The sequence below is a fragment of the Embleya scabrispora genome (assembly GCF_002024165.1).
Taxonomy (GTDB): Bacteria; Actinomycetota; Actinomycetes; order Streptomycetales; family Streptomycetaceae; genus Embleya; species Embleya scabrispora_A.
Window position 1 is genome coordinate 57,672 of the sequence record NZ_MWQN01000005.1, and the last position, 57,671, is coordinate 115,342.

Here is a 57,671-nt window from a genome sequence, read left to right on the forward strand (position 1 = left end):
GCTCCGGCGGCGTCCTGTGATTGTCGAGTCTGCCCGTTCAACATGGACAATCCGAGTGCTGCCGAACCGATTTGCGCGGGGTGCTCATCAACGTGCGAGTTCTGTACCTGCGCGGCGTCCGAGGGATCTGCAGTGGACCACGCGGACACGTGTGCGGGTTGCTCGATTCGTTGTGGGTCGAGGACCGACATCCACGCCTGGATGGCTGACGTCGGCGGAACGCTCCTGTTCGACGATATCGGTGCCTCGGGTGAATGTCCGGATCTGCCGTCGTATGTTCCGCAAGTGGACGGGAAGGTGACGTCGCTCGATGGACGGCTGTTCTGGCCGGCCTACGCCGTCGGCCTGCGGCGCGTCGTCAGTCCTCGGTCGTTTCGCGTCTCGCCGATGTTTCGTGGGCGCTCCGCGCACACCGCTCTGGGGCTGGGGGCGCAGCAGCGTGCCGTCCTGGTTGGATACGGGGAGGACGCACTCGTGGAGGCCTATTGGACCCACCGTCACAGACGCGGTCTTGCCGAGGAGATCGCCGCCATGGGGTGGGACCTGATCCTGGCCCCGAACCTATCGGTGTACAGAAACCAGCCGCGGGCGGAAAACCTGATCAACATGAGACGGAATCTGATGGTTGCCAGCGAACTGGCCGCGTTGGGAGCGACTGCGGCGCCCTGTTTGTACTGGCTGCGGTTGGAGGATCTTCACCGCTACGCCGTTTGGAGCCAGGGCAATGCGGACCGGCTTCCGGCGGTTGCGGTAAATCTCCAGACGTTCCGATCCTCGGCGGACTGGGAGGAGATCGCTGTGCCGGGGCTGGCGTTCCTGGCTGCGACGCTGCCGGAGGATCTACCGGTAGTGATCACGGGCACGAGTACCGCTGACCGTCTCGCTCAACTCGTGCACTTCTTCGGGGCCAGGCTCCGCCTGGTCAGCCAGCATGCCTTGCAATTGGCGCGTCACGGCCGGCTGTTGACCGCCGAGGGTGAGGTGTTTAGTCGATCGTTGCCGGTGGACCTCTTCACCGAGAACGTGCGGCACTACGCGAGCCTCGTGGAGGGGTGCGAGAGGGCGGACGGTGGGCGCGGGTAGCCGCATCCAGCAGCAGTTTCACGTCATTGTACCGAGCGCTTCCGGGCACACCGCCCTTCCGTTCGACGGCGAGCACAGGCCGAACGCCGCGGTTCACGGGGCGGCCGCCCAGGATGTTCTCGACGAACTCGAGGAGGAACACGAGCGTGCCCTGATGCAGGGGGCGTTGCCTCTTGACCCGGAGGAGACGAGTAGCTTTGCGAGCGATGTTGCGGCCTTCGACAGGGCGTACCTCGACGGCACGACGGGGCCGATCGACTATCTGGCGGTTGATGCCACCGGGGGTCTGGCAGCGAGGGACACCGGTCGTCCGTTCGGGGTGAGAATTGAGTTCTGTGCAGACGACAATCGGGTCTTGATGAACATCGCGCGTGAACTGTACGACGCCGGCGTCGCGCGGGACCCGCACTTGCACGGCTTCGACGGAGCACGGGAGTTCGGGTTCTCCGACCGCCCCGATGATTGGCGGCTTGAGGGATATGGGGTTGCCACGGGCACGCTCGTGTCGCCCATGATGTACGACGAACCGGTCACCTGGCGAAACCTCGCGCGCGTCTGTGAGATCGTCGTTGCGCTCGGGGGGTGGCGGGGCCCACCATGGGCGCGCAGGTGGATATTGGATTGCCCGAATATGACCATATCGTTGGGTATCACAATAGTTTACTTCGTGCGTACCTTTCTTGCGAGGACGTGCTTTTTCGCCTGGCTCAGAATCCCGATGCAGATCGTCACAGGGGCCTTCGGTACTGCCTGCCGAACACTGAGCCCGGCGAGCACTATCAGGGCGTGCCCGCCGATCGGAACGGCGAATGGGAACATGCGTTGTGTCTGCGCGGCGTTCGAGGGCTCGAGCGTGCCCACGCGAAGTTTCGGATGAATGACAGTTCGCTCGATCCGGGCACGATCCAGACACGGATCAAGGTGCCCTTGGGGATGGCTGCCGCCGCGGTCCGAAGCTCGGACGCGGAGCAACGTGCTGATGCTCAGGGGCACCATCCCTTGGGATATCACCTGACTCGCTACGGCGCGGTGGGGCCGGGTGATCTCGGTTGGCATGATTCCACCCTTGTCTTCCGTCGCATGGTCGACTACGTGTTCCGGCGGCCGGTGGATAAGCGCCAGGCAACCGCGTTGTTCGCGCGGACCGTTTGGCAGGAGGCGCCCGACATGGAGGCGTGAGCATGGTCTTCGTCACGTACGCCAACTCGCACGGTGGAATGTCACCGCCCACCCCTCCACGGAAAGGCGACGGAAGCCACTATCGGTTCGAACTCGTCCATGAGCAGGGGTTGTTGCGGACCTATGGGGACGACGGTGTCGACCTGGTCGCTGGTGTGATCCATCCGTTCCTGCGCGGTTCGGGCCCTCGTGCGGAAGCCGCCGCCCGTATTCGCGTTGCCGTCCGCACGCAGGTCGTTCTTCAGGCCTCTCTCGCGATGGGCATCGAGATGGAGTCGTGCAACGCGGAGCAGCGGTCTGTCCTGCTGGGCTCGCGTGCGTATCCGCCGACGGTGCGCATGTGGGACGCGCCGGTTCCTCTGGTGCTGGTGACGTCGTTCTACCGCCCTACGGGCATGTTGACGACTCCACGGGGGAACATCCTCTGGCTGGATCCGACGACTGGGGAGTCGTTGCTGTCGTCACTTCTTGCCGCGAACGTGGTGGTACTCGCCGAGCGAAGCGGGTGAGCCGGCCGCGTGGCCGTCAGGCACTCCCGGCCGCCGGTCCATGCGGTTGCCAGCGTCTTTCACTGTGGGCGGGTTGGATGAATCACTGTCGTACTCGCGCAGGGCGTCGGCGAGTCGTGCGCGCGCGCGACTGAGTCTGCTGCGCGAAGTACTGGATGCGCACTGTGTCGAGCAGTCGTGGTCGGGGAGGACGTGGACGGTGAGGATCTCCCGATCCGGCGGTCTCAGTGACTCCCAGGCCGCGAGGAGAGTGGCGCGTTCGTAGACGAGGTCCGCCACGTCCTCCGGCACTTCCGCCTCGGGAAGTGACTCGAGGAAGTTCTGCAGGCGTGCCTCGCGTCGGCGACGCCTGACCTGATTCGCCGCGACTCCGGCGCAGGCACGTTGCAGCCAGGGCAGGAGGGTATGTCTGTCACCGAGTTCAGCCCAGCGACGCCATAGCACCAGGAAAACCTCGCTGGCGACGTCAGGTGCCCCGTCGGTTCCTACACGCTCTTCCGCAGCGGCCAGAACTTTGCGGTAGTACCGCTCGTAGACCCTTTCGTAGGCTCTGACTTCGTTCACTGCCGCTCCCCCGCCGAGCACCCGTCGTCATGCGCCCGCCCCCGAATGTCGAACCGACCAGCCGTCAGGTTTGCAATCCCCCGACGCTACACCGGAGATCGGCTCACGGAGGCCAGGTTCGCCGGGTTCTAGCGTTCGGCGGGGACGGCGCGCGTGCCGGGGGCCTGCGGGAGGGGCAGGCCACTCTCCTCGGCCTCCACGATCGCCTCTACGAACTCGGCGATGGCCTTGTGCGCGGCAGGCGACAGGGACTTCTCGCCCACAACCACGAACCGCACACCATTGTCGACGGGAGGTGCGGGTGAACCGATGAGGTCGTCGGGGGAGACTTCGAAGTAGTCGGCAACGAGTCTGAGGACGTCGGCGCTCGGGTTCGTCCTCTGCCCGGTACCCAGCAGGCGGAGGTATTGGCCGCTCACAGTCGGCGGTTGGGACGGAGCGTCGGGCCCACGGCCCGCCCCAGCAGCGCTCTCAGCAGCCAGGTTGATCGCTCGCGCTGCGGCCTCGTAGTTCGGCGCGTCTCCCTTGCTGCGGGGGAACCCGGCGCGGGTCGGGCTGCCGTCACGAAGCAGACGCATGAGCCTGCGGCTCCGTTCGCCTTTCGCATCGTTTCCGGTGTCCAGCATGTCCGTGCTCCTTGTCGCCGATGCCAGGGGCGTCCCCTGGCATCGTTCACGCATACGCCTTGGGGCACCCGGTCGCCGTAGCCATGTTGACACTTGACGTAGCCGACGCCCTAGGATCAGCCCCGAATCAAACTATAGTTTGATTCGGGGGAGCGCCTGCGCCTTGCCACCGATCATGCCGGACGGACACGAAATCGCAAGACGTCCGGCCGAATCGGTCCGTTCATGCACCTTGCAGCATCCGAACGATTCGTACCAGGGGGCAACGAAACCACATCTCCAGCGCACCCTCCGGCCCACGGGGACCGGAGGCACCGCGGGCAGCGGGACTCGCGCAACGAACCCGCTGCTTCAATCGACTCACAAGGACGGTTCAGCGCCCGGGTTGCCGCCCGAGCGTTGGGTGAAAAACGTCCGCATACGAGGAAACATGAGAATCGTAGCGCCTCGCTGCGGTGTCGATTCACGCTTGCCCGATACGGAAGCCGGAAATCCGGTAGCGGACGAGGCCGAGTTACATCGCGACGCTCTGCAATTATTCCTGACGACATTTTCCCCACGTACGACGGTCCGCGTCGCGGATCGTTGCGGTGCCTCGGGGAGTTGGCTGAACGCCTACGGAAGCACCGTCCCCCTGTCCGCCGTCGACGCCGAACGCCCCGTCGCCATGCACCTGCGGGGCAGGACCGAACCACGTATATGGCCCTTCGACTTCGATGCGCGGTCCGGTCCCGTAGGCGCGCAGGTCGCCTGGTTGACCAGCGTCGCCGCCGAGTGTGGCGTGCGTGTCGTGCAGGTCGCCTCGGGGCCTACCGGTGGCCGCCACCTGTGGATGGGTTGTCCCGATGGCCTCCCGAACACTCTGTTGGAGCGATTGACGAACGTCGGCTGGGCGTTGTCCGGGCCGGACGGGATTCTCTCCGCACTCGACGTCGCCCCCTGGCTCAACCTTCGTCAAGGAGCCATGCGTCCACCCGGCTCACCGCATCGGCTCGGCGGATTCGCCGAGTTGCTGCACCACGCGCCGGCGGAGGCTGTCGGAATTCTGGAAGCCGGTTCGTCCCGGAGCGACATCGCCGAACTTGTTCAGGCATTGGAGGCGGTGGCGCGACGGTCCGGCGCGCGGCGTCGGCTGCCACGCGGCGCACGTGCGGCGGGGCTGCCACCCTCGGTGGCAGCGGCACCATCGCGGCGACCCGTATCGGTGGACGAACAGGGTCACCTTCACCTCGGACGTGATCGCCGTGACGTTTCCGCCGCGGGCCGTCTCCTTTTGGCGACATCACTGCGGCCGTCCACGGACCATTCCGCACACGCGTTCGCAACCCTGCTCACGCTCGCCCTCGGCGGCTTGAGGCATCGGGACGTCGCCATGCTCGTGAAGGACGGCGAGTCCTCACCGGGACTCGAATACTTCAGATCCGCTCGGCACGTGGGCAATACCCGCGTTCCCCGGGCCGACGGCGAAAAAGTGCTCGCCCGTCAGTGGCGACTCGCCGTGGAACGTGCCTCGCGACTCCCCCCTCGAACGGGGGACGCCCAGATTCCCGACGACACCGCCCTCGTCGTCCATGATCTCCTGCTGCGCTTGGAGAAGGCGGATCCGCACCGCTGGACCAGGCCTTCAGGGCCTGCAGATTTCGCGGTGCTCAATGCCGTGGCGCTGGTGTGCCTGACCGTGGGAAAGCGCGAAGTCGCTCTGGACGTACGACGTCTCGCGCTTCTCACCGGACGCAGTCACGACACCGCGGCCCGTGCCGTGCGACGGCTCGTGGCGGACGGGTGGCTCGGCGTCGTCGCACGCGCGGATGCCGAGCGGTACCGCGCACGGGTGCTGACGATCGCCCAGACCCATGTCTGTCCGACCAATCGGCAGCACGTTTGCGCCGTGCCCCCGGTCGCCGGGTCTGACACACCAGAGAACACCCCCCACATACGGCGGACGCTCCGTACCACCGTCGATCTGCTGGGCGCGCCGATCTGGGAAGTCCTGGGTCACCACGCGGCTCGCACCTACCAGGCCCTACGCGCAGGAACGTCCTGTATGGCGGCGCTCGTACACGTCACGGGATACACACGGCGCACGCTCGTCAAGCACCTCAGACGCCTGAAGGCGGAGGGCCTCGTACGTGTTCGTGGAATGTCCTGGAAGGCACGTTCACTTGCGAATGCGACCCGACCGCGTTGGCCTCGAGCCTGCGGCCGGGAGCTACGTTTCCTGCTGGATCGCGCCCGCCTTCGATGGTGGAACGAGGAGCTGAGCGCCATACGTAACTCGTTGCCGGAGGCCAAGGTTGGCAGGCACGCGAATCGAGCGGTTCGTCCCTTTCCACGGCATGAAGACCGGCGTCCCGATCACGGTGCGGCCATCGCCGTCGTCGCCTCGCATCTGGACATCGTCGGGCTCCGGCGCCAAATTGTGGCCGCGGCCCGGGCCGCGGGGCATTCCGTTTTGCGTCACCTGCCGGGTGTGCCAGGGCCCCGTGACGCAACGGTGTTAGCGCCTGTTGCAGCTATTCGGCGGGGTGAAGGCTGCGGATCCAGATGATCGTGCCCCGAAGGTGCAGTCCCGCAGGAAGCTTTCGGGAGTCCTGTCATAGCGGGTTGCCAATCCGCGCCAGGCCTTGTGCTTGTTGATCAGCCGTTCGACGGTGTTTCGATCGCGGTAGAGGCCGACGTCGTGGGAGAGGGGCCGTCCGCACCGGCCACCCTTTTCGTTTCCGGCTGGCGGCTTGGTCCGCCTTTTCGGGGATGACCGCTGTGATGTCGCGTCCGCGCGGGTGGGCGCGGTTGGCGCGGGAGGAGTAAGCCCTGTTAGCGGCCACGGCGTCGGGTCGGGTTCACGGTCGGCCCTACGGGTCGCGCACCCGGACCCTGCGCAGGACGGGGACGATCTGCGGACTGTCGGCGGCCTGTCCCTCGGTGACGGTGATGGCCGACAGGCGGCAGCGCCGGTCGCAGGCGAGGTGGATCTTGGAGGCAACCCGCCTTGCGAGCAGCCGAGTTCCGCCGCCTTCAGCCGAGCCCGGCGTCGGCGTCGGCAGCCGGATCGGCTTGCCCTGATCACGCTTCTCGCCATCCCCCTTTGTCCAGCCGGCGGCCTCCTCCAGGCCGGGCCGAGAGCCTCCTCGCCACGCGCAGGCCCACCGCGTCCTGGTGGGCCCGCACCACCGGGGATTCACGCCGACCAGGGACGGGTCCACCTGCCCGCAGCGGGACCGCCTCGGTGATCATCGCGTCCATGAGAGCAACGAACACACCGGCGTCGCGCCCTTGACGGAAACGACCGTCGACGAGACCCCCAACTCCGACAGCGCCTCCCGCCGCTGGCCGCCGGTGCGAAACCGTCGGATCACGCCCTCGAACCGGTCGCGCAGCCCTCCGGATACGGCCCGATTCCACCCACTGGCAGAAACGGTTCGATCATGGTCGTCGTCGAGTCCACGTCGCGCCACGAAAGGCTTCTACCAGTTCGCGCGCGGAATTGATCACCACTCCGCACAAGCCCTAGCGCGCGGCGCTGTAGTCCTCGGAAGTCGGCCTCGAGCCGCTGCGGGCCACGCCCCCAACCGCGGCTGGTCCGCTGGGAGGCTCGCCGGCTCCTGACGCGCCGCGCGAACTCATCTTCACATTCAGGATGTTCGCTTCATATGCCACTTATGACAGAAAGGGGATTGAAGGGTCTCCGAGAAAAGTTTTCTCCGTGCTGCGCGAAAAAACCGGGGCTGCCGGACATAGACATGTGACGGCCTCTCACCGATGACGTAGGGTAACTCGCGATCATGAAATGATGCCGTCTCTGCGCCGACTTGCGCCGAATGCCGTCTCCAGCTGCGGTCACCGTACTCCCTTCTGTCCGCAGGCGACGTTTTGTTGCACCTTCTTCGCGTGAGCTTGTTCACCTCACGGCAGAGGAATCGGTGATCGCTCGTGTGCGTACGGTGGGCCTCTCGTGTTCGCGCGGTCCCTGGGGGAAAAGATGGCAACAGTCGCGGAAGTTGACCGACCCCACCCTGCATTCGACTTCGACGCTGCTTCTTCGGGGGTCTTTACGGGGCCGGATCATCGACGCGTGCGGGCGGCCGCGGCGGAGTGGCAGCGGCGGGTCGCGTGTCCACGTGACTTCGGTGTGGGGGCCGTGGTCGACCTCCACCGTCAACTGTTCGACGCAGTGGCGCCGTTGCAGGTGATCCGGGTATCGGAGAACACGCCCACCATGTGGGTCGGCGCTCGAGATGCCGATTATCTCACCTGGCCGCCCGGGTCGGCCCTGTATCGCTTCCATCAGGCGGCCCAGGTCCTGCTCAAGGCTCGCTTGGGCCCCGGGGCGGACGAGCGGTGCGACGAGGTCGCTCGTTGCTTTGCCACGGGCCTGGTGGCCCGCATGATCCAGGAGAATGTACCCACCGGTTGGCTCACTCGCGCACGTGCACACCTCGCGCTGCGGCAGCTCTGGTGGGCATTATCCGCGGCTACGAACGACCGTCCCATCTACCGGCGTTGCGCGATTGGCGACTGCGCGCACCTGTCCGACGTGACGTTCCGTTTGGCGGACCGTATTACGGACCTCGAGTCCAAGTTCCACGAGTTGCGTCCCTACTTCGACCGTGATGTAGCGGACTCGACTTTCAAGACATGTCACATGGTGGGCGAGCGTGACGACGACGCGATCGGATACGCGGAGGCCGCTGTCGTCACGGCCGCGGTACATCGCCGACGACGCGGGTCACGCCCGGTCCCGGAACATCGCAGGATCGACTTGGCCTCCGGACCCGCGACTGCGGGGATCGAGGACGAGATGCGTCGAATTCTGGCCCTGTCCCGTGCCTTCGAGACGGTCAGCAAGTACGTACGCCGACGATGACGGGCCGGCGCCTGGGCGGCAGGAGCAGCGCGTTCCTGTCGTGCCGTCGCCAGCTCTGTCTCCGCTCTCAGCATCGTGCTGAACAAACCCCAGGAGTACGAACCATGAAGGCGAGAGCAATCAACCCGCGCCCGCGACCCTTGGTCGCGGCGGCAAGCGTCCTGACCATCCTGATCAGTCTCCTCATCGGTGGTGTCGGCAGCGCCACCGCCGACGAGATCCGTGCCAGTAACGCCCACTGCGTGCTGGACGTTTCGCTCCGTGACTCCGCGCCGCAGTGCTACCGCACCTTCGACCAGGCCCAGGACTCGGCTCAACATCACAGCGGGGCGAGGCAACCCAGCAATGCTGCCGCGAGTGTCGTGCTGGCCGTGCTCTACAACTACAGCAACTGGCAGGCGTCCGGCGGAACTCTGACGCTGACGGGAAACACCGGTTGCGGAGGCGGAGGCTACTGGACGAACAACTTCGCAGGTGGCTTCAACGACTGGGCCAACTCGGTCGAAACCTACAACGGCTGCGGAATCGTACTGTGGGAGCACGCGAACCTGGCCGGCCGCAACACCGGCTATCTGACCAGCAGCAGTGACCTGGGTTGGGCCAACAACATCACCAGTTCCTGGCAGATCTGGTAGTCGCGCCGGATCGCAGGCCGCGGGTGCCGTACACGGCGTCGCCGAGGTACTACGGCGCCCGCGCCTGTTCCTAAACGTCGTCCCTGCCTACGTCCCGTCCAGATCGAGCTCGGGCAGACCGAGTCGGCGACACGTCAACGTTTGATCGAACGCAGGGAATATGCCGGCGTGGCCGCTCTTGAGCGTGCATGCGATCAGATGAGGGACCGGATGCGGTCCGGGGGACGGCTTCCGGACGGGCTGGGGATTTCCTTCCTGGAAGTAGCCGCCGCTCCACAGCGCCTGACAAACGGGAAGCGCTTGGATCGGAGCCTGCGGTCCATCGACGGGAAACACCGTGGTACCCCTGAAGTGCTTCACGTCCGTATCGAGGTGACAACGCACCATCGACTTCTCTCGAGCGGGCTCACGCTCCTTGACCGCGAGGGCCGCCGTCGCCGCTGTTCCTCCGCACAAGAGGACGCCGGTGGCCAGGGCGACCCATCGAACCCTTCCCTTGCGCCGCAGACTCTCGAACCCGGCGTACCACGCCCGAGTCCTGGAGGCGGCCGGGCGGATCCGCTCGGCTTCGGTCCACAGCTCCGGACGACGTTCCGGACTCACGGGATCGCAGGGACGCAGCAGTGCCCTGAGCTCGTCAACGTCATGCTCGTCTTGGTCGCGCCTTCTCACGACGTTCCCACCCGTCTGCCGAACCGGGCGTGGCCGGGCTCCTTGGATCCTGTTCGGGACATCTCGACCCGGAGCAATTGGCGAGCCCGGGTAACGATGCGCCGGATCGATGCCTCGGACTGGTCCATGACAAGCGCGACTTGCGGAATCGACAGGTCTTCGAATGCCACGAGGCTCATCACCTCTCGGTGGAGTTCGGGCAGTTCATCGAAGGCACGGGCGACTTCGAGTTGCGTATCGACGATTGCGGTCCCATCAGGCTCGGCGTTGCCCCTGACCGCCTGTTCAAGTTCGATACGTTCCCGAAGGCGGACCGATCGATCCTCGGATCGGAAATCGGTGAGAAGATGATTGCGCGCAATCCCGAGAAGATAGGGAAGACGTTCGTCCTCGTCGATGTCGAATATGACGTCGCCCTTTTCGAGCGCCGTCACGAAGACACGAGAAGCCACATCTTCTGCGCGCTCGTGCGGGCGCACGCGTCGACTCGTGTAGCGCAACACGGCCAGCCAGTGGCGCCTATAGAGCTCCGTGAAACCTTCGTGATGGAGCGCGCGCAGTCGACCGGGCGGAGGCGGGGCACCGATGTCGTGCCGGTTCTCCACCGCAGCCCTCCAGAGACTCTGGCTCGTTCCGGATGCGGCGTCGGCCTGCCCGGCAAACGGAACCCAGTGTCCCGACCGTCGCCCATTCAGTCTCACCCGGTGTGACCGCGAGACAGCATCCTTGCCGTGAAAATGAGGCGTACGCCACATGTCGGTGCGCTCAAAAGCGCTCAAACCGAGAACGAAGAGGTAGTGGCGCGAAGATCACATCGAGACTTCGACGAGGAGCCGGGCTACGCTGCGATGTCGTGCGCCACAGGGGCGAGGAACAATACCGGCGACTCGGGCCAGGAGACGACGAGGCCCTGGGGACGGTGCCGGAAGTGGACGCGCCGTTGCCCTTCCACCGAACGCCGCGTCGGTGACGAGCAGTCGGCGCGGAACAGGGCCCGTATCTCGCCTTCGCCCGCCCCGGCGTCCAGGCACGATATACGCCACAGTTCGACCGCATCGGAAGTATCGATACCGAGGATCCCAGGGATCTCCGCCGGAATCCATGGGGAGCCCTGCTTCGTCAGCAGGAGATCCCATCTTTCCCGCAGTACCTCTCCCCATGCGCATCGGTAGACGCTGACCGATTGGATTTCCCAATCTCGACCAGTCCCCAGGGACATCCCGGCAACCACCGCAGTCGGGTCCCATCCGAAAGCCATCGACCGGTCTTCACGAGTACGTCCGGAATGGCCGTAATGCATCGACGAACCCCTCGCTGTAGCGAGAACCACCACGATTGCAGCTATCCTCATCGAATCAGTGTGATCATAGGAGCAAGTCTCCCACGCGTCAAGGAATACCCCGACCATTCGGCCGAAATTGAATGTGTATCGGATTCACGCGTTTCGTTCCTGACGGTCACTCAGATACGGTGCTCACCGTATGCTCGACACGTCAATCCGCTTCTCGAGGGCTCGACGCTCAGGAGGTTCCTGTGCCCAGTGGTCTGCCGTCACTCGACCAGATCACCCCCGAGTACCTGCTCGACCTGCCCGCGTCCGAGTTCGCGCGGCTCGTGCGGATGTACTGGCCTCCGGAGCCCGAGGAGCTGGTGGCGTGGCATCTCTTGTGGTCCACGCTTCGCGGGCACCAGGATTTGCGCCGCAAGGGCCTGCGCGTCCTGGACGAGGAACTCGATCGTTGCCAAGTGGAGATCGCCGCGCTCCGCCGGCGTATGCCCGTCGACGACGGGGTGATGCGGGGGCCCAACGGCTACGTGTCCTTGATGCGTGACGCACGAACCCGCCTCAGCGCTCCCGACGGCGAGGACCCTGTTCCTCCGGCACCGTGCCCGGATCACGAGCCGCTTCCGGCCGCTGCGGAACTCACACCCGGACGGCTGTGCGAGCTATCCGAGGAGCAACTGAGGAAACTGCTCCTTGACCACCTCCTTCCGAATCCGGAGAGTCCGGACTCCTGGCGGACTCTGTGGGCATGGCTCCACCGCGAGCCATCGCTCCAGGCACGGGCGTCCGTGCTGTTGCGAGCCGAGTTCGCGGAGGCAGGCCAGGTGCTGAGGACTCTCGAAGAACTCGGGTTCTCACCCCGCAAGGATCCTCTCTGGCGCGGTCCACGGCTTCTGGCACGATCCCTTCGCGAGGGTCTCGACCGGCTGCGGCACGGACCGACCGCGGACCGTCGGACGAACTGGCAGTCGAGCTTCGACGTGTCCTATGTTCGGGACCAAGTGCACCTCCACGTCGGGTCGCATCGGCAGGATCGAGCAAACGTGGGCTGCGCCGCGGACCGGCGTCTGTGGGGGTGCCTCGAATCCGTCCCGCACGAGGACTGGGCGGCGTTGCACTTCTTGATAGAGGCCCTGCTGGACCACCGCGACGTCCTGACGGGCGGCGGCGGTGAAAGGTCGCCGGAACGAGACGACCTGCTTCTCTGGGCGGCGTTGCACGAGTACTCCGTGGACGATGGTTCGGGAACCCGCCGCCCGATTCGACGGCTGGCACCTCTGGTTCGTCGGCGCAGCCCTCTGGAGAGGCTCACGGATCTGCGCCACGCTGTCCGCGATCACCGGCAGCCGACCGTCCGGCCGCGTCCCCCGGACGAGACGCTGTGGACGGCGACGTCCGCCGTACTGAGTGCCGAAGCGTTGCTCGGCGAGGTCGACCCCAGGTCGTTGATGATCGACGCTGTACGTTCCGTGCAGGAGCACAGGGATGCCGTCTGGGCCTCACACCGGGCAACCTCGACAGACGTCATGCTGTGGAGTGCTCTGAAGTGGCAGGTCGTGTGGGATGCCACCGCGAAGGCCGTGTCGCTGGACAGCATCCATCCCCGCCCGGCAGACCATCCGCTGACGCTGATGTGGGCCTGCTTCTACGACATCTACGACCGCGAGTTTGCGATCATCGGCATCGAACAGGAGGAGGTCTGGCAGCTATTCGGCCCGATCGTGGAGGACTCGAGTGTTCCGCCCGGCCGACGTCACGAACGGATCATCGCGGAACTGGACCGTCGCCGCCGTCCTGCGTAGAGCGCCACTCACCGCCCGTCGGCATGCCCGGCCGCCGGTTCAGATATGCGATTCGTCCTCGGCGACGCCGGGGCACTGGGCCTCGAGGGCGACGGGCCGTTCATTGGGGGCAAGGAGCATGGCCCTGACCACGGTGCCGGGGACGGCTCGGACATGTTCCCCGGGGATGAGCGGGCTCACGTGCAACGCGCACGACAGCAGATACCTGGCGAGCACCGTACTGTCCCCGCCTTGAAGGTGAATCTCCGAGCTGGAACCGGTGAGTGTGGCACTGACGCGCACCCTGATGCGACAGCAGATGGGTGGCCAGGTTGTGCTCCATTGTCCGATGTCGCGGAGCGCACTCACCAGGGGCCCTGTGGTGTCGCCCAGCGGTTCAAGTCTCGACGTGTAATTGCGCGGCGGCTGCACAACGGCGACGCCGATTCCCTCTGAAATCGCTTCGACCTTGTAGCTCTGGGCGTGGTGATTGAAGCGGGGCCATTCTCCGAGGCGGACTGCGGCTCTCTCGACGAGGTCGCCGCATGCGCCCAGGGGTACGGCGGGGTCTCCCACTATCTGCACCGTGTTGCTGCGGGAGTCCGTCCATACGTCGCGTACGGATGTCGGCCCCAGCGGCAGCAGGATCCCCGCTGCGGCTGCGAGAAGCCGGCACGAGGTGATCGGCGCAGGTTCTCTCTCCGGTGTCATTGCTTCACCGAGGAATCGATGCTCAAGCGTAGTCCCGTATCCGTGGGAGGCGGCGGATCAGTTCGTCGTAGACCGAGGGCCAGCCTCGTTGCAGCCATACGAGTCGACCGTAGGTAAGTGCGGTGTCGTCGAAGATGGAGTCGACACGGCGTGCCCGAGGCGGTGCACCGACGGCACGGAGTTTGTCGTAGATCGGGTTGAGGCCGATGCGGTGATAGGCGAGGTAGGCCAACACGTCGTCGTCGGTCCAGTCCCATATCGGGCACGCGACGGCGGTCCCGTCGAGGCGTCGGTAGACACCGTCGTCGGCATGGGCGAACAGCCGTCGACGCTTGACTCCTTCGGCGGCGCGAAGGCCCAGCACCTCCCCCGCGCCGTACCGCCGGTGTGCGGTGCGTGAGGGGCCGGCGATCGTCAGTTCGTGGAGGTTGGTTAGACGACGCCAGTCGGGTGCAAGGGGCGATCCGTTCTCCCAGACCCTGGATGCCTCCAAGGATTCCCAGGCAGAGGGTCGCGCGGCGATGGATTCGAGTCGGAGGTCGAGTTGTTGCGCCACCGCGACTATGTAGGGGACGGTTTCGGGGAGTTCCATGCCGCTGTCGAAAAAGCACACCCGCATTCCGGTCTCGCGTACCAGATGCGCGACGACCGTCGAGTCCTTACCGCCGGACCAGGCGGCATAGCCGCCGTGTGCCGCGATGCGACGCACGCGTTCGTGCGCGCGGAGGGTTTTCGTTCTCATCCGCGCAGAGGATCCGAGACGCGCGTACAACGGAGTTGGATCCACAGACGGCTTCACGGACGTTCCCTTCGTCAGGCGGGAAGAGCGATCGGCAGGAACACCTCGAAGATCTCCCGGGCGGCCGGGTGCCCCGGGTGCAATGGTCCGGCCGCCAGCCCGCCATGCTCGACGTGGCCGCGACCACGCAGGCATCTCGGGGGGACGGGCCGGCCCAGGGGGCCGTGGGGGTGCAGGTGGCCTGCCTCCCAGCGATCGGCCGTGGACGGCTGCACTGTCCAGTGGGTGACGACCCCCTCTCCGATCGAGCGTTTCTTACCGACCGCCGCCACCGGCTCGAGCAGGTTCCTCAATGCCTCCGGTTCGGCTACGGCATGCCAGACGAGCCTGCGACACCGGGTCACCACGATCGGATAGAGCCTGTCGCGGTAGACACCCTTGTTGCTGGGCATGGCGGTTGGCAGTGCGTTGGCGAGGCATTCCAGGCGTCGGTGGTCGGTGGTGCTCGACCAGTAGTGGATCTCGGTGGGTTCGTCGTCGTGGGGCAGGTCCCGTGGCCAGGCGGTGGTGGCGGCCCAGTGCCATGTATTGCCTTGTTCGGGCTCGCCGCAGATGGTGAGAGGCAGCGGGGGCGCCTGGACCTCGGGGGTACGCGAGAGGTGAGTCAGGAGGCCTGCGAGGTCGATGCCCCAGCGCACGGGAAGGGCAACTCCTTGTTGCAGGTGCGCGGTAACGATCACTGGGCGTGTCTCGGTGGCGGGGGATGGGAGAACTTTCATGCCAGCTGCTTCAAGAGGTTCACCGCTTCGTCACGATGTTCGGTAAGGAAGCCTCGCCAATCGAACCGTGTCGGCGTTCCCGCAGTGACGGTCGGGGCAATGTGCAGGGACAGCCTTCCGTGGCCCTGGCCGCGCCGTCCGCCCACCCGTGCGTCCGCCACGTAGACGTCGACCAACTCCCGAAAGAACGCCGATTCACATGGGGTGGCGCCCCGGAGGTTGAGCATCATGGAGAACGTGGTCCCGACCATGAAGGACTCGGCCGAGTAGCGCATGAGTGTCGACGCCTCCGCAGGGGCGGTTGCACGGGTGAGGTGCGCGTATGTGGGGCCCGCCGACTCGTCGTTCCTGCTGTATGCCTCGACTTGGATCAGGTCGTCGGCGGACAGGAGGGGTGGTTTGTGGAGTCCGTCGGGCAGGTCGAGATCCTCGTGGGTCTCCAGGCAGACGGGGATCAGCTTTCCTACATCCAGGATTCCGTCCATCACCCGTCCTGCGATGCTTCCTCCGAAGACGCCCAGTTGCGGAACCAGTGTGCGCAGTACGTGCAAGCGCTCGCCCGACAGCGGCTCGCCGGTTCTGCGGCTCAGCACACCGCCCCCGAACAGCGCGTGGGCGACGCTGGGTGCGAGTTCTCCCTCGTAGCGCAGGACTTCGCGCATCATCTCCTCGCCCGTGCGTCGTAGGACACCGCGGAGCGCGTTCCCGGAGACCAGCGGAATGTCGACCACTGTGCCGTCCTTGCGAATCCAACCTTCTCGGCGGAGAAGGGAGATGGTTCCCAGGCTCTCGCCGTTGTGGACCACACTGGATGTCGCGGTGGCCAGGCCTTTCCATCGGATGCTGACGGTCGGACTGGGTGCTGGGACGCCTGCGCGGCGATCGTCGCTGTCGATGATGGACACCTTCCCCTCGCCACGAGCCACGTCACAGTGTATATACATCTATGACTCATGCAGAGAGTCGAGCGGTCGTCGGCCGGCGGAACCGACTCTGGGGTTCGGTTCTGCCGGTCGCGATCGGCGCGGCGATTCGATCGAGTGGCCGAGGGGATGCATTGAACGATCGTCCGGTCGCTCACGACATTGACGAGGTGCTGCGGACGCTGGACGACATCCCGCGCGATCCCGTGGGCGCGGCCTTGACGCTGCATCCGGTTCTGGGGCCCGTACTCGCGCGCGGATGCGCTGTCAAGAGCATCGTCGAGCGTTGCCGGGCCCTGCGCCCCGACGATGTTGCGGCGGTGCAGATGTACTTGTTCCAGGTGCGCGCGGGATCGCGGCTGCGGGCGATCAGCATCGTTCCGGACGGGCCTCCAGACGCCGCCTGAAGCCGTGGTGATTCGCCGTCACCCTTCCCAGACCAACTCGCCGGTCTGCGCGGCATCCACTTCGCGTGCGCGCGCCTCGCGCACCTGCCGGACTTCCTGGGACACAATGCGTGTGCGCAGGACCAGAAAGTGACCCTGCTCTCGGAGTACTTTCAACACTGCTTTGGGCTCGTGGTCACAGAGCAGTTGATGGATCTCGCGGCGCTCCGCGTGGGTGCGCGGCGATGCTACGAGGTCCTCGCACACGAGTTGCCACCACCCTGTGAGACCGTCGCGCTGGCCGCGTGTCGCGGCGAGGCGAACCCGTTCGGGAAGGAGGGTGGTCCAGTATCGGGGCAGGTGGTCCTTCACCCAGGACCGGTCCCAGTCGATGGAGTAGTGGAGGGCGACGACGAGCAACGACGCGATCTCCCCCGGTCGATCGGGCCAGGGTTCCAGGCCCGCCACGGCTACGAGTTCCCGAATCGGGAAGGTGTTTCGGGGGTTCGATTCACTCTGCATGATCGGTCCCTCCCGGATCCGTCGAGATGTCCACAGCGGGGCTCGGGTCTTCGTCGACAACTGTGGCCCGTAGCGCAAGGTCCAGCCACGGGCGCCGTCGACGCCAACCATCCAGCTGTGGCCATAGCGTCAGAATCTCTTGCCGTCGAGCCGGTTCGTGGCGGTTCAGGACCCCGAAATGCGGGCAGGGAGACGAGAGTTGACGGGGCCCGAATCCCCATTCGCGCAGGCGACGCATGACGAGTAGGCGTTCCGCGTCGTCCGAGGACCACATCAGGGGAACGTCGTCGACGGCGATCAGGCCCCATTGGCAGTGGGTGATGCAGTGTTTGCGGTTCCTGCGCAGGGGGACCCACGCGGCCCGAGAACCGTCCAGGGGGCCGGCGGCCAGTAGATCTCCGAGTTCTCCGCTCGTGAGGCGCGTCAGTCGTGGGGCGTCGTCCAGGTCCACGAGGTGGGCGTGATCCCGGAGTCCGATCGTACGAAACGCCCAGGTGCACGCGATGCAAAGGCGCAGTGGCATGGCCGTGTCCCGCCAGTCGTCGTACGCGGTGAAGACAGGCGAGATCACCGACTTCCACGCGTTCGTCGTCGGCTCGTGTTCGGCACCGCATCGAGAGCAGGCGTAGCCGGGGCCGAAGTCGTATGGCGGAATCGGACGTCCTGCGGCGATCCAGGCCGCGTGCAGAACGGTGTGGGAGCGATTCGGGAAGGTCATGGGGCCGCTCCTGTCGAGCGCTTGAACACGCTCTCCCGGCGGACGATCGCCACGCGCTCGGCGGGCACTCGACGCTTTTGGGCTCGGGCACGCCGCCAGTCTGCTTCGCGGCAGAGAGCGACTCTGGTTTCGTCCGCGCCGCGCGTGTACACCGCGGGCAGCATGCGCCAACCGGCGCGGAAGGTGTCGCCAACCACTCGTACGACGGCGTCGCCGCGTGCTGCGGATGCCGGCGGTGCCACGATCACCAGGCCGGCCCGCAGCAGGCGAGTCACACAACGCCGAACTCGCAGTGGGGACAGATGGTGTTCGTCGTTGAGGACGAGCAGGGGTGCGAGCACGTTGCCCGTCACAAGGCGCGTGTCGTACTCGGTGCGCAGGACGTGGTTCTCGTCGGTGTCGTCGTCGTGAAGCACGATCAGCGCTGCTACGGGCGTCCGGCACGTGTTTCTCAGCCTGGCCGCCTCGCGAGAGGCGGCGCGGGCGGTGTGCTTCAGATCCGTCCCGACCGCACGTGCCGATGCGGTCCCGATCTGCAGTCCGCCCTCCGTGCCGTGGCTCGTCAGACAGTGGACACCCGAAGGGCCGACCACGACCAGTGCGTTCGACATGTGTGCCCGATTCCGGCTCAGGACGATCCAGTCCTCGTCCAGAGAATCGAGGGAATGCAGGGTGTGCCAGGCGGCGGGCGACAGTGTCGGTTTCGCTGCGCGTCCCATCGTTCGACGGGCTCGCCTGCCGCAGGCATGGATACGCTTTCCGCGGACCGCGAGTACGCACGCGACGGCGGCGATCGCCGACGCGGTGCTCGCCACGGGACCCGCCTCGGATGCCACGAGGGTTGCCGTGGCGGTGAAGGCGACCCACGACAGCAACACGGTAGACCAGGCGTTGCGGCGCCGCTGGCGAGCAGCAATCACCGCCACGATCAGGCCTATCAGCACCACAGTGAGAGCTGCTGACGGAATGGAGGCCGCTGCATCCTGGGTGAGTCCGTGCGGTCCTACGCGTGTCATGAAGGCGACGAAGGGTGAGGAAACAAACCACCACAAGCAGGAAGCGACGAGTAGTAAAGGGCGGCGGTGTCGCCGCCAGAGCAGGACGACGGAAACCGTGAGCGCGACCCCCGCGGCCACCGGAAGCGGGTGCGTGGGGGCCAGTCGCCAAGCCGCAACTCCTCCTGCGGCAACCAGAGCGAGGGTTCCCAGCCGCGGTGGTCGGGTGCGAGCGAACTCGCCGAGCGCCGTCGAGCGCTCGCGCCATCGGAGGCTGAACGACCGTTCGTTCCGGTTCTCTTGCTTCTTTTCCACGTGCGCGGTGTCGGTCGTTGACCGATGTCGTGAGCTTCGCCGCTTCCGTTTCGCCCGGGATCCGCTGGCCGGGTTTGCGGCGCCCGGCGCGGATGGGTGTTCGCCCTGAGGATCCTCGACCGGGTCGACGCTGATCGGAGACCGCGGCTTTCGTGCGTGGTTGGTCATGCGGCCGCCGTCGGGACCAGGCGCACCGCGTTGGGCATACCCTCGTTCGGCTTCCAGTTGCGCACTCGCACCGACAGGCCGGGGCGGGGGGCCTCCACGATCTGATTGTTCCCGATGTACATGGCGACGTGGTGGATATCGGAGCCGGTCTGCCAGAACACCAGGTCGCCCGGTTGGACGGCCTCGGCCGGGACGTGCTGCCCCTTCGTGTATTGGCCGTTGGTGTCCGTTCGTTCCCAGACGAAACCGGCGTTGCGGTAGGCGAACCACACCAGCCCAGAGCAGTCGAAGGCATCTGGACCCATCGCCCCCAGATGTAGGGCAGGCCCACCTGGCGAAGCGCGATGTCGACGGCTTTGAGGGCGACGTCCGATGCTGAACCGGGTGAGACGGGGCTCCTGGCGGGGCAATCGGTCCTCGCATCCGGCCCGATGGGCACGGATTGACCGTTCGCATAGTGGTATGCCCATGCCAGGACGTCGTTGACGTACCACTCCGCATGATTGTATTGGTACAGACTTTTGCGGAGGCCTTCGACATTCTTGCGAGCACCGTTGGCAACCAGCATGTCGGCGGCGGCGGGTATCGCGTCGGCGGCGTGCGAGGGGTCGGTCCGTCCGTCGCCGTCGCCGTCCACGGCGTACTGTTGCCAGGTCGCGGGCATGAACTGCATCGGTCCCACGGCACCGGCGGAGGATGCTTCGGCATTGACGAGTTTGCCGTCGCCGTGCCGGAGTTCCTCCCATCCGACTCCGGCCAGTACCTGCCAGGGGATGCCGCGGGACTGGCCTGCTTGTTGGTACAGGCTCAAGTACTCGGGAGGAATTTCTCCGGGTGGTCCTCCCTGGTATTGGCCGTACGGCGGCTGGGGTGGCGGCAGGGTGAACGATGCCGTCGAGGCCTCGGTGGGGCCCGTGGTCGGGGAGCCGGCGGCCGGTGATCGTGGATCGAGGCATGAGGCTCCGGATGCCAGAAGGGATCCCGCGCCGCCGCCGCCACCGCCGATGGCCACGAAGACGGCCGAGGTCGCCGCCAGCACCGCCACCAGCAGGCATCCCGCCGTCAGGCCGGTTCCGCCGAGCGCACCCACGAGGCCCCATTTACCGCGTCGCAACGCGCGGGAAGGTGTGTTCATCGTGCCCCGAGATCGCCGACGTGACCGATGGAGAGTGCGGAGGCCACCCACGTGTCGCCTTGTCGGACCAGGGTCAGGGTGAAGAGCGCAGACGGTGCTTCGGCGATGTCCACGTCCGCGAGCAGGATCAGGGACTGTTCGGAGAGGTGACTCCAGCGACCGCGAACGGCAGTCGGCGCCGGAGTCGTGGCGGGGTGGAACGACGGGTTCGAGGGTGCGCTCCGCAGCGTTGCGCCGAATTCCGGTGTGGACAAGTCGCGTAGGTGTCGCAGGCGAGCGTCCGCGTCCCCGGACCGGTCGGCGACGTAGGCGCGAAGGAACTCCTCCGCGCGCTGCCCGGCCTGGGTCAACGATTGCGGCGAGACGGGCAGGCCGGGGGCGAGCGTCGCGGCATCGGGTGTCGCAGGTGTGGGTGTGCGGCCGGGTGGAGACGGCTTCTGTGTGGGGGACGTCGGTGATTCCGGCGACACGGACGCTGCGGGTGCGACGGGCCTTCCATCCGACTGCGATCGGGGTCGTCCGTGGGCGCCGAATGCCCACCAGGCGGCGAATGCCAACAGCGTCACGAGTGCGAGTAAGCCTGCCGCTCGCGTGGTCGAGCGGGGCGGCCCGTCGTCGGTGTCGTGCGCGTCTCCTGGCCGGGTGGTCACGGGTCTTCCCCTTGCTGGTCGGGCTGTCTTGACGGAGGGCTGGGGATGCGCGTCTCTCCGGGAGCCGGCGGCGGTGGCGCAGACGGTGGGTCCTGTGGATCCTGCGGCCGGAACAGTGTGCGGGCTCCCTGTTGCCGCTGGGCGCGGCGGGAGGTGTCGGGGTGCGTGGATTGTGGCGGTGCGAACGGGCGCGGGGGTGTGACAGGGTCCGGGGGCGCGGTGGGACGCGGGGGCGCGGTGGGACGCGGGGGTGGTCGGGCCGTGGTGGGCGGGGCGCCGGGGTTTCGGACCTACCGGTGGATGTCCGCGCGGCGTTGCCGGGCGCGTCGGGCGGTGTTCCGTGGCGGGTTGGTGTGAAGATCTTTTTCGTGCCGCGCTTGCCTGCGGCCCGTAGGAGCGCCCGTTGGCGGGCTTCCTCATAGGCGGCGCGGGTGTCGGCGAGGTCGACCTGCCCTCGCGCCACCTCTGCGGCGTGCTCGGTCTGTTCGTCCTGAAGGCGCTCCACGGTGGCGGTGTCGCCGGCCGCTCTTGCTTCGGCGAGATCCGCGCGAAGGCGGCGACCGGTGTCCCGCGCGTCGACGTCCTTCTGCTGCGCCGCCTGGTAGTCCTGTGCGAAGCCTCCGGTGTCGAGTTTCTGCAGGGCTTGGTCGATGGCCTCGCGCCGTACGCGATAGCCGGCTCTGGCGCCGGCGCCCTGGGCTCTTTGGAGCGAGAACGGGGCGGCGCCTCCGACGGCGCCCCGGACGAATCCGGCGGTGCGTTGCTTGACCCCGCCTCCGGCTTCGTGCGCTCCGACGAGGCCGCCGGTGATCGCGTTGGTGTACATCATCCCGGCGGCGCCGACCTTGCCGAGAATCTGGCCTCCGACGCCTTTGCGCTCGGGTATGGCGTTCCCGCCGCCGAAGCTGGGCGAGAACATGTCCATGACGGTGGTGCGGTAGGCGATGCCGACGCCGGAGATGACCACGACCACGACGATCTGCATGAACCACGGCAGGCCGCTGGCGCTCAACACGGCACCGTGGAGTGCGACGGCTCCGCCCAGTCCCATGCCGACGCCGATCTGCTTCGTGGCGCATCCGACGTACAACTCGAGGTATCGCAACCCGATCTGTTTGCCTCGGCCGGGTATGCACCCGATGAGGAGGAAGGGGGGCGCCATCATCGTGAACAGCAACAGGCCGATGGTGAACATCAGGTAGCTGATTGCGCCGAAGGCGAGAAGGGATCCCACGCCGACTGCGGCCATGACGGAGGTCACGCTGATCAGCAGGCGTCGTCCGCCGCCGTTGCCGGTGTACGACTCGTAGAGGTCGGGTCGCTTCGTGACCTTCGGATTGTCCTTGTGATTGTTGTCGACTCCCCAGTCGGTACGCAGCATCTCGTCGCGATCGGCGTGCTTCCACATGCAGGCGGCGCCGTTGGACGGTGTTTCCTTGCGTTGCGCCTCCTCCTCCTGTCGCTGGAGTTCCTCCAGGGTCTGATCGGGCATCAAGTGCCAGGGCAGTCGGTTTCCACGGGCTATCTCCAGCATCAACGCGTCGAACCATCCGGTATTGCAGCGTCTGCCGTCCGGATTCGAGGCCAGCCAGACCTGGTTCTCGTAGGTGTACGCCTGCTGGTAGGCCACACGGGGGCCGAATGCCTGTACGTCCGGATCGGTGAGGTCGGAACGTCCCAGAGCACCGGACACCCAGGGTTGATAGACGAGGACCTGGTAGAAGGACTGCGCAACGCAGTTGGCGGGATTGCGCTGGTCCTGGCAGTCGCTTCCGGACAAGGCCACCAGGGCTGTCTCGGTGACCGCGTGGGAGGCGGAATCCAGCTTGCGGACCGCCCAGGAGGCGTTGGCGATGAACCACATGCCGAACGCGGCCGCGCAGACGATCCAGATGACGCGTCCCAGGGCGTCGGCACCGCCGCGGCGCTGAACGATGACGCGTGCCCCGACGACGAGCGCTCCGACCATGACGGCCGGCAGCAGGAACTCGTAGAAGATTCTTACCCCGAGGGACGACACGACGCGATCGACCGGCGAGGGGTGTACGACACCGCTGCGGTCGGTACGGGGTTCGGTAAGGTCGCGGACGAGCTCGTTGGTGAATGCCCACTGGAACAGGCTGATCGTGATGCGATCCAAAGCCTTGGCGGTGGTGAAAACGGTGTCGGCCAGGGGGTTGAGGAACAGCCGATCGGTGTCCAGGCATCCGATGTTGTAGACGTTCCAGGTCGTTCCGGCCATGCCGAACTGGGGGTACCACGGCACGGGCATCTGCTGTGACGCGACGGGCACCCGGCCGTTCTGGGCGGATTCGAGGTACCCGTTCGGTTGACCGACAGGGAGTTGGTAAGGCGCGGGGGCTCCGGTGCCGGGGGGTGGGACGAGGCTGTCGACGCCCTGTCCCGCCGCGTCCGGCGTGGGGAAGTCCCGTCGTGAGCACAGGTCGTTGGTCGAGAACCCCGGAATGGCCAACGCCGGGTCGGCAAGCGCCATCATGGCGGTCGCGCCGCCAAGAAGGGTGAGTACGATCGCCAGGACCGCCCTGATCAGGCGTTGATGCCGGTGCCTGCGGGTCGCGCCCGCGCGGTGGACCGCGATGCGGGCGAGAAGCGCTCGGTCGTCGACGTGGTCGTCGACGATCCTCAGGGCTGCGGTCACGTTCCCTCCTCGCCGTCGACCGCCAGGACCCGTCCGGATCGGTCGGTTGCGATGCGTCGGGCCGCTGCCTGCGTCGGACCGTCGCGTTCCGTGGGCGTCGAGTCGAAGGCCAGGACGACATCGGGCATGTGGGAGAGGTCGATCCGCACCTGCCCGACACGGCCGTCGCTGTCGCGCATCAGCGCCTCGCTGTGGCGACCGACGGGCAGTTGGAGGACGCGGGCGCGGTTGGCCTCGGTGTCGGCGAGTCCCAGCAGTTCGAGGTCGGCGGCGATTTCGCCGGGATCGCTGGCTCGGAAGACGAAGACCGTGGAGAGGCAGTTGAGCACCGCCTCGTCGAGCAGGTCTCTGCCGTTCTGACTGACCAGGACCAGCGCGGTGTTCCGAGAGCGACCCATGCGCGCGACGGCCTCCACGAGTTGGGCACCCTGCTGGGTCTGGGTGATCATCCACGCCTCGTCGATGACGAGCATCCGGGGATCCGTGCGGTGGATGTCGTGCAGCCCCAGGGCTCGACGGGCGAAGTGCGTCACCAGGTACATGAGTGTCAGGCTCAGGCGCTGCTCGTAGGTGTATCGGTCGGGATCGGTGCCCGCGGGTGGGAGGCTGAGGCCGGCGAGGGTGATGATGGTCAGTCGTCCACGCGTCAGCTTGATCTCGGTGGTGTCGGGGGAGAAACACAGGATGCCCAGGGGCAGTGCGGACACCACGTCGAGGTAGTGGCCGAGCGCGTTCGCGGCCGCACCGTAGTGCGCTTCGGGGCTCTCGTTCAGGCCCATGCGCTCGAGGTCGCCGGAGAGAAGGAGATCCAGGACCTTGCGCAAGGTGGGCTGGGGTGCGTGGGCAACCGCCTTGACCGAGGCCATCATCACGGATTCGCGCACGTCGGCCATTTCGCCGCCGAGGAGCAATTTGAGAGTCTCGATGGCGAGCAGGGTCTGCTCCTCCCGCGACTCGGCCATGCCGAACGGGTCCAGGAGCCCGGGCAGGTTGGCTCCGAGTTCGAGCATTCGCACGTCGCCCAGGTAGTCGCGGCCGAGTAACGACAGGCCCTTCGCGTCGCCCTTGGGGTCGATCAGGACGCTGGTGACGCCGCGCATCGCGGTCTTGAACGTGATCGTGTTGGCCGTGAACGTCTTGCCGCCGCCGGGTGATCCGATGATGGCCACGCCGGGCGGCTTGTTGTGTTGCGGTGCGAACAAGGGGTCGAAGAGGACGACTTCGCCGCTGCCGCGTGTGGTCAGCCCCAGGTACGGGCCCTGGGTGTCGGAGATCCGCGAAGACGCGGTCGGCAGTCCGGCCGCAACGGTCCGCAGTTCGTGGATCTGGCGATACGCGCGCACCTTGGAGCGCACCCGCTCGCCCGGCAGCTGCTCGAGCCACAGCGACAGCTGGTCGTGGTCGGTCCAGTGGAGTTCGATGCCCGCATAGGTCCTGTAGAGCTCCCTGAGTTGACCGATGCGCTCGGTCAACTCCTCGGGTGTGTAGCCCGACACGATCATCCTTGCCGCCCCGTAGACCAGCGGCGTGCGGTTGCGGGAGATCTCCGCGTCCAGGTCAACTGCGGACACCAGGGCGTCGCTGTTCTCCACGCTCGCGACGGCGCCGGCCTCCGCATAGTGTTTCTGCTGGTCGGCCGCCGCCTGCAGGCGCTTGGCTACATCCTTCGCCGCCTTGTGCGGCGGTGTGATCGTCCAACGTGCGGACACGTCGACGTTGAACGCCAAAGCTGCCGAGTCGGCGAGTTCGAGCCAGGGCGGCTGCGCCGTCGTGTCGATCGCGCGCGGAAAGCGCCCGACACTCACGGACGCGACATAGGTGACGAACTCGCGTTCGGGAGCCGGCCCCACCTCACCGTCCTGGCGCCATTCGGCGCACTGCACCGCGTAGTCGGCGTTGGGCTGGGTCACCACGACGTACCGGGAGTGGGTGGCGTCGACGTACCCCTCCCCCAGTTGCTCCACCGTGCCGGGACCGAAGGGTTGAGCCGGGACGTCGGGGCCGTTGGGGGTGGGCATCTCCGGGTGCAACGCGTGGACGAACAATCCGGCCACGGTCTCCTGGTCCGCCGGCCGTGCGCTCAGGGCACCGGCGGCGAGGGTGCGCCGTATCGCGTCGGCCGCGGAGGTCCACCGACGTATCTCGGCCGTGGGCACGGTGTGGTCCACCGATGCGAGCAATTCCTCGGCCGTACGGAGAAAACCCAGCAGCGGACGCACCGACGTCCGAAGCCATCCGGTGTTCGACCGGCCGCGTTCGCCGAGGCGCACCCCGAGGAAGACTCGTTTGGTGTGTGTGTCCAACTCGTAGAGGTGTTGTTGCTCCGCGAGCAGCAGGGACGAGAGCCCCGGTGCGGCGTGCCCCGTCGCTTCAGCGCGCCGGTACAGTGCTCCGGCCCACTCGTGCAGTTGATTGGGGCGGTGCACGACCTTGAGGTGGATCGTCGTGTCGCGCAGACCGGCGAGCGCAGTGGAGAAGTTCTCGATCACCGCGTCGACCTCGTCGGGTGTAAGAAAGTCCACGCTGAGCGTGGGGAGTTCCATCCAGGTCCAGGCGTCGGTGTCGGTCAGGAGCACGCAGTCGTCGAGATAGCGTGCCGACAACCGCTCCGGCAGGTCGTGCCGTGTCACGCCGGCCAACGTACGTCGGCCTTGTTGCAGGGCCACGACCAGCGCACCGGCGACCAGGAGGAGGAGCACGATCGTCATCGGCTTCGACTTCCCGGACGCGGTCGCCACACCAGTACCCGTACACGCCCGTGCACCTGGTGCGCCGCAGGAGCGAGTCCGGTGAGCCTTTGGGGGCCGAATCGACGCTGGAGATAGGCGGCACACCATTCCGGGACGCTGCGTTCCTGAGTCAGCGGGCGGTCCGCCGCCCAGCCCGCGAGCAGCGGTGGTGCGAGCCACACGAGCACCGTCAGGCCGGGTATCCCCGTCAGCGAGGCGACGCCCGTGAGGGCGCACAGCGGCCACCACACTGCGGCGGCGGCCGCGCCCGCCGCGATCTGGCTGTAGGCCACTCCCCCGCGGACGGGCAATCGGACGTCGTCGACCGCGAGGAGTCGGGGCTTGACCGTCCAGATGGCGGTGAAGGTGCGGACGATCATTGACCGTTGCCTCCTCCCGGCGCGGGACTGGTGGGGCTGCCGCCACCGCTGCCGAACACTCCGGCGATGGTGCGTGCGACGTCGGTCAGCACGGCAGGGAAATAGAAAACGAGCACCACACCGACGGCGAGTGCCGCGTACTGCAACAGTGCGGACATCGAGCGGGCGGCACCGAACAGGTGGGGTACGGCCATCACGCCGATCAGGAACAGAACGACCGGTCCGACGAGGGCGGTCAGGCCGCTGGCGACGGTCGCGCCGTTGACGGCCAGGTCCGGGAGGTTGTCTGTCACGAGAACGGGCTCCTTTCGCCTGGGTGGGCTCAGCCGGGGGTTGGGGAATAGTCGACGGAGCCGGCGGGACCGGCGGAACCGGGGGCGCTGAGGACGGGGGCGTCGCCGGGAGCGGCGTGGTCGAAGGTCCGGGACTCGGCGCCGGGAGAGGTCGGAGCGGTTCCTCCGGTCCGGCGGCGATCTCGGGATCGTCCACTCCCGCGGTGATGCCGGAGACGAGCCAGTAGCCGGAGATCTGTCGCACGGTCACTCGGTGCATCTGAACGACGCTTCCTCCCCCGGGTGTTCTCAACGTGGTCCGCGTGATCACCTGGCGGCGTGTGGGATCCGCGCCGTCCCAGGCCAATACCTGCGTGGAGATGGCTGCGCCGGCGTCCAACTGGAGGGAGGAGCCCAGACCCGAGATGCCGGAGTCCTGCGTAACGTACGGCGCCAGGTCGGTGGACGAGGTGACCCAGGCACGCAGGAATCCGGACACCTTGGCGGAGATGACCCCGAGAGGTTCGCGTCCTGTTCGAGAACCGGGGGTGTCGGACGGGGTTGGCGGGCGATGGCGGGACAGGCCACCGCGCTGGGGTAGGCGACCACTGCCAAGGACCCGTTGCCGCCGCTGCGCACGGCCGTCTGGACGCAGAGCGCGCCCCCCGGTTCCAGGGTGACGTCGACGATCACGCGCGCTTCCGTGGGCCCGACGATCTCCACGGTGGACGGCGTTGCGGCGATGACTTTCTGACGACCCGATCCGTTCCATCCGACCTGCGCGCGCGCCAGTTGCACGGGAAGGAAGGCGGCCAGGGCGGTGGCCCGGGTGTCGGGGGAGAACACGTCCCAGGACAGGTACGCGGCGACGAATCGGGTGACGTAGGCGCGTGCGGTGTCGGTGGGAAAGGCCGACGCCTCGGTGCGGATGATCGATCGTGAGTCGGGACGTCGGGCCAGGGCGACGACGCCGTTCGCGAAGACGGCGACCAGGGCGGCGACGACGACGCAGCGCACGAACAGAAGCCACTTGCGGGACCCGACACGTGCTCGCTCGACGGAGATTGTTCGTCGCGGCGAGGGTTCCGCGGCGGTGGTCCGCGTCCGCGTGCCGAACAGGCCCTTGTAGAAGTCGGCGGTGGTCCCCATGTGTGCGGATGTCCTTCGCGGAGGGTGCCTGATCGAACCCGGGGCGTCTCCTGGCCGTGCGACAGGCGACGCGGCGCGCATCGATGATTCAATAGTCGTATATACATTATTACATTGGTGCAAGCTCACAACACGGCGAAACAGCTGCCAGGGGAGCCCGTGAGTCATGAGCAACGACACATCGAGCCCGGTCCGACGTTCCGCGGCCACGGTTCCCGCCGACGACGCCCACCTCACCGGCGTGGAACGACAGTTGTGCGTACGCGTCCCCGTGACACTGCGCCGCCGACTGCGCATTCAGGCCGCGCAATCCGACATGACGATCCAACAACTCGTCACGACGTACATCGAACGTGGCCTCGCCCAGCGATCCTGAACGAGCCGATCCACGGGTCCGCCCCAGCGACAGGGGCGGCACTCTCGCGCTGATACTCGCGCTGTCCGGCCTCGGAGCCCTCGCCGCAGCAATGGGAGTCGTGTCGTACGAGGGTCAGTACCGATTCGTCGCGCGCCACAAACCATCCGACGTCGCCCGGATCCAGGCGCTGGGACCCGACATCGGCGCAGTGTGTTCGCCTCGCTGGCGTTCGCCGCGGCCCGTGCGCGGCCGCCCGGCGCTGCGTGCGCGCCTGGGCAACGTCGCCTGCACGGCCGCGTCGCTGTTCATGAACGCGATGTCCGCTCACACGCCGGGCGGCACGCTGGCCGCGGTCCTGCCGCCCCTGTTGTACGCGGCCGCGTCCGACACCTGCATCGCGGAGCTGCGGCAACAGGCACTTGGCAAGCGCGCGATCGTGCGTCGGCGCACGTGGCCGAGCGTCCTGCTCACCGCCGTCCGTTGGTGTCTGCGCCTGGCCTTCGCGCCCCTCACTACTCTGGCGGCCGCTCGAACCTGGGTACTCACCGACCCGGGGGGCCACGATGCGATCGCCGCGCGCCCGATCGAATTCCGGGCGCCGGGCATCCATCGTCGAAACCGCGCGACGCAGACCCGCGGCGGTGTCGGCGAGCCGACGATCGCGTGCGAGGCCCGCGCCCATTTTCGGCAGGTTTGGATCTGGATCGCACCACGGTCAGCATGGCCTTGCAGGCACATGTGCGCGGCCTGGCGTCCGGGGCGTACACGTTCGGCGCGGGGCTTCTCCGGACGGTGGCTAGTCGTCGAACTCCTCGAGCCCGTAGGCGCGAAATCGCGATTGTGAGCGGGGCGTGTGTACCTGGTCGGGAGTCTGCGGTGCTTCGGCGTCCCGGACGACCTCCTCGGTGGTGGGGGCTTCCAGGTCCTCCTCGCGCAACGTCACCGAAGCGGCCGCCGTCGTGGGGATGGTCGGAGCCGGCCGAGCCGCGCCCGCCGCCGGTATGGTTCGCGCCCGGGGTATGACGCGTCGCTGCGGACCGGCCGCCGAGATCAGGGCGAATTCCCCGCGTCCGAAGGCCTGGAGGGTGCCCGCGCGCAGCACCGGGGACTGGGGGTCGTATTCGATCATGCCGGTCCCGGTCGTGCCTCCCCGCGCGCCGACCGTCATCGCCGCCGAACTCGCCTCCACGACACGACGTTCCTTGATCCACACGCGTGTCCCGGCGGTCCGGGCCAAGCGTTCCGCCGAGGCTGGATCCTTCGTCCGGTGCAGGATCACCATGCCGACGACGTCGAGCACCCGGCCCGCCGCCGCGTCCGTGCCGGCCGCGATGGCGAGGTCCTCCAGTGACTGTGTCGACAGCAGCACGCGAAGGCCGCTCGCCGCGCCACGTGCCAGCAGGTGTTCCACGTCGACGCCTCCCAGCGCGGAGAATTCGTCGATCCACACCAACCCGGACGTGACGCCTCGGTCGTTCGCGATCAGCTCGTTGGTCATCGTGGTGATGTCCTGCACGATCAATGTCCCCAGGGCTCCGGCAGCGACCTGACCCACGCCGGACGCCAGGGAGAACATCACTACCGGCAAGGGCGCGTCCCCGCGTTCGTCGACCGCCTCGAACAGGTCGACATCAAAACCCGGCGCCTCCCCATGTCCCGGAGCCGGCCGCAGCCAACGCCCCAGTGCCGAGGCGTCCAGGCCGCGTAGTTGCGTCACGAAGCCGGAGATCGCCGCGGAGTCGCCGCGCACCAGTTCCGTGGAGGCGGCGACCCTGCGGAGCAGGTCCTCACGTTCGGGATGGCTGGCCGGGATGGTGGCTGCCCGCGTCGCGAGCACCGCGGGATCTCCCAACTCCACCAGGTCGCCGAGCAACGACCCGGCACTCGTTTCGTTCCCGGTCGCGTCGAGAACGGCGAAGACGTCCTGGTAGTACGTCAGCGCGTTGTTGCGGTAATAGTCGGGAGCTCCCGCCCATCGTCCCGAGCCGACGAGGAGTTCGGCCCGCCGCGAGCAGTCCCCGTGCCGATACGGCTCGTAGTAGTCGGGTCCGTCGAAGCTCACGACCCGAAACGGCCGGCCCGCTTCCGCGGCCCACCTACGGAGCGCATCGACCACGGATGCCTCGCCTTTGAGGTCCAAACCGACGAACGGCAACCCTCGGAGGATGAACGAGCGCGCGAACTGCAGGCACGTGGTCGTCTTTCCCGTCTGGGTACCGCCGAACACCAGGGCGTGCCCGGTCAGTTCGTCATCCGGGATCTGCAGGATCCTGCCGTTCCCGTCGTCGACGCCCACCCGTGTGGCGCCACGCGGTACGGTCCGTGCCGAACGCAGACGGAACTCGTTCACCCGCGATCGCAGAACGACCCATACCGCGCGCCGAGGTTCCGGCAGCCGCCACTCGTCGGTGTTCAACCAGATCAGCCACACGTGTACGGAAGCCTCGAAGGAGCCGACGCACACGGCCAAGGGCACCTGACCGCGCAGCCACGCCGACCAGCGAGTGGACGCGAGATCGGCCACCGACGACCAACCGGGGTCGGAACCGACCGAGGCGTCGACGATCGCTGCGCACAGTTCCCGAGGCCCGGCCACCGCGGAGTCGAACGCCGCGAACGGCCCCCGGATCACCACCCAGGCCGCCGATGCCACCGTCACGAACACGGGCAAGGTCCTCCGCAGGCGAAGCCCGTTGACCCCGAAGTAGAGCAGCCCCCACATCAAACCGCCGACCTGAGCGACCAGGAGGTGGAAAGCCCAGAGCACACCCCTTACGACGCCCAAGATGGAATCCCTGTTGGGCGAGGCGGGGTTCAGCAGAAATCGCCCTTCTCGAAGCCGATCCTCCCTAGCGTTCGTCATGACGCGTCACTCCCGGGAACGCAACGAGCGGACGCACCAGGAATCGACCACTCTGGGCAAGTCCCGTGGCCTCCGCGGCCTTGCTGACGGCCTCCGCGACGGACGGTTCGGGCGTCAGGTAGAGCACGCCCGACAGGTGCTCCGCACCCCGGTACCCCGCACACAGTTCCCGATACTCCACGGGCCGCTTCGCCACCAGTTCGACCTCGACCGCCAGCGGAAGGCGTGCCTCGGTGGGGAACGGGAATCGATCCCGCCACCTCAACCTGCGGCCCTTGTGTTCCATCAGGTCGTCCTCGGGACGATGACGAGACTCGCCCCCGGCCGGGGGCAGCACCACCGCGTCGGGCAGATGCGGCCAGCGGTGAGTACGTCGGCGAAAACCCGCCCAGACGAGCGGCCCATCCGTTCGCATGTCGCGCGCGGCGATCCTGCGTTCGGAGACGACCTCGTGGCCCAGCAACGTATACGAGATCGCGACGTCGGCGACCAGCAGGGTGTGCAGAAGCGTCGCGTGCGAAAGCCGCGGCGACTCGGTGGGCTTGCCCACGGTCGCGCTGCCGCGCGCCGTGGCCATGACCACGGTCGGTATCCCGGCCAGGGGGCGACTCGTGCGCACCAGACCCGCTTCGAATTCGAGACGCCGGATTCTGCGCCGCAGGGCCTCGTGGTTGCGGTCGGCGAGCCTGGCGGCCTGGGCGACCGTGGCGTAGCGCCAGTCGACCAGCCACTTGAGCAACGCGAGATCGGCGGGACCGAGCCGCAGGGAGCCGTCCGTCGACGAGCCGACGGCAGCCGCCCGCCGGCGGCGGCGCCCTACCTGAACGGGAGTTTCCCCAGAGGTCATGACATTCCTTCGCTGCTTCCTCGGCAGGTGACTTCCTGCATGAGGACTGGCGACGCTCTGGGGTTCGTCGCGGGTGGAACAACTGTAGGTCCGACTGTAGATCCACCCCGGTTGTGTTGCCTACAGGCAACAGGACGGCGAAGCGCAGGTCAGGATCACAGAGTCGGACCCGCACGCGGTCCGATTAAGGGGGATGGAAGGGCTGGTGCACGGAGGGGTTGTCGGGATATCGGAGCGGGTGGTGGCAGTGGCTGGGCGGTCGATGGTGGGGACATCGATCAGGGGGCACAAGAACATCGAAGGCAGCGGGTGCGGAGTTCGGACAGGCGGGGGCGTGCGGGTGGAGAAGCAGACGGGAAGGCCTCGCGTTGGTCCTCCGGGCCGTTGACGGGGTACGGCGCGCAGGCGTCGACGCCCGGTCCCCTTCCCCGGGGCGCCCGAGCGTGCGGCCGTGCCGGGGTGCTCCGGGCACATCCCGACACGGCCGACGCCTCACCAGATCGGCGGCTCCGGAGGCCGGTACCGACCATGCATGGCCCATTGCTGCCAGGGATGGCGGCGCATCTCCCACCCGCGCCCGGTGCCATGGTCGGTCAGCCAGACGAACCCGGACCGGAGATCGTCGGTCAAGTTCGCATTCAAGTGCTCGAAGGTCGCGTTCAGTCGCCTGTGCGACGTCTGCCGATCCACGGGCACGGCAAAGCCCTCCCACGCCGGCGGCAGGAGGCACGCCGGGGTAAAAGCGTGTCGGATCGGCGGAAACCGTTCCCATGTCTGCCCGTCCGTCGACCTGAGCCGCACGCGACCGGCGCCCTCTCGGGTACGCGCCCAGCCGAAGGCGTCATTCAGGTTCGTCCACGACTCACCGGGTGAGGCGGATTGCCAACCGGTGTCGGTCAGCACTTCGGCGCTGTACGAAATGGAGGAACAGGAAGCGTCCTGGACTCGCCTCAACAGACGCGGCGACACGTACCCATCGACAGTGGCGTCCTCGTACCGCATCGTGACGTGCACCGCCCGATGTTCGGGATTGTGCTCCGCAGCGGTGACGGTCCCAACCCGCCCGTCAGCACCGCTGGAACCCCCGCCGATGCGGGTAACACGGTCACCGACCACAAAGCGTGGTTCGAGTCCCCACACGTCGGTACCACCGGCGCTGTATCCGACCAGACGGCCGGCGTCGGTGAGTCGTTCGACCACGGTAACGAGGTCGGCGAGATAAGACAGGGCAGGCCCGAGCTGCCCCCGCAGAGCCCGGACCCCTGCGCTTATCTCCGAGAGAGTGTGGGTGTGGTCGGCCGTCCGCAGGGCACGGAGCACCTCGTCGGGCTGCGCCGGTTCCCCGTGAGCCATGTCGAGTCCTTTCGAGTGGGTGGGTTTCGGTCCTTCGGTGCGACGGGTCGGACGTCACAGCCGGCGAACAGGGTGCATTCCGGAGCGGTCACCGGGGCCCAGCGTCCATCCGTGGTCGCGCAGTGCCGCAACGCATCGTTCGAGTTCGGCGGCCACGTGTTTGCGCCGAAACAACGGGTCGTCGCGCTGCGTCGAGTCGGCGTACCACCAATAGACGTTGGCCTGACAACTGCCGACTGTGACGGCGATTCCGGAAGTCGGGTATGCGGCCATGGTGATGCCGGCTGTCGCGAGGATCCGGTGCACCGCGTCTGCGCGCTGGTGTGCCGCGCGCAGACGCCCACGCCGTTCGCTCAGGATCGCCTTACACGCGTCGTCGCTGATCGGCACGTAGACGGTCTCGCCCATGTCGCCCGCCACGAAATAGCATCCGGCCTCGGTGCGCACGAGGTCGGGGCTTCTCTCGAACTTCGTCGCGAGCGATTCGGCGTCCATGATGTGCCCATCGCTCGACATGAATGATTGTGTCGAAGTCATGATTCCGTCCCGTGTGATCGGATATTCGATCGAAAACCAGCCTAGACGCTTCCACGGCTTTCCATCCCCTTCGAGTACCCTTCCCCCGACCCGCCCGGGAAGGGGAGTACACGGGAGTCCTTTTGATTTCGATGCCACAGAATGAAGGTCGATTCTTGTCGACCGCAGGAGAGGACCGAGTCTCATGGGACCCGGATTCGTGGCAAGGGAACACACGCATACATGGCAGGTCAGATTCACGGACGCGGACGGAAATGTGCACACCTCGGTGCCTCTGGACTCCGCGCGCGTCGCGGCGGAGCACATCCGGAAACGGACCGCGACGGGTTGCGGGGAGATCGCGGTCTTCGAGAACTGGCTTACCGTCACGCATACGATGGTGGATCCGGAGGCGCCGGCCCCTCTGTCCGAGGCGGGCCCCGGTCGAAGCGGGCACTATCGGATCTGCTATCGGATGCACTTCTCCACCGAATGGCTGCAACGCATCGTGCCGACGCCGGAATCGGTGCTGCGGGGAATCGAGTACGTGGCCAAGAAGCACCCGCGTGAGTTGGTGGTCGTCTTGTCCGAAATCGAGAGGCTAGAACGGCGGTTGACCACGGCGGAGATCGGCGATCTGCTGTCGCGGAACGGGGTCGTGCGCGTGGCCGGCTCCTGACATGAACGACGCGCAGCGATATTCTAGATTCGAGGCGGGTGGCCCGGGTATTTCCCGGGCCTCCGCCTGGAACCCTTCCCCGGATCGGGCGGTCCTGGGAAGGGTTTCGTGTACCCCGGCACTATTCGCAGCCCTGGGATAATCGAGCCTCCGGGCCTGAAAAGCCCACAATCCTCGGGAGACTCGAATGCATGGGGCAACTGTTCCTCTGGTGTTTTTAGTCGTGCTGGTCTGCGCTTCCTGGGCTGTTCACGCGTGGCACTACACCGCTCGGGAGCGGGATCTGAATTCGTCGATCAGGAGGTTGGAGACGTCGTTGCATCGGGCGCGGCACTGCCCGCTTACCGGGTTGATCACCCGAGACGGGTTCGAGCTAGCGGCGGCTGATCTGATTGCGCAGACGACGCGCCGGCGGGACGCGTCGTGCACGTATGTGGGCTTGGTCGACGCGGACTATCTGAAGCGGACGAACGACCGGCACGGGCACGCCGGCGGTGACGCTCATCTGCGCGCGATTGCCGATCGTCTCCGTGCGTTCTGTGGGTCCGATGGGATCGCGGGGCGGATCGGAGGAGACGAATTCGCCGTGGTCGTGACTCTGGACCCGGTGGACGCCGGCCCGCGAATCCGCGAACTCAAGCGTGCCTTGTCGCAGCCCGTTACCCACGGGGAACGTGTTTTGGACGTAACGGCGTCCGTGGGCTTCTGCAACGCGCATCGCGCGCGGGTGCCACTGTCCCTCTCCGACGCGTTGCAGGCGGCGGACATGAAGATGTACGAGTTCAAGCCGTCGAAGCGTAGGCGCCGGCGCACGTAACGGATGGTCATTTGAGGGTGGCGGTTCGGCCGCTGGCCGGCAAGTGTCGGTCGGCGGTCGAACTGCAACCCTTCCCCGGGCCCGACCTGTCCGCCCGCCCTCCGGGGGAGGGGCTCCCGCAGGCGCCGCCGCGGTCGAGCGGCGGCGCGTGCGGCGTGCGCGACTATTCGAGGGGACGCCTACCGGCCATCCGCACCGTCCACGACAGCCCCGGCTCGGCCGCCTGCACGGTCAGGCCCGAGCCCGGTCCGGTGCCGTCGATGGACAACACCGCCGGACAGTGGGAGCCCAGTGAGGTACTCATGGCGTCGACGGCGCGTTCGAAGCGCACGGGGTCGGCCAGTGTGGTGGCCACGACCGAAGGTGGAACGCTGCCACCGGTGAGCGACTTGACGATCACGAGCCCGTCCGGGTTGGTTCCCTGCACGTGCCAGACGGACACGGCGGGGTCGGTCGCCAGGGAGGTGGATACTCCCGGGCGCCCCAGCTCCCGCGCGGCGCGGGCAAGTGCTCGGACCTGACCCACAGTGAGGTTCGCTGTTCGTACGTCCTGGTGAGGGCGTCGTGGCGCGGGCAACCGGAACGGATGGCCACGGGTGGATACTTCGGCGTGGATGTCTCCGGCCTCGGCGACGATCCGCACCGCGTGGTCGCCTCGCGCGTCCCGGGCGCCTTCCACGACCACCCGGTCCACGGCCGTGCCGAGGACGTCGTGGAGGGAGGACAACGCCTCTGCAGGCACGCGGCACCACGCGGGTTGGGCATCCTCCTCGGGGGAAGCCGGGTCGATCGAGGTTTGAACCGAAATGGTGCGGCCGTCGGTGGCGTGTATGCCGATCGCGTCGGGACCGCTGCCCATCAGCACGTCGAGGAACAACGGCGCTGACAGGTCTTTGCCCGCTACCGCGCCCAGGGTCAGGACGGACCGCGCCTGCCGATGGAACAGTTCGATACTCAGTGACGGCGTGATGGGGATGCGCGGGGGTTCGGGCCGCGGTTTCCCATGGGCGGGCAGGCGCGCCTGGGTGTGTCCGTCGACGAGGAGGAGGCCGTCGTCGACCCGCACGAGTTGGATGCGCGGCCCGTGCATGACGGCGCGCACCTGGTCGAGATGACGCAGGGAGCAGGTGAATTCCTCGTTGCAGTGCGCGCCGGGAATGGTCACGGCCACGGTGGTCGGTGGTTCCGTCGCCGACAGACGCACGGTGCCGTCACGACCGAGAATTCTGACGCTGGTGTCCACCGACCGCGTGCGCGGCAGCGCCTTCATGAGGGCGCACGCAGCCGTGAAATCGACGTGTTCGACAAGCATGGGGACTCCCGGAACGGGTGGATGGCGGTGTCTCGAAGCGTAGGGACGTCGTTGCATCGAACGTCGGGGCCGGAAACCCTCCCCCGTGACGCGGGGATCCGCCGATGTCGGGGAGTTTGCTCCGGCCTCCCGCCGGAAGCTCCGCCGGAGGTCAAGGCTTCGGTCCTGTCCGCTGCTTCGGGGAGGGGTTGTCTCACGGCCTCGTCGAAGGCACGAGGAACTAACCTCGGGTGGACCAACTCCCGCACCGGAAAGGCTCGATGGTGGGCAACGGTTCTCTTCGACCGATATCCGAGACTCGGCACGAGACCGTCTGTGGGCGCAGGCCGGCACTGGAACACGCCACTCGCATGGTGGCGTTCGAGCTCGATGAAATCCTCAGGAGCTTCTGCGTCGTCCTGGAGCAGGCGACCGCCTGCACAGTGTTGAACGAGTTCGAGAACGAGCCTCTGGAGGGTGCGTTGGGGAAGGTCGCGTCCCGCCTTCACACCACGGCACGGCTGAGAATCGCCACCGCGGGGTTGGGTTCCTTGGCGCGAGTGACCTGCGAGCACACCCCATGCCGGAGCGCCGCCGGGCAGGCGACCGATGTTCTGGTCCGAGCGGATCGGATCAGCGCGATGTTGGCGGGTCTCCGGGAGGCATGCGACAACGCGCTGCGCGCGGCGCGGGAGCGTGCGCGCGACATAGGCGCGGATCCCCTTCTGGTGCAATCCCGTTCCGTTGCGCAGGATCTCGCGCGAGCGTTGCAGGCCGTCAACAAGGTCGTCTGCCTGCTGCTGACCTGATTGACGGAAGCGGATCGGATGTCGGGGGACTGCCCGTTCGCCCACGGCATTCCCTTCCCCGCAGCGGAGCGTCCCGGGAAGGGTTCGGTACATGAATTTCGTTGCGGAGTAAGGGAGTTGCGTCCTCTAGCGTTTCCTCACCGGCCTGATCAGCCGACCAACCTAGGGAGACGTCGTGAGCCATCGTGGACCGTACCGCCACGGAACCTACCTGTCCCCACGCACGGCCGCCTACGCCGTACTCACGGCGCCGGACGGCGGCTTCCTGCACGAGGACGCAGGGGATCACGCAGCGCGACACGCGGCTGCCGACGGGGTTTGCGCGGCATTGCAAGCGGTCACCAACGCACGGCGCCCGTCGCCGACCGCCGGCCACGCACACGAAGGGCTGATCGTGTTGGTGACGCGCGACGCCGGCGGCCAATGGTGGCTTGACGCAGCCGGCACGAGCACCTATCGATTGCACCTGCTCGTACACGACGGGGACCTCCTGCGCACGCTCCCGGTGACACGCAACGGAACGATCGGCATGCCGGTGGACAAGGGCACACGCGCCTACGTGTCCCGCTGCGACGTCGACGCACTCCACGCGATCGAGCGTCTCAACCGCAGCCCCTTCGACACGCCCGAGAGCACCGCTCCGGACTGGCTCCTGAACCTGTGAGAAAGCCGCCGGGTTCGGATCGACCGCGCATCCGAACCCGGCGGATTGCCCCGTCCGCCGTCTCCCACGCGCCATGCCCGGGCGCTGCATCGCACGGTGCCACCCGACGCCCAGGCAGCCCGCACTGGGAACGAGACGAGAGACCCCTCCCCGACACAGCCGTTGTAGGGAAGGGCTTCGACCGCAGACTCGTCCCTTTCGAGAGAAACGGACCTGCGCCGCAGACACAGGCGGCCCATACCGACATCGGACCGGCCGAGTCCGCCTCTCCCCTGAGCGCGTGGCCGTCCTCGCCCGCCGAATGCTCACCCCGACTACAGCGATGAGCCGTTGATCGCCGTTCCTCGCCCGGCGACCAACCGCCCGCTCCCAAGCGGCGTTACGCCTCGGGGCAAGGGGTTCTCATTCCCTCGAGGGGACGGCGGGCGGCTTGTCCCAGTCACTACTGCGGTCACTGCCCGCAACATCGATGCTCGCAAGTGAAGCTGTGAGGCTGGCGGTGGTGCTCGCTACGGACGTCGAGTACCGGAGACGGTGCGCCCGTGGTGGCCACCGGAGGACCGCTGCACAAACCGGACGAGAGGGGTCGAATCTCAAGTCACGTGCTGCAGGGACTCGGCTTCGTGGGTCACGAGTCCCTACCCTGAGTCAATGCGTTCATCGTATACACGGACCCGGTCCCCCGGCTCCGTTTGGGCCTCCCGCGCGGTGCCGTTGGCGCTCCTGGTCGCACTGTGCGCGTCAACGGCATGCTCCGCGGATCCGTCCTCGCCGGCCCACCCGAGTGGAACTCCGGATCAGGTCGGCATCAGCTGTGGCAATGACCGCCCTGACACAAGGGGCGGCACCTGGAGCGTCCGGTTCGATCCCGCAGACGTTCCCCTGGCCGTACCGCTGTCCGAGACGAAAGGAAGCCTGTTGCTCGTTGTTCGCGGACGATCCGGTGTCTCGGGCGCACCTGGGGACGTGATGCTCGTGGATCCGCGAACGGGGCGAACCTGCTCGCGAATCCAGGCGACAGCGCCGGACATCGCACCGCTCGCCGCGGCCGTCACCCGTGAGGGTCTGGTCGCGTGGGTGGGACACGTTCCGGACGGACGTGCGGCGATCGGGCTCGCGAGTCCCACCGATGCCAAGGAACGACGGGCGAGCATCGTCAAGTCCGCGGCCATCCCCGGCGGATCCTCCTGTGTGCCGTGTGAGGTTGCATCGGGTGACATCACCGTGTTCCGCCACGGTCCGACCGTGGCGATCGTGAACGGAACGAACCTCGACGGTGCGGTGAACACGGCTGTTCCGGTTCCGCAACCGGCGCCTCGGAGCGGCTCCGCCACGGTGGCGGTCATGGGACGCATCGCCGCGGTGGCCACTGTGGTTGACGCGCCCTCGGGTACGCGGCCGGCCGTGACGTTCTTGGACGTGACCGGGCAGGTGCTTGCCGGTTCGGGTGCCCTGTTGTCGGTGGACGGAAGGCTCGACTCGGGAGGTGTGTTGGACCTGGCCTCCACGGGTTCAGGCATCCTGGTGACCACGACCACCACGACCACGTGGTTTCGACAGACATCCGCGGGCATCACGGCGGCGGCACGATATCCGAGCAATGTGGCCGTCCCGTTCCGGGACCAGGTGGTCACTCTGGCGCCGGCCGCGGCACCTGAGGTCCTCGAGGTCCACCCGACACCCGAAGAACCCCCGCGGCTCCTCCCGGTCGGCACGCTCGGCGGCAGTCCCCGTCCGCTGCTGGCACCGGAGCCCGGCGCGGACCTCCTGTGGACTCTGCGTACCGCGCCCGGAGCGTCACCCGTGCTCGTCGCCTGGCCGGCGGCCGGTGCCGCGTCGGAACCGGTGGCAACCGCGCCACTGGACAACGTGGGCCCGATCGACCGTGTCGTCGTGACCCCGAGTGCCTTCCTGATCTCCGGACCCGGGGCACTGAGTTCGTTCCCCAGGGCCGAACATCCATGACGAGGAGCCTCGTTGCCAACTCCACCCTTATCCCGGACGGCACGTGTCGTGGGCACGGTCACCAAACTCGTCCCCTCGACATCGGGCGACACCGCGAGCGTGCACGTGGAGTACCGCTTTCCCGACGGTGGCCCGACGGCCTGGGTCGACTTCGAGGCGGACCGGCCCTGGCCACCCCGCGGAACCCTGTGTGTCGTCTGCCTGCAACAGGGCGAAGCGGGCCTGGTCGTCGCCGGCATCGAGATCGACGAACGCGACCGCACCGAGACATCCGAGCCCGGCCGCGCAGACGGGCAGAGAATCACCCGGGCCCTCGTCTTGGTCATCGGAGTGACCGTGCTCCTGGTCCTGGTATTGGCGGCAGTCATCGGAGTCTGGATCGCCGCAGGGCCCACCGACCCTGCCGCACCCCACGGGCCCTGACCCGCATTCATCGGGCAACTCCCGCGCGACTCGGGGCTGCCCCACACCGGGCCGGGTCCTCGACCAAACCCACCAACTCCTCGGCCGACGTGGACTCTCGGAAGCCACCGATCACACCGAGATCAGGCCTGTCGACCGCACCGACAGGACGACCCACAGGCCCATGGAGATCGGTGATGCGCGTCAACCATCGCTGCTCCTCCGCCAGGCGATAGCGGTCGAAGTCGGAAGGAGAAGTCGTCGACCGTTGCCGGTGACTGATCGCGGCGGCCAGGCCCGGCGACATGTGCGGAGTGTGAGCCGGACGAGGTTCGGGTTCACCTTCGCGGGCCCAGTCCGGCAAGGTGAAGCCTTCGCGAGGAGAGGGCCGGTGAGCGGGCACGTTTGCCGGTGCCGGCGGCGAGGTCGGTGTGGCTCCGTCGTCCAGACACACCCCGCAGATGGTTCGGCGCGAGCTCGGGGCGCCATGCGTCGTGCGACGGCAGTACCTGCAGATCGCAATGGACTCCGGCAACTGACTCAGAAACCAGCCCAAAGCGGACCGGATCTCGATGTTTGGTCTCAGCGGCAGGCGCATCGAGAAGTGGGCGGCGAGTAGTTCCGCATTCCAGAACCAGGTGTTGCGTGTCAGCGCGGACGGGCCCCGTAGCACGAGCTGGAGGGCCCGGGCGGCCGTTGCACGCTGGCCGGGCGTGAAGCGGGAAACGACCGAGGGAATCGCAGCGAAAACGACGCGAACGTCCGTACTCTCCCCAGGGAAACGAAGCCGAGGGTTCTCCGCGCGCAGCGCGCCGGGGCGATTTCGCGAGCTCTCGCGCGACGTATCGGTAGGGGTGGATTCGCCTTTGGCGGAGAACACCATCGGATCGCAAGCGTGAAGGGAAACGTCACCCAAGGCTGTGTGGTCGTGTGTAAGTGTGAAGCTGCAGCGGGTCCCCGGTGACGTGCGGCAACGCGTCTGGTGTTGGGTTTGACCAGGGCTTTTGTGGACGATCTCGCGACGCTTCGGGTGTGTGAGGCAGCGACGGGGTCGTGGAAGCGGCTCGGAGGGGCGGTGGGCCCGGGCGATGGCGGGAACGAGCCAATCGGTGCGGTGACGCAAACCGGTTGCCATGGTGCGCCGGTTCCGACGGACAACGCCGCGGTCCGCGAGCCGGGAGAGGACGTTCTCGGCCCCGGCGTCGGTGCACCCCAACAGTGCCCGCAGCGTCGCGGCCATGCGGCCGCGACGGCCGGAGAATCGTCCCCCACGCTGACGGATCCGGCCATCCGTACCGGTACGCAATGCCAGTAGGACGAACGCGAGTCGATCTGTTGCAGCTCCGCGGCCACGACGTGTGGCAAGAAGCCCCGGAGGTGTTCCGGTGCCGTCGGTACTGAGCCATCCGGGACCAATCAGGTGTTCCAACAGCCGCAGCAGAGTCGCCAGTTCGCCTCGGGTCAGGGCGAGAGGGTGCGTGGGATTCTCCTCGAGGCAGCGCACACCGACCATCTCCGGCAGCGCGCACCAGAGACCGACGACTGTCCCCTGCGAGTCGTAGTGAGGTTCGGTGACGAGCGCGTGCGCGATACGCAGTTCGTCGAGGTAGTCGTGCGCGGTTCGGGGGGTGACGCCCAACCACCGGCCCAGTTCAGCTCGACTGATATGGGCGATGCACCCGTCCTCCCAGTTGGACTTCGCCGCAACGACTAGGAGTGCAAGCCGAGCGCCGACGGAGCAGGCCATCAAGCGGTTATCAAGAACCAAGGCGTCGACTGCGCGGCGGAGCCGCTGACGCATGCCCGGATGGAGCAGCAGGGCATGTTGCTGGGCGGGTGAAATGACGTTGGGCTGAGGTGCTGGGGTTGATTTTGGCAACAACAAATCGACCCCGGAGGTGCCGTGCATGAGCGCTCCGCGTTCGTGTTCAGCGATATGAGGCAGTGCTTCACCTGCTGCTCAGCCGACGGATGGCAGAGCAGCAGGACCGCGTCAGTTAGGGGTTGGAGGGTGAGGACACCCCACCTTCGGCAGCTTCTGCGGGCCGCGCGCCGAGCGATTTGTGAGCAGCGGACGCGCTGGCTGGGCATGCCGAGGACACGGGTTGTGCAGAGGCTGCGGCGCTTGCAGCCCTACCTGTGATTCCGTCCGCGACCGGCGTGGAAGCCGGCACGTGCCAGTGGATGATTCGGCTGGCACGGGGCGGGTAGCAGGCAGAGCTCAGGGGTTTGCCAGCTCTCTTCAGGCAGAGCCCGAAGACGAGGCGGCGCGTGCGGGAACGCAAAAAAGGTCACCAGGTCCTAGGCGTGCGGGCATGACACGCTGGAGGGACGTCGCCCGTCAGGAGACGTCACGGCCGAAGACTGGTAACCTTGAGCTTGGCGAGCGGGTTGGTTTACCAGCCTACTTCGGAATCGGCGTCATCCTTGCCTGTTGCGGACAGGCGGGATGGCGCCGTATTTCGTTTCAGGCTGCTATGGAGCCTCCCCGGGCACCGTGCGGCTGCAGGATGGCATCGAGTTCCGCCATCCAGACACCCAACGGCAGGACAACGAACGATTCGCCGTTCCGGCGCGGTCGCTCCTTAGCTGCGAGGAATTCGTGCTCCTCGCTTGTGATTACTGCCTCATTGGCGGTTACGAGAAGCAGCGTCCTCGGAGAGCGCTTCTTCGTCATGGCCTCGCGCACGGTTCGTACGACGGTGAGGTCGTGCTCGCGCTCGGAGGCGGCCTCGAGGCTGGTGCGATGGGCGCCGGTGGCTTCGGCAGCGCGGGCGACGACTACGTCCTCGGGACGAAGCGCATGCAGGTCCGGGAGAAGGCCTCTGTGCCTCAGTGCCTGCAGCACATGGACCGGGACATCGGAATGGTCACTCAGCCAGCGCTGTGACACCGTGCCGTTTGATCGGACGCCTGTCCGTGGGCTCATGACTACTGCCTCCTGTTCGTGAGAGACGGACACCTCGGCGGACCGAGTGTCACGATCCCTGATCGGAACGTGACAAAGCTGGTAGACGGACGAAGGTCGTACACGCTGGGCGAGAAGCATACGACCCTCTTACGTAATCTGCTGTGGGAACCTAACCCTGAGCCTCGCAGAAACGTCAAGCAGGCTCGTGGCGACACGCCGACAACAGGAGACTTTGCGAGAAAAGGTGCTGGTCAAAGACCCAGAGCCTGAGTCGAACGTTCAGGGTGCACGGCAATGTCGGGAGTGACGACAGGCTGCATAGCCAACCACGCAGGTTACTTCGTGTAGGAACTTCCTACACATCGCTGGCGTTGGTGGCACCGACGCATACGACACGGTCGCGCCGCCTATGAATCGGGCGGCTGCGAGGAGGACCTAGGCAGCGATGTCGCTAGAGACATGAACGCAAAGCGGGCGGCATCCCCTTGACCGGGGATGCCGCCCGCGAAGCGGTCGATTCTCGGGATCAGAATGCTCCCCGTGCTCGCTCGTTGCTGAGGTTGGCAAGGAAGTGCCTGACGAGGGCGTTGACGAGGTATGCCTGCATGCCCTTGCTGCCGACAGCCCTCATGTCGTCCGTGACTTCATCGATCCAGGCGGCATTCGTCGGCGAGAGCGTGTAGTGGTTGGGATGGTTCTCCGAGACATCCGCGATCCTGTCGTCTCGCTCTTGATGGGCCAGTTCCAGCAGCTGATCCGTTGTCTCAGCTCCCCGACCGACCGTCAAGGCGGCGTCCACGTAATGGCTCACGACGAGTCCGGCAAGTTTCAGTTCGCGTTTGTCCTGAATGTTCTGCACGGTCAGGGCATGCGCGAGGTCCTGGTAGATGCGCAGACTCTTCTTCTTGTGTTTCACGCGAGCGGTTCGAGCTTGAATAGCGGCCGCGTAGCAGCGGCCGAGGAGTCCGTAGTACACCGGACGATCCTGCAGGAGCGTCCGGAGACCCCCCGGGAGAGCGTCGACGTTCGTCGTTGCCGGGGAGTACGGCAACGACGAGGTGATCACGGGTCGGCTGCCCTCCGCAATAGCCTCAATGGCGTCGAAGTTAAGGGGCGGTACCGAGACGGCCGTCGACCGATCTGGGAGCGACTGTTCCTGCTGCGGTACCACCGACGCGGGGGTTGATGGTTCGTTGGTGTCCTGGGCGGGGGGTGGTGTGACGGCTGCCTCGCTGGCCGGGTGGTTCTGGTGTGACTGTTCGCTTGCTGTCGATGGGGTATCGGCGACGACAGCCGGCACCGACGTTACCGGGGGCAGCGCGGGGGTTGATGGTTCGTTGGTGTCCTGGGCGGGGGGTGGTGTGACGGCTGCCTCGCTGGCCGGGTGGTTCTGGTGTGACTGTTCGCTTGCTGTCGATGCGGACGCTACCGAACTCGAAGGGGCGTCACTTGACGCCGTCGCCGATGTGCCAGCCTGACCGGTTTCGTCGATCTGCTTGAGAACGCCCTGGCTCTGCATGGCTGCGATGGCTTCGAAAGCACTCTGCTTCTTCTTGCGTGCGCCGGCCATCAGGCGGCTCGCTTCATGCGACGGTCGATCTCATGCCGCGGCACGCCCAGGATTTCGGCAACGACCTCTGCGAAGTGTGTGAACTCGGCAGGCAGAGCGCCCCACTCCTCGGCGATGTACTCCAAATGCGGTACATGCCCCTTCAACAAGGGATACCCCTGGCCGCTGATGTGGTTCACAGCATTGGTGAAGGACTTCCGAGCGGGGAAGGCCCGAGACAGGAGGACCTGGAGCTTGACCGGTTCCGTGAGTTCCCGAAGCAGTTCGAAGGTCGTAGGCAGTTGGACCACGTCGCCGGGGTACTGCTGGGTGGGGACGATGCCGTGTCCAGTAGCGAGCCAGGCCTGCTTGATGAGGCTCGTGTCGGACGGTCCTACATCAACGATGATGTGGCGGTGGTTCGCGCGCGCGTTGTCGATGCGGGTACGCAGGGCGTCGTCGGCCCACCCAACGACCATGACGTTCCTTGGCCAGGCTTGGCCTGCGAGACGGTTCCATTTCAGGCACGTTCGATTTGTGTCATCGGCGTCGACCAGAAGTACCTGCTCGCCCGTCAACGCCAGCATGAGAGCGGTGTAGACGGCAAGTGTCGTCTTCATGACGCCCCCCTTCGCGTTGGCGATGGTGAGCTGGACCCCGTTCGGCGAGTTGAGCGCGGCCAGCACAACCATCTGGAGGTCCGGGTCGAGCAACGTAATCATTTGTCGCAGCGGAGCAGGAATGGTCTCGGGGATGACGAGTAGACGTTCCCAGCTGTGATCTTCCGCTTCAGATGACGGCGGATCAGTCTGAACGGCAGACGCTTGCGCGGGCACGGCCGCAGCTTGTGTCGGTTTCATGAGAAGGCCTCGATGTTCCTGTGGCGAGTGGGTTTTGACTGGTTCGCCCTGGCTTCTTGCTGATCTATGCGAGCGGACGCGTCGATCTCCCGGGCGAATCGTTGGTCTATCTGTCGTCTTCTGCGTGGTCGAGTGCCGTGCAACCTCGATGGGCGTTGGATCGGTTGCCGTTGTGGCTCTCGACAGAGTTCGACGGGCGGGGGCTGAGACGCCCATCATGTGCAATGTCGACTCCCCGCCGTCTCGATGATGTCCTCCGACCTGAAATGAACCGTGAGTACTGCTGGCGTACGTTAGCAGAACCTCCCCTCTATGTGCGCAAGCTTCTCGCGCAATAGCGTGTCGCGCATACTGAATCCGAACACCCCTTCGCTTTAATCCTAGTAATGCTTTTCAGCTTGTTGCTGTCTTAGTAATTTGATGTCTCCCTTGAAGGTTTTCTATAGCGCCAGCTTTACGGTTCCATGCAAGGGCCCGTAGCAAGGCTGCTCGACGCTCACTCTTCCTCTCAGTCGAGAGGTCGGTCGATCCCTGTCGGCGTCTGTCTCCTCGTCTGTCTCCCATGTTGTGAACATGTGAAATAGCAGGTCAGGGGCACTTTTTTACACTCTCTTTAATGTAGGCTGGTGCCGCAGGTGGATAGAGACCGTGGGCGACAGTGGTCTCTCCAGCCCCCCGAAGCCGACTGCGGGGGTAATGGCGGCCGCCGCTTCATTGATTTCGAAAGCCCATATGTTTGTGGACTGGAGCCCCCGCGCATTCGGTGCAGCGGTACTTGGTATTGGCCGACTCTTCAAGTTGTCACGCCGCTGACCAATGGACTCAAAGGCCGCCAGGATCGTCGAGTCCAGCGTCCGGTGGGCTGGTGTCCCCAGCCCCAGGGTCCGCGGTTGTCGTACGCCTGGCGCGTCCAGATCTCCCGCGTCCAACCCTGTTGGAGTTCATACAGACGCGGCGCCGCAGGATGGTGCCCAGAGGAAATATTTGGTCACAGAATAGGGCAAATGCTAAAGAGTCGGCTTTTCTAGCAAATGGTTAATAGTTCCGTCTTGGGGCTTGAGCACTTGGCCTGTGCGCGGTGACTCCTCTGTTGCTGGCACTCGGAGACGTCGACGGCTGTGAGCTCCCAGGGCTGCGAGTCGTACCGTTGGTCGCGGGACGCGTTCAGGCTGTGCGTCGTGTAGAAAGCCGCCGGAGAGCAAAGAGGCCTTGTGCAGCTGCTCCCGGCCCTGAGCTCGTCGGTGAAGGTCAGAGACAGCATTCACAAGTTCACAACATGGGTGACAGACCGGCCGCCAGGCCCATTGGAGCCAGAGCAAGCCTCGCTTGCGGCAAACCGTCAGACTCTGCGGGGTCGTTGCCGAACGTCCCGGTAGCTCCCGGGAGGGTACGCCCCGAGTAAGCCTGCGTTACCGAAGTAGCTGAGGTTCATGCGATTGCCAGGGCTGCTTGAATGCTTCGCGCCGCTGACGTTCGGTGCAAGTTACGAGTAGATGCCAGCTGCAGCTCAGGGCGTAGCGGACGTCGTCAACCGGCAGGGAGAGGTAGGACTGAGGGAATCCTGTGATCGGTGATGCACGCAGTCGTGAAGAGCCGGCATTCGGCCACCGGATCGGCTCCTTGGCCTGCCGGGGACGGGTCTAGAAGACCAGGGATCGCGCCGCATCTGCTGTCGCGGCCGCCGCGTCTTGAAGGCGTGCGGCCGCCAACGGCTCCGGCGGTGAGCTCTTGGCTGGTGTGTTGATCGGCGGGGGTGCGCAGGACGTGATCGCGGTGCTGCCGCCTCAGGCGGCGATCAGGGGAAGGGAGCGCGGGCCGCGGAGGATGTTGTGCAGTCGTCGAATCGGGGTTTCGTCGGGACTGGGGGAGAGAGTGGGGAATCGGGCGGTCAGAGCAGCGAGTAGGGCGGCGAATTCCATGGCCGCGAGGTGGTTTCCGGCGCACTGGTGGGCTCCGAGGCCAAGGGCGAGGTGGTCGCGACAGTCCGGGCGGGTGACGTCGAAGTTGTCTGCTGTTGGTCCCCACTTGGCGTGGTCGCGGCCAGCGGAGCCATAGAGAAGAAGAACTCGGTCGCCGGCTGGGATGAGGGTGTCGCCGACGTGGACGTCGCGGGTGGTGCGTCGACCGAAAAACTGCACGGGAGCCTCCAGCCGCAATGCCTCGGCGAATACAGCGTCGCTTGCCACGGTGCCGTTGCGGACGAGGTCCCACTGTTTGGGGTGGCGGGCGAGCAGGTGCAGGGCGGTGCTGATGGCGAGGATGGTGGTGTCCATTCCGGCGACGGTGTAGGAGAGCATCAGTTGGACGGCTTGTGTCTCGTCGATCTCGCCTTGGTCGGCGGCACGGTGGATGGCGCCGAGCCAACTGTCGGGCGCGATCCGCTGGCGGGTGGCGACCCGGTCGAGGTAGGTGAACATTTGCTCCGCGCGGGGCATCGCTGCCCGCGTACGCGCGTTGTCGGGCCCGAACACGTCGAACACCGCATCGGCGAGGTCGAGGACGTGGCCGCGGTCTTGTTCGGGCAGGCCGGTCAGGCGCATGACGGTGTCGGCGACGAAGGGGGCGGCCAGGTCGGCGACGCCGTCGAAGACTTGCCCCTGTGGAAGGCTGGCCACCAGGGCGCGGGCATGTTCGTGCATGCCGGTGGCGAGCGATTTCAGTGCCCGCGGGGCGAGTTGCCGCGACAGGACCCGACGCAGCCGGGCATGCACGGCTCCGTCGCTGGCAACCACGGAACCCGTCAGAACCACTTCGTTGACCTCGTCGGTCAGAGCGAGGGCGCGTTCGCTGGAGTAGGTGTTTGGGTCGCGCAGCACCGCCGCAACGTCGGCGTGCCGGGGCACGGCCCAGACGGCGTGCGCGTCGAGGTGCACGACCGCGCCGAGTTTGCGCAGCCGCGCATAGGTCGGATACGGATCGGTCAGGACGGGATTGGCGAACAGATCCAGCCCGGAGGAGGCAGGCATCGCAGCGCCCCTTCGTCGGAGAACCGACGGCTCCTGTGGGCACATGAAGCGCAGTCGCCGGTGATCGGGAAACGGAGGCTGTCATCGTCGGCTGGCCTTCGAAGCGGGTCAAGAGCACAACCGACACTTCCACGGGCATTCTCCGTGTGCTCGGAACAAACCGATGGCCGCCCGCCTCGGCGGCCTGGCGCAGGGCCCGTGAGCAGAAGACGCAGTATTAGCGCTGGTTGGAAGTACTCTCACATTTCGGTGTTGATCCGGTTTCGGATGAGCTCGACAGGGACTGTCAGATACTCCGACCCGATCGCGATGAGGTCCGGATCGTCGGTCGCTTCGGTTGCTCTGTGACGTCCACGGTTGTGCTGGGCGACATTATCGTCGCAGTGCGATGTCGTTTCGCGCGTTCGTTCTCGCGGCCACCGGCGGTCGCCGTCGCGGCCGCGCCCCGTATCCGTATCAGGAGCGCTTGGCGGCCGAGGGCCTGCCCGCGCTGTTGCGGGTGCCGACGGGGGCGGGCAAGACACTGTCCGCGGTGCTGCCGTGGTTGTGGCGGCTGATGCTCTGCCCGGAGGAAACGGTACGCGCGCGCAGCAGGCGGCGCCTACTGACGTTTCCGGGTTCGATTGACGATGTGTCAAATGTGGGCATACCTGCTGTATGGGGAACTCGGGGATGACCCCGGTGGAGCGGGAGCGCCGGGAGAGGTTGCGGTTGCGGGCGGCGGGTTGGTTCGCGGAGGGTGTGTCGCAGGCGGAGGTGGCGCGTCGGTCGGGTGTGTCGCCGCAGGCGGTGTCGGTGTGGCATCGCGCGTGGGTGGACGGCGGGGCGGACGCGTTGCGCTCGGCCGGCCCGCCCGGCACGCGACGGCGTCTGTCGGACGAGGGGTTCGCCGAGGTGGCGGCGGTGTTGGAGGCCGGGCCGGAGGCGGCGGGTTTCACCGGGCAGGTCTGGACGCTCGCGCGGGTCGGGCGGGTGATCACGCAGGTCACGGGGGTGGTGTACGCGTCGCCGTCGAGTGTGTGGCGGCTGTTGCGAGCGCACGGCTGGTCGCGGCAGCGACCGGCCCGGCGTGCGGTGGAGCGGGACGAGGAGGCGGTGCCCGTCCTCGGCCGCCAGCCGCTCGTGCAGCAGGGCGTCGGCCCGACGGCCGCCGTCGTCGTCGACGAACAGTCCCAGTGCGGGTATCGCCGCGCGGCGCACGTCCGGGTCCGGGTCGGCGGTGAGCGCGACGAGGGCGTCGGCGTGTCGCCGCATGTGGGCGACGGCGGCCTCCAGCGCCGGGAGGTCGAGGTAGTCGCCGTCGAGGCGCGACAGGGCGTCGTCGCCGATGCCGACGATCAGTTGCACCACCGCCGCGCGGTCCGGTGTGTCGGTGTCGCAGGCCATTTCGAACAGGAACGGCAGGCTTGCGGCCGTCGGTTCGTAGACGCTGTTCTGGTGGTAGACGGCGCCGTAGAACTCGTCGAACGCCTTCTTGCGTTCCTCGGCGTTCACCGAGCGCATGGCCCGCAGGAGGGAGGGGACTTCGGCGGCGGAGCCGAACGCGTGCTCCATCGAAGCCCAGTCGATGTCCTCGAGTCCATTGAACATGCGGGCAATGTGCCCGACCCGACCGACAACTCCTCGACCCCGACGCGAGCGACGACACGCGGACACGGCCGGCGACTCACGCGACGCCGGCGTCCACGACGCCGCCCACCTTGCGGTAACGGGGAGGCGTCGGCCTACCCCAGGTCTCGGAGTCGGCGACGTACGCGGGCACTGCGCATGGCCCGGGCCGCCGTCAGGGGAAAGCGGCCGAGCCCGCGCACGTACCGCCGCCAGAATCCGGCGGCATGGGCGCGGGCCTGCGCCGACGGCGTGGCCTTGATGGCCTCGTGCACGGTGTCGGGCAGGTGTCGTCCGTCGACGGGGCAGGACACGGCGCCTGCGGCGCGCAGGGCGCACAGGCGGTGTTGGCCGTTGACCAGGGCCTCGTCGCCGTCGCTCCAGGCGATGGGGTCGTAGATCAGCGACGCGGCGCACTCGCGGTCGTGGTCGTCGAGTTCGGGATCGCGTCCGGCCCGATCCGCCATGTCGGCGGTGTCGCCCCCTGCGGCGAGGGCGCGTTCGGCGGCGAGGGCGATCGCCGCCCAGTCACCGCGGTGGTACTCGCACGCGCGGAAGTCGTCGGGGCCCCAGGTCGAGAACGCGTGGGCGTGGGCAGCCCGGTCGGCTCCCTCGGCGTCCGGGTATTGCTCCACAAGGGCCTTCACGCGGTCGGCATGGGCGCATTTGAAGAGGTGATGCGGATAGGGGAGTGCCGACAGAGGTACCGAGCGCAGGCCCTCGATCCCTTCCAGGAGCAGGGCGCGTTCGTGGGGATCGGTGATCAGCGTCGGATACAGCAGTGCCTCTCCGGCCGGGGGTTGGGGGCGCAGCCGGGCGTCGATGACCAGCGCCGAGGCCCGGTCGGGTTCGGTCGCGTCCTCGAAGCGGCGGCGGAAGGTGTCGTCGAAGGTGTCCGTGCCCCGGTCCATGGCGACGCGTTCGATGTTGGGCGCGGTCAGGACGTCCACGTCGACGTCCGGCAGCAGCAGGACGTCGAAGTTGTCGGCGTAGGCGACGGCGACCAGGCGTCCGTGGGCCCACCGCGGCCGGGTCAGGATCCGCTCCACCGCGTCCTCGAGCAGGTGCTCCGTCCACAGCACGCGGCTGAATCCCTCGTCCACCCCGCGTGCGGTGTTCGGGTGGCGTCGGTGCACGCGCAGGTAGTCGCCGGGGAGCAGTGCAGAGGCGGGTTTCGTGAACGTCGCGGCGTGGCGGGCGGTTTTCGTGACCGGTGGGGCCAGGTCGTCGACGGGGTCGGCGCAGTCCTGCACGAGTGCGGCCCCGCGCAACAACGTGTCCGTTTCCTCCCAGGTGGGGTGGTGCTCGTCGTATTCCATGCGTGCACGGGGAACGGCGTGCAGGACGCGGTGATGGTTCCCGCGATGGAGGATCAGCCCTCCGGGCAGTCCCTGGCACCAGACGACGGCTGCGGTTTTGAATGCGGAAGGCGGCTTCGCCGGTGGGTCGGCGCCTCGGAACAGGACGTCGGCCGGGAGGTGTTCGACGCGCTCCACTCGCGCGTACCCGGCGTCGGGGGTGGGGCCGCCCCGGGCGTCGACCCACAGATAGTGGCCCGGGCGGATCCGGGTGTGACTCAACGCGGTCCACAGCGAATCCTCGCGCATCGCGTCCCTTCGCCAGGTCGGACGGTCCGGTGGCTGCAGGTCCCGTCGAGGATCGACGATAGCGAGCGTGGGCGACGACGTTCCAGCAATCGAGACGTAGCTGCCGGTTCTGGCGAGGAGGGTGTGGAGCGTGCTTGTCGACTTGGTCGGTATCTCGTGGTCGAGGGGATGCCGACGGGTCGGTACCGGTGTTGCCGCGCCCGGCGACGGCGGACGGCGAACGCGGTGTCGGTGCCGGTTGCGATGGCGTGTGCGCCGACGATCCCGAGAGGGTTGACGTGTCCGAACCCAGCCCCGTTCGCGGGGAGCCCGGTTGTTCGTTGCCCGGCTACGCGGGGCGCTCCGGGTCGAATCTGGCGAGGATGCGGCGGGCGGTTTGCTGGAGTTCCTCGTCGCTGTCGATGTCGGGCCACCAGCCGTTGCGGCGCGGATGTGCGAGGGTGGCTTCGATGAGCGACACGGCCGGTCGCGCGGCGGCGCCCACGAGGTCCAGGCGTGCCACGATGTCGTTGGACAGGGCGGGTGCGTTTTCGCATGCTCGCAGTAGGGCCTCCAGCACGACCGGCGCGTCGGGTTCGTCGAACAGGCGCCACAGTGTGGTGGCGGCGTGGACGCGTTGCCATGTGTTGTCCTGCGTCAAGGCGTTGCGCAGTTGCGCCACGAGAACCGGTGGGGCGGGTGGGCCGATACGGCCGACCAGATCACCGAGATCGACCATCCAGGACGTGCCCTCGGCGTCCGCGAGTTCGACGATCGCCGCCCATACCTCGTCCGGTGCGCCGCCGAGGGCGTGCAGGGCCTCGGCGGCGGCGATCCGGACACACGCCTCGGGGGCCGCGGTCGACCGCCGGACCCGGGGCAGGACCGCCGCGGCCGCGGTTCCGAAGGGAGTCAGGGATTTCAGTGCCGCCTCGGCGATGTCCCAGTGCCCTTCGCATACGGCGATCTCCAGGGTGTCGGCGATCACGGGCACCGCGTCGGGGTTCCCGAGCCGGGACAGGGCGTCCAGGAGTGCATGCGTGGTGTTTTCGAACGGCGCGGCCGTGAGATCGGCCTCACGCAGATACCGACTCACCAGGGGCACCAGGTCCCGTGACGCCGCCGGCAATTGGGCCGCTGCGGGGAATGCCCGCCAAGTGTCGATCCCGCCGCGCAACGCCACGAGCAGACACGGCAGTGCCCGCAGGTCACCGTGCCGGGCCAGCGCACACACCGCCGCCTGATGTGCCCGTCGCACCTCCGCGTCGGGGTGGGCCCACACGTTCGGCCCGTGCTCGGCACGCCGCGCGAGAACGTATGCGGCCAACGCCTCGCGGGCGGGTTCGGCGATGGCACGACAGGCATCCAGGACGGTGACCGTTTCGGCGGCCAGTTCCGCATCGTCCGTGTCGAGTTGATCCGCGATCAGGGCCACGAGGACGGCGTGGTCGCCGCGCCACGTCTTCATCAGGTCGAAGCTCATGCGCACCGCGTCCAAACGCGTCCCCGGGTCCGGGCTGCGCAACTGCGCGGTGAGCAATTCGGTACGCCAGGCGACGTGTTCGCCGAGCGCCTCGTGGAGGGTGCGCAGTGTGCGGGTGGTGAGCGCGTACACGCGGTCGTGGCGCTCGAGGTCCTCGAACGCGGCGATCAACTGCGGCGGCGCGTCCGCAGTCGCCGATGTCTCGCGTGTCGGGTGCCGCCACGCGCGGTGCGAGGGGGCGCTTTCGGCGATGTCGTCGAGCAGCGCGACGGTCGCGCGGACGACGTCGTGTCCGATCCGGTCGGGGGCGCAGCGGGCGTGTTGGGTCACGGCCTCCAGGCGGGTCGGCGCGTCCCGGTGGGTGTCGGTCGCCACGGCGGCGAGCCAGGTGCGGGCCTGTTCGGCGACGCCAGGCAGCCGCAGGGCCAGCGTCGCGGTCGCCTCGACGACCGCGAGTCGTTCCGCGATGCCGTCTGCGGTCGCCATGCGTTCCCGCAGCAGTGCGGCTGCCCGCGCGCCGCCGTCGTCGTCGACGAACAGTCCCAGTGCGGGTATCGCCGCGCGGCGCACGTCCGGGTCCGGGTCGGCGGTGAGCGCGACGAGAGCGTCGGCGTGTCGGCGCATGTGGGTCACGGCGGCTTGCAGGACCGGCAGATGCAGGTAGCCGCCGTCGAGGCGGATCAGCGCGTCGTTGCCGACGCCGACGACCAGGCGCACCACGGCCGCCCGGTCCGGTGTGCCGGCGTCGCGGGCCATCTCGAACAGGAACGGAAGGCTGGCGGCAGTCGATTCGTAGACGCTGCCCTGGTGGTAGACGGCGCCGCGGTACCTGTCGAACGCCTTCTCACGCTTGTCCGCGTCCGGCGATCGCATGGCGCGAAGGAGCCCCGGGACCTCCTCGGCGGAGCCGTACGCGTGCTCCAGGCAAGCCCAGTCGATGTCGTCGAGTCCGTTGAACATGGCCGCAATGTGCCCGATCCGACCGACACTTCCCCGACTTGCTGCGGCTTTCGACGGCGGGCTCATGCTCGGTCGGCGTCGGCCCTCGCATCGCCATTGGTGACTGCGAAGCAGGATTCACGCGTCGGGCATTCCACGGCACCGGACGACGGTTGCGGTCGCGAACGCGCAATGCGGATCCGGCGGTGTGTTGTGCGTTGGAAGACGACATCGAGTCGTTGACCGGACTACGGCAGGCATCTCCCCACGGCTCCACGGTCAGTTCCAGCGGCGCTTCACCGTCACGCCTGACCAGCAGCCGTGCGGTTCCCCAGCAAATATCTCAAGTACCTCTCGTCCCCGCAGGCGATCCTCGTGCGCACCCGAGGACGGACCAGTCGCTGCGTCGACTGCCGTCCTGGCCCACTCATGAACGCAGAGTCTCTCCTTGCGGGTCGTAGCAGATCAGCCCGTACTCGCGAGCCAGCGAAGCGGCGTACTCGGAGACTTCTTCGGCCCGGACGTAGGACATGAGTAGGTACACGATCGGTCCCGAGGCTTCATCGGTGATCGGAGGAGATGCCCATGGACTGTCACGGCCATCCTCCGGATAGCGCTCGATCAAGGCGTTCACATAAGCCTCGATTCGTGGGGAGGGCGGCACGGCCGTCTCCTCCGATTCGAGGTAGCGCTCGTACAACTCATCGAAGGCTGAGCCCGCCGCATCGTCGTCGAGCGGCTGCTCACAGTCCCACACAGCAAGGTCGAAACTCACGACCAAATGATCGCAGGGGTGGCGATGGGGGAGTCGGCACCTCGGGTGCCGGCCGATACCGCCCACGTGCGGCGGCTTCAGCGCCCTGGCCCGAGAACACAACCCCTGATCGTTTCCTGGTCCGGAAACGGTCCGGGGATGTTGGACGCGCGTCCGGGTGCGCGTATCCGGGGTCGCGCCCGACCCCGGACTCTACGCTTCCCTCGCCCACGTCAAGGACGCCCTCGACCACACCGGGATCCGCTGGATCGAACACGGCGGCTGCGAGGCCGACGACGTCATCGCCACCCTCACCACCCGTGCACCGGTACGAGGCCGGGCCCTCGCGCGTATTGCCCTCGGATCGAAGACACCCTCGAGGTCCCGTCCCCAGGGAATCGGACGGAAGCCGCGGCGTCGTTGCTGCCGCGGCCGGGTTCGGGCGGTCGGGCGGACTCGTCGACAGCGTTCGCCCCGGTTGCTCGGTGGCTTTCCGGCTTGCGATCGGCGAGGTGTCGGAGGACCCGCATACCCTCCACGTGAACGACGGATCCGGACCCGGACGGGGACGTACGACGATCGTTTCGCGGCCGAGCGGCGGCCTCCGCCGTACCCGTGCGCGCGGTTCTCGCATCGCGCGAAAGTGCGCGCTCCATGACACGCTGCCCAGGAGCAAGGATGTCACGTGTGAGGAAGACCGTACCTGCGGTGATGCTGGCGGCGTTGGTGCTGTCGGGTATGGGAGCCGCGCCCGCGACAGCGGTCGGGGATCTGCTGCCCCACCCCGGGCCGGACGGTCTGGTGTGGGTGGAGGAGAGCGTCGGAGACGGTGGTGTCGTATCGGGGGGCGCCTCGGAACAACTGCCGACCGTACTCACCGTCGCCTGTGAGGGAGGCGGGAGCGTGGGGGTGACGATGCACTCCCGGGACGCGGAGGTGGCCGCGTTCACAGTGGATTGCCCCGCCGGCGGCATCGGGGTGAACTCGGCTGCCATGGATCCGGGCGTCGTGCGGTCGGGATCCTTCACCGTGGGCGTCGATGCCTCGGCGCAGACCCTGCGTTGGGCGCTGACGGTCACCCAACCGGAGTAGCGAAGGGCGGCCGTTCCCACTGCGGTTGTCGCGTCGGGGGATGAGCAGGGTCCTTCCGGCGGGGCTGGTGTATCTGCTCGCACCGTCGCCGTAGTGGCCGCGTTCGGTGGCTTCGTCGCAACCTCGTCGCCGCTCTCCAGCGCTGACGAACACCTCACGCTTGAGAACGGGGCCCCACGTTCCACGCGTATCACGTGGCGTGGTAACGCCCTAGCTGATTGTGATTGACGCCTGCGCGTGTCGGTTCTACGTTGCGAGGAGCCACACCCACCGCGCGGCGTCCGGAGCCGGGTCGTCGCCATCGAGGGAGAGGAACCGGCGGCATGGGGGACCACAGCGGCGGCAAGGCACCGATCAGGCCCGGGAATCCGCAGCCCGCGCCGAGCGGACCGAACGACCACCCGGACGGCTCCACCCCGGCCGGCCCCGGTACCCATCGCAAGGATGACAAGTGACGTCAGGGGTCGCCCACCTCCTCGCGGACGCGGGCGCTCTCCCGCGCGGCTGGGAACACGCCTTCGCCACCGTCCACCGCGCCGACTTCCTGCCCCCCGTATCTGGGCCTGGAACAGCGAGAGCGGCTACACACCCGTCATCGACCGCAACGCCACCGGCGAGCGGGGACGCGAAGCGTGGGACCGGGCCGCGAACGAGGACCTGGCGCTCGTCACCCAGTGGGACGACGGCGACCACACCGGCGACGAGCCCGGCAACAACCCCACCTCGTCCGCGTCCGCGCCCGCCGCGGTCGCCCGCATGCTCGACGCCCTCGACATCCACGGCGGCGAACGCGTCCTCGAGGTGGGCACCGGCACCGGATACACCGCCGCCCTGCTGGCCGCGCGCGGCTGCCGCGTCACCACGATCGAGGTCGACGCCGAACTTGCCGAACAGGCCCGCAAGAACCTTGCCCAGGCCGGCCACCCCGACG

The 57,671-nt window shown here is 67.2% G+C and carries 48 protein-coding genes and 3 pseudogenes (1 of these 51 only partly in view); 23 read left to right on the forward strand and 28 right to left on the reverse strand.

Going from position 1 to position 57,671, the window contains the following annotated elements:
* Window positions 1–201: 201 nt before the first annotated feature.
* The 4 genes from B4N89_RS45035 to B4N89_RS45050 are packed head-to-tail and all read left to right on the forward strand — an operon-like array spanning window position 202 to window position 2,771.
* Entirely contained in the window at window positions 202–1,083 is an 882-nt protein-coding gene (locus B4N89_RS45035) for a DUF4417 domain-containing protein (protein ID WP_235619371.1), read from the forward strand.
* Complete coding sequence (locus B4N89_RS45040) at window positions 1,070–1,960, forward strand: hypothetical protein (RefSeq protein ID WP_078982499.1); 891 nt, start codon at window positions 1,070–1,072, stop codon at window positions 1,958–1,960. The genes B4N89_RS45035 and B4N89_RS45040 overlap by 14 nt, the downstream gene beginning before the upstream one ends.
* Window positions 1,957–2,262: a hypothetical protein gene (locus B4N89_RS45045; protein WP_078982500.1), complete on the forward strand. Its 306-nt coding sequence runs from the start codon at window positions 1,957–1,959 to the stop codon at window positions 2,260–2,262. Before B4N89_RS45040 ends, B4N89_RS45045 begins: the two co-directional genes overlap by 4 nt.
* 2 nt (window positions 2,263–2,264) lie before the next feature.
* A complete protein-coding gene (locus B4N89_RS45050; protein WP_143658332.1) occupies window positions 2,265–2,771 on the forward strand; it encodes a hypothetical protein in 507 nt (168 codons plus the stop codon).
* Here the strand turns inward: B4N89_RS45050 and B4N89_RS45055 are convergent.
* Both B4N89_RS45055 and B4N89_RS49310 read right to left on the reverse strand, forming a co-directional pair.
* Window positions 2,724–3,335 carry an RNA polymerase sigma factor gene (locus tag B4N89_RS45055; RefSeq protein WP_161501040.1) on the reverse strand — a complete coding sequence of 204 codons (612 nt, stop codon included), beginning with the start codon at window positions 3,333–3,335 and terminating at the stop codon, window positions 2,724–2,726. The two genes, B4N89_RS45050 and B4N89_RS45055, sit on opposite strands and share 48 nt — an antisense overlap.
* A gap of 128 nt (window positions 3,336–3,463) precedes the next feature.
* Window positions 3,464–3,961 carry a hypothetical protein gene (locus B4N89_RS49310; RefSeq protein ID WP_143658333.1) on the reverse strand — a complete coding sequence of 166 codons (498 nt, stop codon included), beginning with the start codon at window positions 3,959–3,961 and terminating at the stop codon, window positions 3,464–3,466.
* Between the two features lie 430 nt (window positions 3,962–4,391).
* On the opposite strand from B4N89_RS49310, the gene B4N89_RS49315 reads away from it, so the two are divergent.
* Entirely contained in the window at window positions 4,392–6,509 is a 2,118-nt protein-coding gene (locus tag B4N89_RS49315) for a hypothetical protein (protein WP_143658334.1), read from the forward strand.
* Here B4N89_RS49315 and B4N89_RS45080 read toward each other — a convergent pair.
* Window positions 6,475–7,388, reverse strand: a pseudogene (locus B4N89_RS45080) (IS5 family transposase). The gene B4N89_RS49315 and the pseudogene B4N89_RS45080 sit on opposite strands and share 35 nt — an antisense overlap.
* A 711-nt stretch (window positions 7,389–8,099) precedes the next feature.
* Between B4N89_RS45080 and B4N89_RS45085 the strand changes: the two are divergent.
* Entirely contained in the window at window positions 8,100–8,825 is a 726-nt protein-coding gene (locus B4N89_RS45085; protein ID WP_143658336.1) for a DUF6545 domain-containing protein, read from the forward strand.
* A 104-nt stretch (window positions 8,826–8,929) separates the two neighbouring features.
* Window positions 8,930–9,460 carry a hypothetical protein gene (locus tag B4N89_RS45090; protein ID WP_143658338.1) on the forward strand — a complete coding sequence of 177 codons (531 nt, stop codon included), beginning with the start codon at window positions 8,930–8,932 and terminating at the stop codon, window positions 9,458–9,460.
* A 668-nt stretch (window positions 9,461–10,128) separates the two neighbouring features.
* On the opposite strand, the gene B4N89_RS45095 is transcribed toward B4N89_RS45090, so the two are convergent.
* Window positions 10,129–10,737 carry an RNA polymerase sigma factor gene (locus B4N89_RS45095; protein ID WP_161501041.1) on the reverse strand — a complete coding sequence of 203 codons (609 nt, stop codon included), beginning with the start codon at window positions 10,735–10,737 and terminating at the stop codon, window positions 10,129–10,131.
* 928 nt (window positions 10,738–11,665) lie between these two features.
* On the opposite strand from B4N89_RS45095, the gene B4N89_RS45100 reads away from it, so the two are divergent.
* Window positions 11,666–13,219, forward strand: coding sequence for a hypothetical protein (locus B4N89_RS45100; protein ID WP_078982510.1), 1,554 nt, complete (start codon window positions 11,666–11,668; stop codon window positions 13,217–13,219).
* A 712-nt stretch (window positions 13,220–13,931) separates the two neighbouring features.
* Here the strand turns inward: B4N89_RS45100 and B4N89_RS45105 are convergent.
* From B4N89_RS45105 to B4N89_RS45110, 3 genes are all read right to left on the reverse strand, one after another.
* The gene (locus B4N89_RS45105; RefSeq protein ID WP_161501042.1) at window positions 13,932–14,708 is read right to left on the reverse strand and encodes a phosphoadenosine phosphosulfate reductase family protein; all 777 of its coding nucleotides are present in this window, start codon (window positions 14,706–14,708) and stop codon (window positions 13,932–13,934) included.
* A 14-nt stretch (window positions 14,709–14,722) separates the two neighbouring features.
* Window positions 14,723–15,346, reverse strand: coding sequence for a hypothetical protein (locus tag B4N89_RS50410; RefSeq protein WP_161501043.1), 624 nt, complete (start codon window positions 15,344–15,346; stop codon window positions 14,723–14,725).
* Window positions 15,347–15,423: 77 nt separating this feature from the next.
* A complete protein-coding gene (locus B4N89_RS45110) occupies window positions 15,424–16,158 on the reverse strand; it encodes a hypothetical protein (RefSeq protein WP_143658340.1) in 735 nt (244 codons plus the stop codon).
* 326 nt (window positions 16,159–16,484) lie between these two features.
* Here B4N89_RS45110 and B4N89_RS45115 point away from each other — a divergent pair, with 326 nt between their 5' ends.
* A complete protein-coding gene (locus B4N89_RS45115; protein WP_078982513.1) occupies window positions 16,485–16,757 on the forward strand; it encodes a hypothetical protein in 273 nt (90 codons plus the stop codon).
* Between the two features lie 18 nt (window positions 16,758–16,775).
* On the opposite strand, the gene B4N89_RS45120 is transcribed toward B4N89_RS45115, so the two are convergent.
* The 5 genes and pseudogenes from B4N89_RS45120 to B4N89_RS53630 all read right to left on the reverse strand — a co-directional run.
* Window positions 16,776–17,258 carry a hypothetical protein gene (locus B4N89_RS45120; protein WP_143658342.1) on the reverse strand — a complete coding sequence of 161 codons (483 nt, stop codon included), beginning with the start codon at window positions 17,256–17,258 and terminating at the stop codon, window positions 16,776–16,778.
* Complete coding sequence (locus B4N89_RS51055) at window positions 17,248–17,976, reverse strand: hypothetical protein (protein WP_201261209.1); 729 nt, start codon at window positions 17,974–17,976, stop codon at window positions 17,248–17,250. Before B4N89_RS51055 ends, B4N89_RS45120 begins: the two co-directional genes overlap by 11 nt.
* Window positions 17,973–19,286: a DUF2339 domain-containing protein gene (locus B4N89_RS45125; protein ID WP_143658344.1), complete on the reverse strand. Its 1,314-nt coding sequence runs from the start codon at window positions 19,284–19,286 to the stop codon at window positions 17,973–17,975. The genes B4N89_RS51055 and B4N89_RS45125 overlap by 4 nt, the downstream gene beginning before the upstream one ends.
* 164 nt (window positions 19,287–19,450) lie before the next feature.
* Window positions 19,451–19,759, reverse strand: coding sequence for a C40 family peptidase (locus tag B4N89_RS45130; protein WP_161501044.1), 309 nt, complete (start codon window positions 19,757–19,759; stop codon window positions 19,451–19,453).
* 245 nt (window positions 19,760–20,004) lie between these two features.
* Window positions 20,005–20,589: pseudogene (locus tag B4N89_RS53630) on the reverse strand (lytic murein transglycosylase); the annotation flags it as partial.
* A gap of 1,053 nt (window positions 20,590–21,642) precedes the next feature.
* On the opposite strand from B4N89_RS53630, the gene B4N89_RS49320 reads away from it, so the two are divergent.
* Window positions 21,643–23,520 carry a hypothetical protein gene (locus tag B4N89_RS49320; protein WP_143658346.1) on the forward strand — a complete coding sequence of 626 codons (1,878 nt, stop codon included), beginning with the start codon at window positions 21,643–21,645 and terminating at the stop codon, window positions 23,518–23,520.
* 374 nt (window positions 23,521–23,894) lie between these two features.
* Here the strand turns inward: B4N89_RS49320 and B4N89_RS45155 are convergent, their stop codons facing one another.
* From B4N89_RS45155 to B4N89_RS49325, 4 genes are all read right to left on the reverse strand, one after another.
* The gene (locus tag B4N89_RS45155) at window positions 23,895–26,606 is read right to left on the reverse strand and encodes an ATP-binding protein (RefSeq protein ID WP_161501045.1); all 2,712 of its coding nucleotides are present in this window, start codon (window positions 26,604–26,606) and stop codon (window positions 23,895–23,897) included.
* Window positions 26,603–27,007: a hypothetical protein gene (locus B4N89_RS50415; RefSeq protein ID WP_161501046.1), complete on the reverse strand. Its 405-nt coding sequence runs from the start codon at window positions 27,005–27,007 to the stop codon at window positions 26,603–26,605. Before B4N89_RS50415 ends, B4N89_RS45155 begins: the two co-directional genes overlap by 4 nt.
* Window positions 27,004–27,300, reverse strand: coding sequence for a hypothetical protein (locus B4N89_RS45160; RefSeq protein ID WP_078982521.1), 297 nt, complete (start codon window positions 27,298–27,300; stop codon window positions 27,004–27,006). The genes B4N89_RS50415 and B4N89_RS45160 overlap by 4 nt, the downstream gene beginning before the upstream one ends.
* Before the next feature lie 306 nt (window positions 27,301–27,606).
* The gene (locus B4N89_RS49325; RefSeq protein WP_143658347.1) at window positions 27,607–28,428 is read right to left on the reverse strand and encodes a conjugal transfer protein; all 822 of its coding nucleotides are present in this window, start codon (window positions 28,426–28,428) and stop codon (window positions 27,607–27,609) included.
* 166 nt (window positions 28,429–28,594) lie between these two features.
* On the opposite strand from B4N89_RS49325, the gene B4N89_RS45165 reads away from it, so the two are divergent.
* The gene (locus tag B4N89_RS45165) at window positions 28,595–28,804 is read left to right on the forward strand and encodes a hypothetical protein (protein ID WP_078982522.1); all 210 of its coding nucleotides are present in this window, start codon (window positions 28,595–28,597) and stop codon (window positions 28,802–28,804) included.
* Between the two features lie 100 nt (window positions 28,805–28,904).
* Window positions 28,905–29,630 (forward strand): DUF2637 domain-containing protein, encoded by a 726-nt coding sequence (locus tag B4N89_RS45170; RefSeq protein WP_143658349.1) that lies wholly within the window; start codon window positions 28,905–28,907, stop codon window positions 29,628–29,630.
* Here the strand turns inward: B4N89_RS45170 and B4N89_RS45175 are convergent.
* From B4N89_RS45175 to B4N89_RS45190, 4 genes are all read right to left on the reverse strand, one after another.
* Window positions 29,583–31,571 (reverse strand): TraM recognition domain-containing protein, encoded by a 1,989-nt coding sequence (locus B4N89_RS45175; protein ID WP_161501047.1) that lies wholly within the window; start codon window positions 31,569–31,571, stop codon window positions 29,583–29,585. The genes B4N89_RS45170 and B4N89_RS45175 overlap by 48 nt on opposite strands.
* 64 nt (window positions 31,572–31,635) lie before the next feature.
* Window positions 31,636–32,496 carry a hypothetical protein gene (locus B4N89_RS45180; protein WP_143658351.1) on the reverse strand — a complete coding sequence of 287 codons (861 nt, stop codon included), beginning with the start codon at window positions 32,494–32,496 and terminating at the stop codon, window positions 31,636–31,638.
* A 492-nt stretch (window positions 32,497–32,988) separates the two neighbouring features.
* Window positions 32,989–33,849, reverse strand: coding sequence for a hypothetical protein (locus B4N89_RS45185; protein WP_078982526.1), 861 nt, complete (start codon window positions 33,847–33,849; stop codon window positions 32,989–32,991).
* A gap of 54 nt (window positions 33,850–33,903) precedes the next feature.
* On the reverse strand, window positions 33,904–34,344 hold the full coding sequence (locus B4N89_RS45190) for a hypothetical protein (RefSeq protein ID WP_078982527.1): 441 nt from the start codon (window positions 34,342–34,344) through the stop codon (window positions 33,904–33,906).
* A 298-nt stretch (window positions 34,345–34,642) separates the two neighbouring features.
* On the opposite strand from B4N89_RS45190, the gene B4N89_RS45195 reads away from it, so the two are divergent.
* Both B4N89_RS45195 and B4N89_RS45200 read left to right on the forward strand, forming a co-directional pair.
* Window positions 34,643–35,044 carry a hypothetical protein gene (locus B4N89_RS45195; protein WP_143658353.1) on the forward strand — a complete coding sequence of 134 codons (402 nt, stop codon included), beginning with the start codon at window positions 34,643–34,645 and terminating at the stop codon, window positions 35,042–35,044.
* A 211-nt stretch (window positions 35,045–35,255) separates the two neighbouring features.
* A complete protein-coding gene (locus tag B4N89_RS45200) occupies window positions 35,256–35,861 on the forward strand; it encodes a GGDEF domain-containing protein (RefSeq protein WP_161501048.1) in 606 nt (201 codons plus the stop codon).
* Window positions 35,862–36,024: 163 nt separating this feature from the next.
* On the opposite strand, the gene B4N89_RS45205 is transcribed toward B4N89_RS45200, so the two are convergent.
* Window positions 36,025–37,173 (reverse strand): hypothetical protein, encoded by a 1,149-nt coding sequence (locus B4N89_RS45205; RefSeq protein WP_143658355.1) that lies wholly within the window; start codon window positions 37,171–37,173, stop codon window positions 36,025–36,027.
* 350 nt (window positions 37,174–37,523) lie between these two features.
* Here B4N89_RS45205 and B4N89_RS45210 point away from each other — a divergent pair, with 350 nt between their 5' ends.
* From B4N89_RS45210 to B4N89_RS45225, 4 genes are all read left to right on the forward strand, one after another.
* The gene (locus tag B4N89_RS45210) at window positions 37,524–37,961 is read left to right on the forward strand and encodes a hypothetical protein (RefSeq protein WP_078982531.1); all 438 of its coding nucleotides are present in this window, start codon (window positions 37,524–37,526) and stop codon (window positions 37,959–37,961) included.
* Between the two features lie 175 nt (window positions 37,962–38,136).
* Window positions 38,137–38,625 (forward strand): hypothetical protein, encoded by a 489-nt coding sequence (locus B4N89_RS45215; protein WP_143658357.1) that lies wholly within the window; start codon window positions 38,137–38,139, stop codon window positions 38,623–38,625.
* Window positions 38,626–40,029: 1,404 nt separating this feature from the next.
* Window positions 40,030–40,590: a hypothetical protein gene (locus B4N89_RS49330; protein ID WP_143658359.1), complete on the forward strand. Its 561-nt coding sequence runs from the start codon at window positions 40,030–40,032 to the stop codon at window positions 40,588–40,590.
* A 48-nt stretch (window positions 40,591–40,638) separates the two neighbouring features.
* On the forward strand, window positions 40,639–41,013 hold the full coding sequence (locus B4N89_RS45225) for a hypothetical protein (protein ID WP_078982534.1): 375 nt from the start codon (window positions 40,639–40,641) through the stop codon (window positions 41,011–41,013).
* A 7-nt stretch (window positions 41,014–41,020) separates the two neighbouring features.
* Here the strand turns inward: B4N89_RS45225 and B4N89_RS49335 are convergent, their stop codons facing one another.
* Complete coding sequence (locus B4N89_RS49335; RefSeq protein WP_143658361.1) at window positions 41,021–42,901, reverse strand: hypothetical protein; 1,881 nt, start codon at window positions 42,899–42,901, stop codon at window positions 41,021–41,023.
* Window positions 42,902–43,489: 588 nt separating this feature from the next.
* On the opposite strand from B4N89_RS49335, the gene B4N89_RS45240 reads away from it, so the two are divergent.
* The gene (locus tag B4N89_RS45240; RefSeq protein WP_078982537.1) at window positions 43,490–43,882 is read left to right on the forward strand and encodes a hypothetical protein; all 393 of its coding nucleotides are present in this window, start codon (window positions 43,490–43,492) and stop codon (window positions 43,880–43,882) included.
* A 547-nt stretch (window positions 43,883–44,429) separates the two neighbouring features.
* Here B4N89_RS45240 and B4N89_RS49340 read toward each other — a convergent pair.
* From B4N89_RS49340 to B4N89_RS45255, 3 genes are all read right to left on the reverse strand, one after another.
* Entirely contained in the window at window positions 44,430–45,473 is a 1,044-nt protein-coding gene (locus B4N89_RS49340) for a hypothetical protein (protein ID WP_143658363.1), read from the reverse strand.
* Window positions 45,473–46,312 carry an AAA family ATPase gene (locus tag B4N89_RS45250; RefSeq protein ID WP_161501049.1) on the reverse strand — a complete coding sequence of 280 codons (840 nt, stop codon included), beginning with the start codon at window positions 46,310–46,312 and terminating at the stop codon, window positions 45,473–45,475. The genes B4N89_RS49340 and B4N89_RS45250 overlap by 1 nt, the downstream gene beginning before the upstream one ends.
* Before the next feature lie 1,784 nt (window positions 46,313–48,096).
* On the reverse strand, window positions 48,097–49,278 hold the full coding sequence (locus tag B4N89_RS45255) for a cytochrome P450 (protein WP_101897590.1): 1,182 nt from the start codon (window positions 49,276–49,278) through the stop codon (window positions 48,097–48,099).
* A 672-nt stretch (window positions 49,279–49,950) separates the two neighbouring features.
* Between B4N89_RS45255 and B4N89_RS53635 the strand changes: the two are divergent.
* Window positions 49,951–50,316, forward strand: a pseudogene (locus tag B4N89_RS53635) (helix-turn-helix domain-containing protein); the annotation flags it as partial.
* A gap of 686 nt (window positions 50,317–51,002) precedes the next feature.
* On the opposite strand, the gene B4N89_RS52395 reads toward B4N89_RS53635, so the two are convergent.
* The 3 genes from B4N89_RS52395 to B4N89_RS45280 form a co-directional block, all read right to left on the reverse strand.
* Entirely contained in the window at window positions 51,003–52,493 is a 1,491-nt protein-coding gene (locus B4N89_RS52395; RefSeq protein ID WP_078982542.1) for a hypothetical protein, read from the reverse strand.
* Between the two features lie 328 nt (window positions 52,494–52,821).
* Entirely contained in the window at window positions 52,822–54,915 is a 2,094-nt protein-coding gene (locus tag B4N89_RS45275; protein WP_078982543.1) for a hypothetical protein, read from the reverse strand.
* A 406-nt stretch (window positions 54,916–55,321) separates the two neighbouring features.
* Complete coding sequence (locus B4N89_RS45280) at window positions 55,322–55,669, reverse strand: hypothetical protein (protein WP_078982544.1); 348 nt, start codon at window positions 55,667–55,669, stop codon at window positions 55,322–55,324.
* Window positions 55,670–56,335: 666 nt separating this feature from the next.
* Between B4N89_RS45280 and B4N89_RS45285 the strand changes: the two genes are divergently transcribed.
* The 3 genes from B4N89_RS45285 to B4N89_RS45290 form a co-directional block, all read left to right on the forward strand.
* Entirely contained in the window at window positions 56,336–56,740 is a 405-nt protein-coding gene (locus tag B4N89_RS45285; RefSeq protein WP_235619373.1) for a hypothetical protein, read from the forward strand.
* 323 nt (window positions 56,741–57,063) lie between these two features.
* On the forward strand, window positions 57,064–57,195 hold the full coding sequence (locus B4N89_RS52890; RefSeq protein ID WP_268812617.1) for a hypothetical protein: 132 nt from the start codon (window positions 57,064–57,066) through the stop codon (window positions 57,193–57,195).
* Window positions 57,185–57,671, forward strand: the 5' end (the start) of a protein-coding gene (locus B4N89_RS45290) for a methyltransferase domain-containing protein (protein ID WP_101897593.1). Its footprint extends 695 nt past the window's final position; the window shows 487 of its 1,182 coding nt (coding positions 1–487); it begins with the start codon at window positions 57,185–57,187; its stop codon lies off the right edge, out of view. Before B4N89_RS52890 ends, B4N89_RS45290 begins: the two co-directional genes overlap by 11 nt.

Excerpts from the sequence above, each read along its gene's own strand:
- B4N89_RS45035 (WP_235619371.1), top strand. The coding sequence starts at position 202 with ATGGCTGACGTCGGCGGAACGCTCCTGTTCGACGATATCGGTGCCTCG.
- B4N89_RS45045 (WP_078982500.1), top strand. The coding sequence starts at position 1,957 with ATGAATGACAGTTCGCTCGATCCGGGCACGATCCAGACACGGATCAAG.
- B4N89_RS45050 (WP_143658332.1), top strand. The coding sequence starts at position 2,265 with ATGGTCTTCGTCACGTACGCCAACTCGCACGGTGGAATGTCACCGCCC.
- B4N89_RS49310 (WP_143658333.1), bottom strand. The coding sequence starts at position 3,961 with ATGCTGGACACCGGAAACGATGCGAAAGGCGAACGGAGCCGCAGGCTC.
- B4N89_RS49315 (WP_143658334.1), top strand. The coding sequence starts at position 4,392 with ATGAGAATCGTAGCGCCTCGCTGCGGTGTCGATTCACGCTTGCCCGAT.
- B4N89_RS45090 (WP_143658338.1), top strand. The coding sequence starts at position 8,930 with ATGAAGGCGAGAGCAATCAACCCGCGCCCGCGACCCTTGGTCGCGGCG.
- B4N89_RS45120 (WP_143658342.1), bottom strand. The coding sequence starts at position 17,258 with ATGCAGAGTGAATCGAACCCCCGAAACACCTTCCCGATTCGGGAACTC.
- B4N89_RS51055 (WP_201261209.1), bottom strand. The coding sequence starts at position 17,976 with ATGACCTTCCCGAATCGCTCCCACACCGTTCTGCACGCGGCCTGGATC.
- B4N89_RS45130 (WP_161501044.1), bottom strand. The coding sequence starts at position 19,759 with ATGGGTCCAGATGCCTTCGACTGCTCTGGGCTGGTGTGGTTCGCCTAC.
- B4N89_RS45155 (WP_161501045.1), bottom strand. The coding sequence starts at position 26,606 with ATGACGATCGTGCTCCTCCTCCTGGTCGCCGGTGCGCTGGTCGTGGCC.
- B4N89_RS50415 (WP_161501046.1), bottom strand. The coding sequence starts at position 27,007 with ATGATCGTCCGCACCTTCACCGCCATCTGGACGGTCAAGCCCCGACTC.
- B4N89_RS49325 (WP_143658347.1), bottom strand. The coding sequence starts at position 28,428 with ATGGGGACCACCGCCGACTTCTACAAGGGCCTGTTCGGCACGCGGACG.
- B4N89_RS45165 (WP_078982522.1), top strand. The coding sequence starts at position 28,595 with ATGAGCAACGACACATCGAGCCCGGTCCGACGTTCCGCGGCCACGGTT.
- B4N89_RS45180 (WP_143658351.1), bottom strand. The coding sequence starts at position 32,496 with ATGACCTCTGGGGAAACTCCCGTTCAGGTAGGGCGCCGCCGCCGGCGG.
- B4N89_RS45185 (WP_078982526.1), bottom strand. The coding sequence starts at position 33,849 with ATGGCTCACGGGGAACCGGCGCAGCCCGACGAGGTGCTCCGTGCCCTG.
- B4N89_RS45190 (WP_078982527.1), bottom strand. The coding sequence starts at position 34,344 with ATGGACGCCGAATCGCTCGCGACGAAGTTCGAGAGAAGCCCCGACCTC.
- B4N89_RS45205 (WP_143658355.1), bottom strand. The coding sequence starts at position 37,173 with ATGCTTGTCGAACACGTCGATTTCACGGCTGCGTGCGCCCTCATGAAG.
- B4N89_RS45210 (WP_078982531.1), top strand. The coding sequence starts at position 37,524 with ATGGTGGCGTTCGAGCTCGATGAAATCCTCAGGAGCTTCTGCGTCGTC.
- B4N89_RS49335 (WP_143658361.1), bottom strand. The coding sequence starts at position 42,901 with ATGCACGGCACCTCCGGGGTCGATTTGTTGTTGCCAAAATCAACCCCA.
- B4N89_RS49340 (WP_143658363.1), bottom strand. The coding sequence starts at position 45,473 with ATGGCCGGCGCACGCAAGAAGAAGCAGAGTGCTTTCGAAGCCATCGCA.
- B4N89_RS45250 (WP_161501049.1), bottom strand. The coding sequence starts at position 46,312 with ATGAAACCGACACAAGCTGCGGCCGTGCCCGCGCAAGCGTCTGCCGTT.
- B4N89_RS45255 (WP_101897590.1), bottom strand. The coding sequence starts at position 49,278 with ATGCCTGCCTCCTCCGGGCTGGATCTGTTCGCCAATCCCGTCCTGACC.
- B4N89_RS52395 (WP_078982542.1), bottom strand. The coding sequence starts at position 52,493 with ATGCGCGAGGATTCGCTGTGGACCGCGTTGAGTCACACCCGGATCCGC.
- B4N89_RS45275 (WP_078982543.1), bottom strand. The coding sequence starts at position 54,915 with ATGTTCAACGGACTCGACGACATCGACTGGGCTTGCCTGGAGCACGCG.
- B4N89_RS52890 (WP_268812617.1), top strand. The coding sequence starts at position 57,064 with ATGGGGGACCACAGCGGCGGCAAGGCACCGATCAGGCCCGGGAATCCG.